At 63.0% G+C, this 56,142-nt stretch carries 53 protein-coding genes (2 of these 53 only partly in view); 21 read left to right on the forward strand and 32 right to left on the reverse strand.

Going from position 1 to position 56,142, the window contains the following annotated elements:
- Nucleotides 1-169: the end of a YbaN family protein gene (locus KI243_RS23965; RefSeq protein ID WP_212809978.1), read on the forward strand. It extends 233 nt beyond the left edge of the window; the window shows 169 of its 402 coding nt (coding positions 234-402); its start codon lies beyond the left edge, outside the window; its stop codon occupies nt 167-169.
- Here the strand turns inward: KI243_RS23965 and KI243_RS23970 are convergent.
- Complete coding sequence (locus tag KI243_RS23970) at nt 166-765, reverse strand: DTW domain-containing protein (RefSeq protein ID WP_212809979.1); 600 nt, start codon at nt 763-765, stop codon at nt 166-168. The genes KI243_RS23965 and KI243_RS23970 overlap by 4 nt on opposite strands.
- A gap of 14 nt (nt 766-779) precedes the next feature.
- Nucleotides 780-1,673 carry a LysR family transcriptional regulator gene (locus KI243_RS23975; protein WP_017124503.1) on the reverse strand — a complete coding sequence of 298 codons (894 nt, stop codon included), beginning with the start codon at nt 1,671-1,673 and terminating at the stop codon, nt 780-782.
- A 201-nt stretch (nt 1,674-1,874) separates the two neighbouring features.
- Between KI243_RS23975 and speB the strand changes: the two genes are divergently transcribed.
- The 5 genes from speB to KI243_RS24000 all read left to right on the forward strand — a co-directional run bounded on the left by speB (nt 1,875) and on the right by KI243_RS24000 (nt 6,853).
- Entirely contained in the window at nt 1,875-2,825 is a 951-nt protein-coding gene (gene speB / locus KI243_RS23980; RefSeq protein ID WP_103032476.1) for an agmatinase, read from the forward strand.
- A 9-nt stretch (nt 2,826-2,834) separates the two neighbouring features.
- A complete protein-coding gene (locus KI243_RS23985; protein ID WP_017124504.1) occupies nt 2,835-3,245 on the forward strand; it encodes a nuclear transport factor 2 family protein in 411 nt (136 codons plus the stop codon).
- A gap of 54 nt (nt 3,246-3,299) precedes the next feature.
- Nucleotides 3,300-4,811, forward strand: coding sequence for a cytosine permease (locus KI243_RS23990; RefSeq protein ID WP_212809980.1), 1,512 nt, complete (start codon nt 3,300-3,302; stop codon nt 4,809-4,811).
- Between the two features lie 151 nt (nt 4,812-4,962).
- Complete coding sequence (locus tag KI243_RS23995) at nt 4,963-6,342, forward strand: sodium:solute symporter (RefSeq protein WP_212809981.1); 1,380 nt, start codon at nt 4,963-4,965, stop codon at nt 6,340-6,342.
- A gap of 268 nt (nt 6,343-6,610) precedes the next feature.
- The gene (locus KI243_RS24000; protein WP_017124507.1) at nt 6,611-6,853 is read left to right on the forward strand and encodes an acyl carrier protein; all 243 of its coding nucleotides are present in this window, start codon (nt 6,611-6,613) and stop codon (nt 6,851-6,853) included.
- An 89-nt stretch (nt 6,854-6,942) separates the two neighbouring features.
- On the opposite strand, the gene KI243_RS33110 is transcribed toward KI243_RS24000, so the two are convergent.
- Entirely contained in the window at nt 6,943-7,068 is a 126-nt protein-coding gene (locus KI243_RS33110) for a PA1414 family protein (RefSeq protein WP_017124508.1), read from the reverse strand.
- A gap of 125 nt (nt 7,069-7,193) precedes the next feature.
- Nucleotides 7,194-8,096 (reverse strand): LysR family transcriptional regulator, encoded by a 903-nt coding sequence (locus KI243_RS24005; protein ID WP_042934666.1) that lies wholly within the window; start codon nt 8,094-8,096, stop codon nt 7,194-7,196.
- Nucleotides 8,097-8,201: 105 nt separating this feature from the next.
- Here KI243_RS24005 and KI243_RS24010 point away from each other — a divergent pair, with 105 nt between their 5' ends.
- Nucleotides 8,202-9,383: an MFS transporter gene (locus tag KI243_RS24010; protein ID WP_177064767.1), complete on the forward strand. Its 1,182-nt coding sequence runs from the start codon at nt 8,202-8,204 to the stop codon at nt 9,381-9,383.
- Here the strand turns inward: KI243_RS24010 and KI243_RS24015 are convergent.
- The 3 genes from KI243_RS24015 to KI243_RS24025 all read right to left on the reverse strand — a co-directional run bounded on the left by KI243_RS24015 (nt 9,331) and on the right by KI243_RS24025 (nt 11,718).
- Complete coding sequence (locus KI243_RS24015) at nt 9,331-10,260, reverse strand: DMT family transporter (protein WP_017124511.1); 930 nt, start codon at nt 10,258-10,260, stop codon at nt 9,331-9,333. The genes KI243_RS24010 and KI243_RS24015 overlap by 53 nt on opposite strands.
- A 193-nt stretch (nt 10,261-10,453) precedes the next feature.
- A complete protein-coding gene (locus KI243_RS24020) occupies nt 10,454-10,855 on the reverse strand; it encodes a DUF2177 family protein (RefSeq protein WP_042934640.1) in 402 nt (133 codons plus the stop codon).
- 26 nt (nt 10,856-10,881) lie between these two features.
- Nucleotides 10,882-11,718 carry a S1-like domain-containing RNA-binding protein gene (locus tag KI243_RS24025; RefSeq protein WP_017124513.1) on the reverse strand — a complete coding sequence of 279 codons (837 nt, stop codon included), beginning with the start codon at nt 11,716-11,718 and terminating at the stop codon, nt 10,882-10,884.
- 348 nt (nt 11,719-12,066) lie between these two features.
- Here KI243_RS24025 and KI243_RS24030 point away from each other — a divergent pair, with 348 nt between their 5' ends.
- Both KI243_RS24030 and KI243_RS24035 read left to right on the forward strand, forming a co-directional pair.
- Nucleotides 12,067-12,255, forward strand: coding sequence for a hypothetical protein (locus KI243_RS24030; RefSeq protein ID WP_176987101.1), 189 nt, complete (start codon nt 12,067-12,069; stop codon nt 12,253-12,255).
- 166 nt (nt 12,256-12,421) lie between these two features.
- Nucleotides 12,422-13,282, forward strand: a complete 861-nt coding sequence (locus tag KI243_RS24035) for a DUF6279 family lipoprotein (protein WP_212809982.1) — start codon at nt 12,422-12,424, stop codon at nt 13,280-13,282.
- Nucleotides 13,283-13,327: 45 nt separating this feature from the next.
- On the opposite strand, the gene KI243_RS24040 is transcribed toward KI243_RS24035, so the two are convergent.
- From KI243_RS24040 to KI243_RS24060, 5 genes are all read right to left on the reverse strand, one after another.
- Nucleotides 13,328-13,720, reverse strand: coding sequence for a hypothetical protein (locus KI243_RS24040; protein WP_017124516.1), 393 nt, complete (start codon nt 13,718-13,720; stop codon nt 13,328-13,330).
- Between the two features lie 178 nt (nt 13,721-13,898).
- Entirely contained in the window at nt 13,899-15,254 is a 1,356-nt protein-coding gene (locus KI243_RS24045; RefSeq protein WP_017124517.1) for a hypothetical protein, read from the reverse strand.
- The gene (locus KI243_RS32975; protein WP_244861770.1) at nt 15,251-16,495 is read right to left on the reverse strand and encodes a DUF6384 family protein; all 1,245 of its coding nucleotides are present in this window, start codon (nt 16,493-16,495) and stop codon (nt 15,251-15,253) included. The genes KI243_RS24045 and KI243_RS32975 overlap by 4 nt, the downstream gene beginning before the upstream one ends.
- A 1-nt stretch (nt 16,496) precedes the next feature.
- Nucleotides 16,497-17,624, reverse strand: coding sequence for a hypothetical protein (locus KI243_RS24055; protein WP_017124519.1), 1,128 nt, complete (start codon nt 17,622-17,624; stop codon nt 16,497-16,499).
- A 219-nt stretch (nt 17,625-17,843) separates the two neighbouring features.
- Complete coding sequence (locus tag KI243_RS24060; RefSeq protein WP_042934668.1) at nt 17,844-19,190, reverse strand: DEAD/DEAH box helicase; 1,347 nt, start codon at nt 19,188-19,190, stop codon at nt 17,844-17,846.
- A 194-nt stretch (nt 19,191-19,384) separates the two neighbouring features.
- On the opposite strand from KI243_RS24060, the gene KI243_RS24065 reads away from it, so the two are divergent.
- Nucleotides 19,385-20,683: a mechanosensitive ion channel family protein gene (locus KI243_RS24065; protein ID WP_103033110.1), complete on the forward strand. Its 1,299-nt coding sequence runs from the start codon at nt 19,385-19,387 to the stop codon at nt 20,681-20,683.
- Between the two features lie 168 nt (nt 20,684-20,851).
- Here KI243_RS24065 and KI243_RS24070 read toward each other — a convergent pair whose 3' ends face one another.
- The 3 genes from KI243_RS24070 to KI243_RS24080 form a co-directional block, all read right to left on the reverse strand.
- Nucleotides 20,852-21,721 carry a carboxylate/amino acid/amine transporter gene (locus tag KI243_RS24070; protein ID WP_212809983.1) on the reverse strand — a complete coding sequence of 290 codons (870 nt, stop codon included), beginning with the start codon at nt 21,719-21,721 and terminating at the stop codon, nt 20,852-20,854.
- A gap of 333 nt (nt 21,722-22,054) precedes the next feature.
- The gene (locus KI243_RS24075; RefSeq protein ID WP_017124523.1) at nt 22,055-22,654 is read right to left on the reverse strand and encodes an FMN-dependent NADH-azoreductase; all 600 of its coding nucleotides are present in this window, start codon (nt 22,652-22,654) and stop codon (nt 22,055-22,057) included.
- A 147-nt stretch (nt 22,655-22,801) separates the two neighbouring features.
- The gene (locus KI243_RS24080; protein ID WP_177088576.1) at nt 22,802-23,116 is read right to left on the reverse strand and encodes a 3-phosphoglycerate kinase; all 315 of its coding nucleotides are present in this window, start codon (nt 23,114-23,116) and stop codon (nt 22,802-22,804) included.
- Between the two features lie 49 nt (nt 23,117-23,165).
- Here KI243_RS24080 and KI243_RS24085 point away from each other — a divergent pair, with 49 nt between their 5' ends.
- From KI243_RS24085 to aqpZ, 5 genes are all read left to right on the forward strand, one after another.
- Nucleotides 23,166-24,089 carry a LysR family transcriptional regulator gene (locus KI243_RS24085; RefSeq protein ID WP_212809984.1) on the forward strand — a complete coding sequence of 308 codons (924 nt, stop codon included), beginning with the start codon at nt 23,166-23,168 and terminating at the stop codon, nt 24,087-24,089.
- A gap of 14 nt (nt 24,090-24,103) precedes the next feature.
- The gene (locus tag KI243_RS24090) at nt 24,104-24,907 is read left to right on the forward strand and encodes an alpha/beta hydrolase (protein WP_212809985.1); all 804 of its coding nucleotides are present in this window, start codon (nt 24,104-24,106) and stop codon (nt 24,905-24,907) included.
- 3 nt (nt 24,908-24,910) lie between these two features.
- A complete protein-coding gene (locus KI243_RS24095) occupies nt 24,911-25,477 on the forward strand; it encodes a peptidylprolyl isomerase (protein ID WP_212809986.1) in 567 nt (188 codons plus the stop codon).
- Between the two features lie 85 nt (nt 25,478-25,562).
- Nucleotides 25,563-27,395, forward strand: coding sequence for an ABC transporter ATP-binding protein (locus KI243_RS24100; protein ID WP_212809987.1), 1,833 nt, complete (start codon nt 25,563-25,565; stop codon nt 27,393-27,395).
- A 192-nt stretch (nt 27,396-27,587) separates the two neighbouring features.
- Nucleotides 27,588-28,286, forward strand: a complete 699-nt coding sequence (gene aqpZ / locus KI243_RS24105) for an aquaporin Z (protein ID WP_017124529.1) — start codon at nt 27,588-27,590, stop codon at nt 28,284-28,286.
- 17 nt (nt 28,287-28,303) lie between these two features.
- On the opposite strand, the gene KI243_RS24110 is transcribed toward aqpZ, so the two are convergent.
- The 7 genes from KI243_RS24110 to aceK all read right to left on the reverse strand — a co-directional run bounded on the left by KI243_RS24110 (nt 28,304) and on the right by aceK (nt 39,399).
- The gene (locus tag KI243_RS24110; protein WP_212809988.1) at nt 28,304-29,428 is read right to left on the reverse strand and encodes a GNAT family N-acetyltransferase; all 1,125 of its coding nucleotides are present in this window, start codon (nt 29,426-29,428) and stop codon (nt 28,304-28,306) included.
- A gap of 323 nt (nt 29,429-29,751) precedes the next feature.
- Entirely contained in the window at nt 29,752-31,080 is a 1,329-nt protein-coding gene (locus KI243_RS24115; RefSeq protein ID WP_212809989.1) for an OprD family outer membrane porin, read from the reverse strand.
- Nucleotides 31,081-31,333: 253 nt separating this feature from the next.
- A complete protein-coding gene (locus KI243_RS24120) occupies nt 31,334-31,573 on the reverse strand; it encodes a zf-HC2 domain-containing protein (protein WP_017124531.1) in 240 nt (79 codons plus the stop codon).
- A complete protein-coding gene (locus tag KI243_RS24125) occupies nt 31,567-32,178 on the reverse strand; it encodes an RNA polymerase sigma factor (protein WP_017124532.1) in 612 nt (203 codons plus the stop codon). Before KI243_RS24125 ends, KI243_RS24120 begins: the two co-directional genes overlap by 7 nt.
- Nucleotides 32,179-32,346: 168 nt before the next feature.
- Nucleotides 32,347-33,468, reverse strand: a complete 1,122-nt coding sequence (locus tag KI243_RS24130) for a beta-ketoacyl-ACP synthase III (protein ID WP_017124533.1) — start codon at nt 33,466-33,468, stop codon at nt 32,347-32,349.
- A 191-nt stretch (nt 33,469-33,659) separates the two neighbouring features.
- The gene (gene hrpA, locus KI243_RS24135; protein WP_017124534.1) at nt 33,660-37,571 is read right to left on the reverse strand and encodes an ATP-dependent RNA helicase HrpA; all 3,912 of its coding nucleotides are present in this window, start codon (nt 37,569-37,571) and stop codon (nt 33,660-33,662) included.
- Nucleotides 37,572-37,677: 106 nt separating this feature from the next.
- Nucleotides 37,678-39,399, reverse strand: coding sequence for a bifunctional isocitrate dehydrogenase kinase/phosphatase (gene aceK, locus KI243_RS24140; protein WP_017124535.1), 1,722 nt, complete (start codon nt 39,397-39,399; stop codon nt 37,678-37,680).
- A gap of 236 nt (nt 39,400-39,635) precedes the next feature.
- Here aceK and KI243_RS24145 point away from each other — a divergent pair, with 236 nt between their 5' ends.
- The gene (locus KI243_RS24145) at nt 39,636-40,547 is read left to right on the forward strand and encodes a DMT family transporter (protein ID WP_017124536.1); all 912 of its coding nucleotides are present in this window, start codon (nt 39,636-39,638) and stop codon (nt 40,545-40,547) included.
- Between the two features lie 164 nt (nt 40,548-40,711).
- Here the strand turns inward: KI243_RS24145 and KI243_RS24150 are convergent, their stop codons facing one another.
- The 3 genes from KI243_RS24150 to cysK form a co-directional block, all read right to left on the reverse strand.
- On the reverse strand, nt 40,712-41,575 hold the full coding sequence (locus KI243_RS24150; protein WP_017124537.1) for a DMT family transporter: 864 nt from the start codon (nt 41,573-41,575) through the stop codon (nt 40,712-40,714).
- A 357-nt stretch (nt 41,576-41,932) separates the two neighbouring features.
- Complete coding sequence (locus tag KI243_RS24155) at nt 41,933-42,871, reverse strand: aspartyl/asparaginyl beta-hydroxylase domain-containing protein (protein ID WP_017124538.1); 939 nt, start codon at nt 42,869-42,871, stop codon at nt 41,933-41,935.
- Nucleotides 42,872-43,079: 208 nt separating this feature from the next.
- Complete coding sequence (gene cysK, locus KI243_RS24160) at nt 43,080-44,054, reverse strand: cysteine synthase A (RefSeq protein WP_017124539.1); 975 nt, start codon at nt 44,052-44,054, stop codon at nt 43,080-43,082.
- A 129-nt stretch (nt 44,055-44,183) separates the two neighbouring features.
- On the opposite strand from cysK, the gene KI243_RS24165 reads away from it, so the two are divergent.
- The 3 genes from KI243_RS24165 (at nt 44,184) to KI243_RS24175 (ending at nt 47,617) form a co-directional block, all read left to right on the forward strand.
- A complete protein-coding gene (locus KI243_RS24165) occupies nt 44,184-45,272 on the forward strand; it encodes a DUF748 domain-containing protein (RefSeq protein ID WP_017124540.1) in 1,089 nt (362 codons plus the stop codon).
- A gap of 142 nt (nt 45,273-45,414) precedes the next feature.
- Entirely contained in the window at nt 45,415-46,260 is an 846-nt protein-coding gene (locus KI243_RS24170; RefSeq protein ID WP_017124541.1) for a MoxR family ATPase, read from the forward strand.
- Between the two features lie 178 nt (nt 46,261-46,438).
- The gene (locus KI243_RS24175) at nt 46,439-47,617 is read left to right on the forward strand and encodes a VWA domain-containing protein (RefSeq protein ID WP_017124542.1); all 1,179 of its coding nucleotides are present in this window, start codon (nt 46,439-46,441) and stop codon (nt 47,615-47,617) included.
- A 158-nt stretch (nt 47,618-47,775) separates the two neighbouring features.
- Here KI243_RS24175 and KI243_RS24180 read toward each other — a convergent pair whose 3' ends face one another.
- From KI243_RS24180 to KI243_RS24195, 4 genes are all read right to left on the reverse strand, one after another.
- A complete protein-coding gene (locus tag KI243_RS24180; RefSeq protein WP_017124543.1) occupies nt 47,776-48,693 on the reverse strand; it encodes a biotin-dependent carboxyltransferase family protein in 918 nt (305 codons plus the stop codon).
- Complete coding sequence (locus KI243_RS24185; protein WP_017124544.1) at nt 48,690-49,394, reverse strand: allophanate hydrolase subunit 1; 705 nt, start codon at nt 49,392-49,394, stop codon at nt 48,690-48,692. Before KI243_RS24185 ends, KI243_RS24180 begins: the two co-directional genes overlap by 4 nt.
- Complete coding sequence (locus KI243_RS24190; RefSeq protein ID WP_017124545.1) at nt 49,391-50,143, reverse strand: 5-oxoprolinase subunit PxpA; 753 nt, start codon at nt 50,141-50,143, stop codon at nt 49,391-49,393. Before KI243_RS24190 ends, KI243_RS24185 begins: the two co-directional genes overlap by 4 nt.
- Nucleotides 50,144-50,206: 63 nt before the next feature.
- Nucleotides 50,207-51,493 (reverse strand): MFS transporter, encoded by a 1,287-nt coding sequence (locus KI243_RS24195; protein ID WP_017124546.1) that lies wholly within the window; start codon nt 51,491-51,493, stop codon nt 50,207-50,209.
- Nucleotides 51,494-51,645: 152 nt separating this feature from the next.
- Here KI243_RS24195 and KI243_RS24200 point away from each other — a divergent pair, with 152 nt between their 5' ends.
- Nucleotides 51,646-52,563, forward strand: coding sequence for a LysR family transcriptional regulator (locus tag KI243_RS24200; protein WP_017124547.1), 918 nt, complete (start codon nt 51,646-51,648; stop codon nt 52,561-52,563).
- 121 nt (nt 52,564-52,684) lie between these two features.
- On the opposite strand, the gene KI243_RS24205 is transcribed toward KI243_RS24200, so the two are convergent.
- The 3 genes from KI243_RS24205 to KI243_RS24215 are packed head-to-tail and all read right to left on the reverse strand — an operon-like array spanning nt 52,685 to nt 54,539.
- The gene (locus KI243_RS24205; RefSeq protein WP_017124548.1) at nt 52,685-53,218 is read right to left on the reverse strand and encodes a DUF2937 family protein; all 534 of its coding nucleotides are present in this window, start codon (nt 53,216-53,218) and stop codon (nt 52,685-52,687) included.
- A gap of 11 nt (nt 53,219-53,229) precedes the next feature.
- On the reverse strand, nt 53,230-54,006 hold the full coding sequence (locus KI243_RS24210) for a class II glutamine amidotransferase (protein ID WP_042934646.1): 777 nt from the start codon (nt 54,004-54,006) through the stop codon (nt 53,230-53,232).
- Nucleotides 54,007-54,038: 32 nt separating this feature from the next.
- Nucleotides 54,039-54,539: a hypothetical protein gene (locus KI243_RS24215; protein ID WP_042934647.1), complete on the reverse strand. Its 501-nt coding sequence runs from the start codon at nt 54,537-54,539 to the stop codon at nt 54,039-54,041.
- Between the two features lie 90 nt (nt 54,540-54,629).
- On the opposite strand from KI243_RS24215, the gene KI243_RS24220 reads away from it, so the two are divergent.
- Nucleotides 54,630-56,142, forward strand: the 5' portion of a protein-coding gene (locus KI243_RS24220) for a S9 family peptidase (RefSeq protein ID WP_212809990.1). It continues 539 nt past the right edge of the window; the window shows 1,513 of its 2,052 coding nt (coding positions 1-1,513); the start codon lies at nt 54,630-54,632; the stop codon falls past the right edge of the window.

Consider the following 56,142-nt stretch of genomic DNA (forward strand, 5'->3'; position numbering starts at 1 on the left):
CGGCATCCCGCTCAAGGGCAAGGTCTACGCCATCGGCCTGATGTGGCTGAGCATCGGTTTTTCCTGCTACCTGGTGCCGCTGCCCTGGGCCCGCGGCTTCATGCTGACCAGCGCGGTCCTGGTGACGATCTACATCCTGCGCCAGAAGCCCCTGGAGCCGCGACGCTAGGCGCCGTGGTTGCGCTGGTATGTGTCGCGGCCCATGGCCTGGATCTGTCCCTCGATCAACGCCTCGAACGGCTTCAGCAAGGCGCCGAATGAAGTCGGCCGCTCCAGGGTTTCCAGCGCCTGGACAATCGCTTCCACCGTCGCCAACGCCCCCGGCTCCGGGGCCTTGCGCAAGCGATAGCGGGACACCGCGCCCTGCCCCAGGGTCACTCTCGGCAAGGCCGCCAGCAACGGGTTGAGGTACAGCAGCTTGCGCGCCTTGCGCCAGGTTCCGTCGGGCACCACCAGCAGCAGCGGCTGGCCCTCGCCAGTCGACGGGTAGGCTTGCAGCAACCGTGCATCGTCCGCCGGGAACAGCAGGCACGCCTGATAACCGGGCGGGTTCAGCAACGCCGGCAGGTCCTCGAACACCTCGCCGACCCGCAACTCGGCATTGCTCAGCCCCAGGGTCGCCAACCGCGCCGTATTCAAGGCATGGCCGACCTCACTCGGATGTTGCAGCACCAGCACCCGGGTGCGGCTGTCGAGCTGCGGGATCAGTGCGCACAGGCAATGGGCTTCGGGACGCAGGCAACGCTCGCAGCGAGCTCTGGACATGAACAAGACTCCGATCAGGGCTGGTTGAGCTGCGCTTTGAGCAGATCGCGGAAAGTCTGGATCAACGGCTCGCGGCTGCGGCCCCGGCGCAGGATCATCGAGAACGGCGCCTGGTAACCGAAGGTCGCCGGCAGCAGCACCCGCAGGTCGCCCTTGTCCGCCCAGGGCTGGGCATAATGCTCGGGCAGGTAGCCGATGTAGGCGCCGGACAGCACCAGGATCAGTTGCGCCTCCATGCTCTCGACGGTGGCCGCGCTGTGCTTGAAACCATGACGGGCCAGTTCGGCCTGGCTCCAGTAGCCGCGGCCGACCATGCGCTGCTGGGTAATGACCTGCTCGGGAATCCTGCGCTCGTTGTACAGCGGATGGCGGTTGCTGCAATACAGCCAGTGCTGCTCGCGGTACAGCGGCTGGTAGACCAGCCCGCTCATGCGCGTGGAAAACGCGCCGATGGCCAGGTCCAGGCGGTTGTCCTGCACCCCCAGTTGCAGTTCGTAGGGGCTCATCACCGACAGGTGCAGGTGCACCGCCGGGTGTTCCTGGCTGTAGGCGCCAATGGCTTCGGCCAGGGGCAAGGCCGGCTCGCTGACGGTGGAGTCGATCACCCCGAGGTTGAGGGTCCCGCGCAACTCGCCCTTGAGGGCGGCGGCGTACTGTTCGAACCCTTCGAGTTCGCCGAGCAGCCGCAGGGTTTCCTGATGGAACAGCTCACCCTTGCTGGTCAGGCTGAAACCACCCCGGCCACGATGGCACAGCACCAGTCCCAGCGCGGCCTCGAGCTGGCTCATGTAGGTACTGATGGCCGAGGTCGACAGGTTGAGTTCCTGCTGGGCGTTGGCAAATCCCTGGTGGCGCACCACGCTGACGAAGATGCGCAATAGTTTCAGGTCGGGTAAAGCGTTGGCCATGGAGCACTCCGAAGAGACTGGACGCGGAGCGTCCGCAGATGCGTTCCCACGTGGAGCATGGGAACGCTCAAGAGTCTAACCTCGCCCCGGGCATTAGTTTAGAAAAATCTGAACTAAGTATTTGCCGACAGCGATTCTTCCCGCCCGCCACCTTTCGCAGAATCGCCACCAGATAACCAAAACAAATGATGAGGCTTACCCGTGGACAAGATTCTTCACCAACCACTGGGCGGTAACGAAATGCCGCGTTTCGGCGGCATCGCCACCATGATGCGCCTCCCCCACCTGCAATCGGCCGCCGGCCTCGACGCCGCCTTTATCGGCATCCCGCTGGACATCGGCACCTCGCTGCGCGCCGGGACCCGTTTCGGCCCGCGGGAAATCCGCGCCGAATCGGTGATGATCCGCCCGTACAACATGGCCACCGGCGCCGCGCCGTTCGACTCGCTGTCGGTCGCCGATATCGGTGACGTGGCGATCAACACCTTCAACCTGCTCGACGCCGTGCGCATCATCGAAGAAGCCTACGACGGCATTCTCGAACACGATGTGATCCCGCTGACCCTGGGTGGCGACCACACCATCACCCTGCCGATCCTGCGGGCGATCCACAAGAAACACGGCAAGGTCGGCCTGGTGCACATCGACGCCCACGCCGATGTCAACGATCACATGTTCGGCGAGAAGATCGCCCACGGCACCACCTTCCGCCGCGCCGTGGAAGAAGGCCTGCTGGACTGCGACCGGGTGGTACAGATCGGTCTGCGCGCCCAGGGCTACACCGCCGAAGACTTCAACTGGAGCCGCAAGCAGGGCTTCCGCGTGGTCCAGGCCGAAGAGTGCTGGCACCAGTCCCTCGCGCCGCTGATGGCCGAAGTCCGGGAAAAGGTCGGCAACGGTCCGGTCTACCTGAGCTTCGATATCGACGGCATCGACCCGGCCTGGGCGCCCGGCACCGGCACCCCGGAAATCGGCGGCCTGACCACCATCCAGGCGATCGAGATCGTCCGTGGCTGCCAGGGCCTCGACCTGGTCGGCTGCGACCTGGTGGAAGTCTCGCCGCCCTACGACACCACCGGCAACACCTCGCTGCTGGGCGCCAACCTGCTCTACGAAATGCTCTGTGTACTTCCAGGCGTGGCCCACCGCTGAGGCAACCCCATGAACGACCGTGACCAGGTGCTCAAGGCCGCCGCCGAACTGGTGGCCGCCTTTGCCGCCAACGATCGCGAAGCTTACTTCGGCGCGTTCAGCGCCGATGCCAGCTTTGTCTTCTACACCCTCGAACAGCCGCTGCTGTCGCGCGATGCCTACCAGGCCTTGTGGGACCGCTGGCGTTCAGAGGATGGCTTCGAGGTGCTCTCATGCACCTCGAGCAACGCCTTCGTCAGCCTGCAGGGCGACGTGGCGATTTTCATCCATGACGTAGCCACCGAGCTGCGCATGCAAGGGGAGCTTCTCTTCAGCCAGGAGCGCGAGACCATTGTGTTTCGCAAACAACAGGAACAGGGCCCATGGCTGGCCTGCCACGAACATTTGTCTGCGCCACCCCAAGGACTGCCCTCCCCTTAGCCAACGTCGGTAGCCCCCGCGGAAGATGGGGGCGCCGCAGTGATCGGAGCGATCATGAATAAGAATAACAATGAAAAAAGTCTTAGCAGCATTGAAACAAACGGGGTCGAGCAGATTCCGGACCACGAACGCGACGCCCGGCCCAGCGACCTGTTTCGCCTGATCTTCGGTGGCGCCAATACCTTTGCCACCGCCGTACTCGGCAGCTTCCCGGTGCTGTTCGGCCTGTCCTTCCAGGCCGGTGTCTGGGCGATTGTGCTGGGGGGGATTCTCGGCGCGCTGATCCTGGCGCCCATGGGCCTGTTCGGGCCGATCAACGGCACCAACAACGCCGTGTCCTCCGGCGCGCATTTCGGTGTGCACGGACGGATCGTCGGCTCGTTCCTGTCCCTGCTGACCGCCATCGCGTTCTTCTCGCTCTCGGTGTGGAGCTCGGGTGACGCGCTGATCGGCGGCGCCAAGCGCCTGATCGATGTACCGGAAACCGACCTGACCCTGGGCCTGGCCTACGGCCTGTTCGCGATCCTGGTCCTGACGGTGTGCATCTACGGCTTCCGCTTCATGCTGTGGGTCAACCGCATCGCCGTGTGGGCCGCCAGCCTGTTGTTCCTGTTGGGCATCTTCGCCTTCGCACCGGCCTTCGACAGCCACTTCGCCGGCACCGTGGCCCTCGGCCAGGCGGGTTTCTGGGCAGCCTTCATCGGTGCCGCGCTGGTAGCCATGAGCAACCCGATCTCCTTCGGCGCGTTCCTCGGTGACTGGTCGCGCTACATCCCGCGGGAAACGCCGAAAGGTCGCATCATGCTGGCGGTGATCGCCGCACAGGTCGCCACCCTGATCCCGTTCCTGTTCGGTCTTGCCACCGCGACCATCGTGGCGATCAAGGCTCCCGACTACATCGCCGCGAACAACTATGTCGGCGGCCTGCTGGCCGTCTCGCCGAGCTGGTTCTTCCTGCCGGTGTGCCTGATCGCGGTGATCGGCGGCATGTCCACCGGCACCACCTCGCTGTATGGCACCGGGCTGGACATGTCCAGCGTGTTTCCGCGACTGCTGTCGCGGGTCAAGGCGACCCTGCTGATCGGCGTACTGTCGATCGCCTTCATCTTCATCGGGCGCTTCGCGGCCAACCTGGTGCAGAGCGTGTCGACCTTCGCCGTGCTGATCATCACCTGCACCACTCCCTGGATGGTGATCATGCTGATCGGCCTGCTGGTGCGTCGCGGCTACTACTGCCCGGACGACCTGCAGGTCTTCACCCACGGCGAAACCGGCGGGCGCTACTGGTTCAGCCACGGCTGGAACTGGCGCGGCCTTGGCGCCTGGATCCCCAGCGCGCTGGTCGGCCTGTGCTTCGTCAACCTGCCGGGACAGTTCGTCGGTCCGCTGGGCAACCTGGCCGATGGCATCGACATCAGCCTGCCGATCACCCTCGGGCTGGCCTCGCTGATGTACCTGGCGCTGCTGAGCCTGTTCCCGGAAACGCCGGAGGTCTACGGACCGGATGATGCCCGCAGCCAAGGCCTGAACACAGGGGAGAAACCGGCCTTGCGCCAGCCGGCCTGAACTTGTGGGAGCCGGCTGGCCGGCGATGAGGACCCCGAGCCTTGCACCGTCTGTCTGGCCGCCATCGCCGGCCAGCCAGCTCCCACGACAACCAACGCACTCACACTACTTATTGTTCCATCATAAAAAAGATAATCGGAGACACGCCGTCATGGCCCTGGATTTACTGGTTGTACTCATTTATGCCGCTGGCATGCTCGTGCTCGGTTACTACGGCATGCGCAAGGCCAAGACCCACGAAGACTACCTGGTTGCCGGGCGCAACCTGGGCCCGACCCTGTACATGGGCACCATGGCCGCGACCGTGCTGGGCGGTGCCTCCACCGTCGGCACCGTGCGCCTGGGCTATGTCCACGGAATTTCCGGTTTCTGGCTCTGCGCGGCCCTGGGCTTCGGCATCATCGCGCTGAACCTGTTCCTCGCCAAGCCGCTGCTCAAGCTGAAGATCTTCACCGTCACCCAGGTGCTGGAAAAGCGCTACAACCCCATGGCCCGCCAGGCCAGCGCGGTGATCATGCTGGCCTACGCGCTGATGATCGGCGTGACCTCGATCCTCGCCATCGGCACCGTGCTGCAAGTGCTGTTTGGCCTGCCGTTCTGGCTCTCGGTGCTGCTCGGCGGCGGTGTCGTGGTGGTCTACTCGACCATCGGCGGCATGTGGTCGCTGACCCTGACCGATATCGTCCAGTTCATCATCAAGACCGTTGGCCTGATGTTCATCCTGCTGCCGATCTGCCTGTACCGCGTCGGCGGCTGGGACGAACTGGTGAGCAAGCTGCCGGCGGCGAGCTTCAGCTTCACCACCATCGGCTGGGACACCATCATCACCTACTTCCTGATCTACTTCTTCGGCATCCTGATCGGCCAGGACATCTGGCAACGGGTGTTCACCGCCAAGGACGAGAAAGTCGCGAAGTACGCCGGCAGCGTCGCCGGGATCTACTGCATCGCCTACGGCCTGGCCTGCGCCCTGATCGGCATGGCCGCCCATGTGCTGATCCCGGACCTGGACAACGTCAACAACGCCTTCGCCGCCATCGTCAAGCTGTCGCTGCCCGATGGGATCCGTGGCCTGGTGATCGCCGCGGCCCTGGCCGCCATGATGTCCACCGCCAGCGCCGGCCTGCTGGCCGCCTCCACCGTACTGACCGAAGACCTGTTGCCGAAACTGCGCGGCGGCAAGCAGTCGAGCCTGGCGGTCAACCGCCTGTTCACCTGCCTGACCGGGATCGTGGTGCTGGGTATCGCCCTGGTGGTCAGCGACGTGATCAGTGCACTGACCCTGGCCTATAACCTGCTGGTCGGCGGCATGCTGATCCCGCTGATCGGTGCCATTTTCTGGAAACGCGCCACCACCGCCGGCGCGATCACCAGCATGGCCCTGGGCTTCATCACCGCGCTGGTGTTCATGATCATCGACGGGCTCGACGCGAATACACCGATCTACTACAGCCTGGCTGTCGGCCTGGTCAGCTTCGTGGTGGTCAGCCTGCTGTCCCCTCGTCCGGCGACAATGGCCAGCGCCATCTGACAATGCAGTTACTTCAGCGGGTGCGACGTCGGTTGTCGCATCCGTTTTTTTTCCCATGGCCGCCGCTTCGGCGCCGACCAATGGTCACCGACACTGAACAAACCTGTGCTGTACTGGCAATCAGCGACTGCCTTGTGGAAGGTATTCTGGAATCAGGTTCCGGATGAGTCCCAAGGTACAAGGATCGCTGGTGTCGTCCTTCCGACAGCCATCGCAATGCCCTGGGAAAGGGTCGAACAAGAAGAAAGTACTTTCCTGCGAGGCATTCATGAACAGGCTCGAGATTCATCAACAGATCTGCCATTCCATAGAACAGCAATTGTCGTTGAAATGGCCCCGGGATCCCTCCCTGGCGGCGGATGACAGTTACTCCCTCGATATCGCCGCGCTGTTCCAGCACCTTGAATGTCAGTTCAATGTGCGGCTGGACCTCAACCGTGACTTGAGGGGCATCAGCACCATCGGCGACCTCAGCCGGTTCATCTACGAAAAGACCCAGCCCTCGCACTGAACCGCGATTGCAGGGTCATTGCCCGGCAGGGTGACGCGCGCGCTCAAGGAAACCACCACGGCTGGAGGGCTTGAGTCGGTATGAAAGCGTTACCGGCGCGGCTGCCGACGGCGGCGCTCGTCGTCCGTGCGAATCGGCACGGGTTGCAGCGGTGGCTCGATCAGGCCGAGGGCGACACCGAGGTCATGGAGCCAGGTTTGCAGTTTGTCTTTCATATAGCCCCCTTCAGGGTAATGCGAGCGACATAGTTCTGTAGCCGCTTCACACAGATCATAGCTCTAAGTCCTACGCAATGCTTCCTTTCCACGGGGTTGATTGCGCCAAATCATGGCAAAAAGCTTCAGGCCGACGCACGGACAGTCACGATCCCGGCACTCAGCTGCGCCTTGCGTTCCTCTTCCATCTCGATCCAGGCCGTCAGGTTCGCGCCCTTCATGCCTTTGCGCCACATCAGCCAGGTGGTGGCGGTGTCGAACGGTGCGGCCATCGGGTGCACCGAGACATTCTCGCGCCCCGGCAGGCTGGCCAGCATCGAGCGGGACATCATCGCCACGCCGGAACCGGCGGTCACGCAGGCCAGCATGCCCGGGTAGGACTCGATTTCGATGGCCCGCCCCATCGCCGCCTGATAATGCGCATACCACGCCTCAAGGCGAACACGGTAGGAACAGCCGGGACGGAAGGTGAATACCGCCCGCCCCTCGATATCCCGTGCCGTGCGTATCGGCGGATGGTCGGCGGCGGCAATCATCACCAGCGACTCCTGGAACAATGCGATGCCCTCCAGCCCGGCCAGTTGCAGCGGGCCGTCGACCAGCGCGGCATCCAGGCGACCGCTGAGCACGCCCTCGAACAGCTCGGAACTGATGCTCGACTGCACCTGCAGGTTCACCGCGGGATAGGCGCGGTGATAACGCGACAGCAGCGGCGGCAGATGGATCGCCGCGGTGCTGTACATGGTCCCCAGCACAAAGTCCCCGCCCGGCTGGCCGCCCTGCACCGCCGCCTGGGCTTCGTCATGCAGCAGGAACAGCTTGGCGCAGTAGTCCAGCAGGACCTTGCCCGCCGGAGACAACTGCAAACGCTGGCGTTCGCGCAGGAACAACTCGACCCCGAGTTGCTCTTCGAGCTGCTTGAGCCGGGTCGACAGGTTCGACGGCACCCGATGCAAACGCTCGGCCGCCCGGGTGATGGAACCCTCCTCGGCCACGGCCTGAAAGATCCGCAGTTGACTGAACTCCATGATCTTCTCCAAAAACGAACAAGTTACTTAATATTATTCATTTTTAAAGAAAGTCAATCAGTCCTAGCCTGACGGTCAATCGTCCCTTCTCCAGGAATTGCCGCCATGTCGCCGCTGATTCGTTTAGTCGCCTGTTTCGTCGCCCTGATGATGGTCATGGGCATCGGCCGTTTTTCCCTGACGCCGCAGTTGCCGCACCTGATCAGCGAAGGCCAGATCGATCTGACCGCCGGTGGCCTGATCGCCGCCGCGAACTACCTGGGCTATCTGCTGGGTGCCGCGGATGCGATGTTTGCCCGGCGGCCGGAGCAGATCCGCCAGCGCCTGCTCGGTGGCCTGTGGCTGTGCGTGCTGCTGACCCTGGCGTCGTTCTGGGCCCATGGTTTCTGGTCGCACCTGGCATTGCGCTTCGGCGCCGGGATCGCCAGTGCCTGGGTGGTGGTGATGATTACCAGCCTGAGCCAACCGCTGGCGGCCAGCAGCGGCCGGCATCGCCTGGGGGCGCTGGTGTTCGCCGGGCCCGGCCTGGGCATCGTGCTCACCGGCCTGCTGGCCATGGGCTCCAATCTGCTGGGGCAGACTTCATCCACCTTGTGGCTGGTGTATGCCGTCGCCGGCCTGTTGCTGCTGCTGATGATCCTGCCATTCCTCCCGCACTCGACGGCAACGCCCGCCACGGCGGTGCATATCGCCAATGCCTCGGCGGGCGGCAGCATCGGTCATCTGTGCCTGGTCTACTTCCTGTACGGGCTGGGCTACATCATCCCGGCGACCTTTCTTTCGCAGATGGCCAGCGCCCGTTTCCACGGCGAATGGCAGGCCGACCTGTTCTGGCCCTGCTTCGGCCTTGCCGCCGCCCTGGGGGTCCTGCTGGTGAGTCTGCGCCGGCACAATCCCCGGGTCACCCGTCACTGGCTGATGGCGACGCTGTGGCTGCAAGCCGCCGGTGTCTTCGCCTGCCTGTTGTCCAGCGGACTGGGCCTGGTGCTGGGGGTGATTCTCTGCGGTGCGCCGTTCCTCGCCTGCATGCAACTGGTGATGCAGCGCTCGCGGGAACTGGCACCGCACACAACCCAGCGCAATGCCGGCCTGCTGACCGTCTGCTTCTCCGTCGGCCAGCTCAGTGGCCCACTGCTGGCCGCCCTGAGCAGCCATTGGAGCGGTGGCCTGCAGCCGGCGCTGATGGTCGCTGGCAGCGGCCTGGTGATCGCCGGACTGGTTTCGCTGCGGCCGGTTACTGTCCCAGTGCCTTACGCAAACGACGGCGTATCCACTGCTCGGCACTGACCAGGGTGATTCCCAGCAGCACCAGCACCGCGCCGATGACAAAGTTGAAGCTCAAGGGGTCGCCGAGCAGGACGACCCCGAAGGTCACGCCGAACATCGGTGTCATGAAGGAAAATACCGCCAGGTTCGACGCCAGGTAGCGTTGCAGCAGCCAGAACCACACCAGGTAGCTGAAGAACGACACCACCAGGCCCTGGAACAGCACGCTGCCGACGGCAACGGCGGTGAGGCTGACATGACCGATCTGGCCGGAGACAGCGGCAATCGCCAGCAGCCCGACGAAACCGACGATCAACTGGTAGAACAGCGTCAGTGTCACCGGTGCTTCCGACAACCGTGACGCGCGCACCACCACGGTGGTCGCGCCCCAGGCGGCACCGGCCAGCACCCCCAGGGCATCGCCCAGGAGCATGTTGCTGTCCATGTCGGAGAACGATACCCCGCCGGCAAACGCGAAGACGATACCGACAAAGGCCAGGCCGATCCCCAGCCATTGCAAGGGCTTCAGGCGTTCGCTGGGCAACAGCCAGTTCACCCCCAGGGCGGTAAAGATCGGCGCGGTGTAGAGAAACACCGACATATGTGCGGCCGAGGTCCGTTGCAGGCCTTCGGAGATAAACAGGAACTCCAGGCCGAACAGCGCTCCCGCCAGCAGGCCGCCGCGCCACGTCGCACCGATATGGCTCCAGCCGCCCTTCCAGCACATCAGCAGGCCCACCAGCAGCGCCGAGATCCCGGAGCGCCCGGCCGCCTGCATGACCGGGGCGATATCCGCCGCGGCCCACTTGATCACCACTTGCTGGATGCCCCAGATCAGGCACAGCCCGAGCATCACCTGGATGGCAAAACGATCGGCGTTACGCCGCGAGGTGCTCATGGGCACCCCGGGCAAGAGAACAAAGACATGGCAGTTTCCGCAAAAGAGAAGACAAGGCCCCCTGGCATACGTGTGCAAGGGTTGATAATCAGGTGAGCGAATCCTACAGGCAGTTTTTACCCATTGGTCAGAAAAAAACCGTGGAAAAAGACTCGAGGATAGCCGAGAGCGTCGTCAAGTACCGGGAAACGGATCAGGCCCCGGACCGCATCCGCCAGTACCCCACCAGGCTGACCAGGCAACTCACCAGAGTCCCCCAGGCCAGGTCCATGAGTGCCAACTGACCCGACCAGGCCTGCAATGTTGCCCAGTTGCTCAAATCGTAGGTCCCGTAGGCCACCAGCCCCAGCAGGGCTCCGAGGCCGGCGGCGCGACGGCTGCTGCGCGAAGCCGCCGCCGGTAGCACGACCAACACCAGCATGCCCACGCCATACAGCAGGTAAAACAGGATCGCCGGCACCCAGCGCGGTTGCTCCAGCATCAGTGGACCGAGCAGGCTCCTGTAGGTGGAGCCCATCAGCACCCCGAGCCAGAGCCCGTCGAGCACGAGAAAGGCCAGCAGCATGGCCAGGTAGGCCAGCAAGGCTTTTCTCATGATCGAAGGCGCTCCCGGCATGGGATTCAGCTCAACTCGATGCGGTCGGCGTGAATAACGATCTGGCCCTGTTTGTACAGGGCGCCGATGGCCTTCTTGAAGTTGCCCTTGCTGACTCCGAACAGACCGCTGATCACGGTCGGATCGCTCTTGTCACTAACAGGCAGGACACCGTTGTTCTCGCGCAACCTGGCGAGGATCTTCGAGTTCAGGCTGCCGGCGGCTTCTTCGCCGACCGGTTGCAGGCTCAGGCTGATCTTGCCGTCGGCACGGATCTCCTTGATAAAGCCTTTTTCCTGTTTGCCGGCACGCAGGAACTTGAACACTTCGTTCTTGTGAATCAGGCCCCAGTGCTTGTTGTTGATAATGGCCTTGAAACCCATGTCGGTTGCTTCGGCCACCAGCAGGTCGACTTCCTCGCCAACCTTGTAGTTGGCCGGCGTCTTGTCCAGGTAACGATCCAGGCGCGCGGTGGCGGTGATGCGGCGGGTGTGCTTGTCGAGATAGACATGCACCACGCAGTACTCGCCGGCGCTCAACTGGCGCTTTTCCTCGGAATACGGCAGCAGCAGGTCCTTGGGCAGTCCCCAGTCGAGGAACACGCCGATGCTGTTGACTTCCTTGACTTTGAGACTGGCGAATTCACCGACCTGAACTTTCGGTGTTTCAGTGGTGGCAATTAACTTGTCAGCGCTGTCCAGATAAATGAAAACATTCAGCCAGTCTTCATCTTCACTGGGAATATCCTTGGGGATATAACGGTTGGGCAAAAGAATTTCGCCATCCTGCGCACCGTCCAGGTACAAACCGAAGTTAGTGTGCTTAACCACTTGCAAGCTGTTGTAACGCCCGACTAAAGCCATTTCCAATACCCTCATTGCGTGGGCGCCATTCTACCCGAGTTTGGCGGTGCTGTTTCATGGCCCTCGCCCACCCCGGGAAATTCCCCGGCAATCGCGGTTTTTCAAGGCCTGCGCGGCAGATCATGGCACCGCTCGTCAGGCCGCGACCCGAGCCGGACGGCAAAACCAGGCGCATCGGGAAAATCCGAGGGCCAGGGTTACGAATTAAAACAGCGGCTTAGGGGACAATAATGAGTTCAACTTGAAGATTGCGCGGATAATACCGCCGCGTATTTCAGGAGGATATTTACCAAGCTATTGTCAAGCTTTTCAGGTATGATGGTCGATCCAGTTAATATCTACAGGTTAATGGCCGCCATGCGCGTAAAAGCATCCAACAGCAAAGCAAAGCCAGCTCCAGCCGTTGAGACCAGCGACTCGATCAACGAGCAAATTGCTGCTTTCCTGAAATCCGGCGGCGAGATCCAGCAAATTGCCAAAGGCGTCAGCGGCCAGACTTTCGGCCCGTCGAAACAGATCACCCTCGGCAAGAAGTAAGTCACGCCTCGAAGCTTTTCCCCCTCGCGACACCTTGGCCGCTATGCGCTTTGATCCTCAAGGCGCTAGGGCTGAAGCGACCTCCCCCGACACTGATCGCATCTTTGCATTGAACCGCCAGGCCACAAGGCGTTCTATGGGAAAACGCCCTCGCAAGGATTCGCTCATGTCGCGTCGATCCCTTTTCCTGTTCTGCTGCCTGATACTGGGCCTGGCGCTGGCTGCCTGCACCCGGGTCGGCGTCGCCTATCGCAATCTGGATGTGATCATCCCCTGGACCCTCGGCGACTACGTGGACATGAACCGCGAGCAGAAGGGCTGGTTCAACGAACGCCTGAAGGAACACCTGCAATGGCATTGCACCACGCAATTGCCTGGCTATCTGGAGTGGCTCGACCGCTTGCAGCGCATGGTCGAAAACGGCCAGGTCAACGATAGCGAGCTGCAGGCACGAACCGTTGAGGCCAAGGCGGCGATTGCCCAGGTCGCCCGGGAAATCACGCCGTCAGCGGTCGAACTGCTCCAGGGCCTGGATGATCGGCAAGTCGCCGAGATGAACGAGGCGTTCGCCAGTGAACAGCGCGAACGTCAGGCCGAGTATGTCGCCCTGCCCCTGGATGAACAGATGCGCCAGCGCGCGGAGCGGATGAGCAAGCGCCTGAAGGCCTGGCTCGGTCCGCTGAGCCTGGAGCAACAGCAACGGGTGATCGAGTGGTCAACCGAACTCGGCGAGCAGAACCGCCTGTGGATCGCCAACCGCGCACACTGGCAGGCACAACTGAGCGCCGCGGTCGCCGCCCGGCAGAGCCCCGACTTTCCCCGGCGCATCGAGCAGCTGTTGCAACATCGGGACAGCCTGTGGACCGCCGAATACCGCCAGGCCTACGCACGCACCGAGCAGGCCGCCCGCAGCCTGCTGGTGGACCTGATGGCCGAGAGTACGCCCGCCCAGCGTAATCAGTTGCTGAAAAGAATCGCCGACCTGCGCCGCGACTTCAGCGAACTGAAGTGCCTGAAGGCGGCTTGAGACATGATCGCTCCCACGCGCCGCGCGGGAGCGATCAAAGTGCGATCAGGCAATCTGCGCCCTGGACGCCACTTCGTCGAACACCAGCGGGTCCAGTGCATCGGGCTGTTCATCCAGCACCTGGCGCGGATGGTCATTGCCGGGAATGCTGCTGTCGATCAGGCTCAGCAGGCTGGAGCCACGGGGCGTCAGGACAAAGTTCTCGCCATTGCCACCCTCTTCTTCCGGCCGCGACTCGATAAAGCCGTTCTTCAGCAACAGCCGCTCATAGTCCGCCGCCAGGGCTTTCAGGGTATCCAGGTTACCCGGATGCTCGCCTTCGGCGGCCTGGGTGGCGGCATGCTCCTCGGCATAGGCCCGTGGCGCGAAGCTGTGGCCCGCACCGTTTTGCACTTCGTGGAGCAGACGTTCGATCAGCTCCCAGTTATAAGTCGTCATCCTGATGCAACCTCCAACCGTTGAAAGGAAAAATCTCCCTTATCAGTAGTGACCGGCCGCAGCGGCCGCCGTTCAGCCCGATTGCACACCGACACCGACCGTTGGGCGGAACAACACCGATTGCCGCAAACGACACGGGGCAGCCTGCGCTGCCCCGTGATTCGTCGTCCTGGCCCCGCTAGAGGCTGTCGCTGGTGGAGAAACCACTTCCGGTGGACCGGGAGGAACTGAACGAGATGCTGGAACTGGATTTGCTCGACGAGCCCTCCGAACTGCTGCTCCAACTGAAACTCGCATGGGTACTGCTCGATGAACTGGAGACCACCTTGGCCGCCTTGCGCAAGCTGTCCACCTGATCCGCCACCTGCCCCATGGACAAGCCACCGCCCATGAAACCGACCATCAACGCTTGCAGATCGATCTTGTCGGAATACTCGTAGCGGGCACTGATATGTTCGCCCGACTGCAACTCGCGCTCCAGTTGCTTGGCGCGCTCATAGTCGCTGGTGGCGTCGCGGCACTTCATCTCCAGCAACGGTACGCGCAGTCGCAGCTCATCCAGCTCGGTGCGCAGATCGCGTATCCGCAGCACCAGCTCGTCATCTTCCAGGCCGGTGGTCTGCCCGGCCAGGCGCTCCAGGGTCACGTGGCTCATATCGGCCAGTTGCTGCGCCAGCAACTCGGAGGCCTTGACGAAATAGCTGTCCTGGCGAGTGACAAAGGGTTGCAGGCGCTCATGAATCGCGTTGGCCTGCGCCTTGCCCGCGTCCACGGCCTGTTGCGCCTGCTGCCGCCGTACCTGCATCGCCGACATATCGCTGCCGGAGACAACCGCATGACGCAGCCGCTCGACCTCGGCTTCATGGATGCCGCGATTGGCGTCACGCTGCCAGCTGGCCGCTTCATTGGCCTCCTGCATGGCCAGCAGCGTCCGCTCGGACGCCTGGTTCTCGGTGAAATTGCACAGGCGCGCCAGCCAGCGGTCCAGGCTGCGCCAGGGCGCCCGGCCAGAATAATGATCGGTGCCGAAGCCGCGGCCCTTGAGATAGAGGTAAAACGGATCGACCTGGAAGGCCGGCAGCTTGGCCCGGCATTCGGCCCGCAGTTCCTTGTAGGACTTGTCCGCCTCGGCACAGCGGGCGAGGGACTCATTCAGCAGGGCAGCCTGCTGCCGGTACAGCGGATCCTGCTCAAGCTGTTGTTCGAGACCTGCGGCCAGGCCTTCGAGCTCATCGACAACACCTGCCACCGCCTGCACTTGCAGGGCAATCGCCGCTTCCGTCCGGGCCAGGCTCTGGCGCAACTCGGCCTCGGCCTGGGTGCGCTGCTCCAGCAGGCGCTGGACCTCGACGGACACGGTGGCACCACCGCTCAACTGATGACTGGCCAACTGCGGAAAGACGGTGCTCATCGTCTGTTGCAGCCGCAGCTCCTGCTCGTGGGCATTGGACAGTTCCAGCTGGAGCTTGCGCAGTTCGTATTCGTATCGCCGGGAGTTCTCACTCAGCGATGCCATCATGCTGCTCGCGTTCATTGCCACTCCAGGATGTAATCAGCCTTGCCCTTGACGGGTCCCTTGAGGAACTTGAAGGACAGCGAGTTGGCCGCCTTCCTGCCCACCAGTCGATCATCGACATGACCGTCCTGTTCCTTGTCTTTGCGGACCGCCTGGTAGGTGGCCTGGTTGACCCGCACGCCAAAAACCGCCGCATAACGCCGCTCGCCGCTCTCGACACTGGTGATCGGCACCGCAACCACGTTGCCGGCCGCATCCGTCGCCTCGGTCAGCAGGTACCAGGTCTTGCTGCCGTTGGGATCATAGTTGCGTTCGACCAGCGATTTTTCACCGGCCCGGCTCACCACCTCCAGGGTCAATGGCGTCGCCGCCACGTCCCGCAGTTGCCCGGCGTCCGCCAACGCCTGCTCGGCGGCTGGCGCGTCCAGCACCCTGATGGCCTGCTCGGCCCTGGCGAACAACGGCTGGAACTGCTCGCTGTCCGCGCTGTTCAAGCCCATCCCGCGCACGCTGTCGCGGGCATCCTGCAGTTGCTTGAGCAACGGCCGGGTGGCGATCGCCTGGGCGGTCAGCGTATCCAGCTTCCCCGTCAGCGCCTGCAGGTCGGCGTTATCCTTGTCGAGAAGCTCGGTCACCGTGTTCTTGAGCTTGTATTCGGCATCGCGGGTCTCGTTGCTGAAATGCTCGGGTAACGCGGGCAGCTTCAGTGAACGGGACTTGTCCAGTGCCAACCGGGCCTGCTCAAGCAACCGCTGCGCAGCCGGAGCGTTGGCCAGCAACGGGTCGGCTTTCAGCGTGGCGACACGTTTATCCAGTTGCTCAACCTGGCCGGCATGGCTCACGACCTGCTCGCGAGCCTTGTCCAGGCCCATCTGAGAGCCCTCGCGTGAGATCCTGCCGAAGAAATTCGAAACCGGATTGCCAATGACCAGCACGACCATGAACGCCGCCAGGACAAAAATCGTCGGTCGCAGCCAGCGATCACGGCCGATATAGGCCCGCGCCAGCCGCCGGCTTACCGGACCGATCGTCGGCGCCTGATAGATCAGGCGACTGGCGAAAAAGTTGCGGACACCTTCCTCGACCAGGGCATCGTCGACCTCCACTCCTTTCGAGCGGTAGAACTCGCGGATACGCTCGGCCACCTGCCGGCGATGGCCGGGAAGATCCAGGTGCTTCTGGATCTCGGCCTGGCTGTAGCGCAACTCGTCGACCAGGGCCATGGCCCCCATCTGGTCGGTGAGAGAGACGTTGCTCACCTCAGACTCCTTTTTGCAGGAGTGCGGTGAAGCGACGCTTGCTGTCCTCGGTGATCGACTCGATCTCGGCCGCCGCCGCGGAGGACTCCTTGCGCAGTTCCTGGATCAGGTTCAGGCTGCTGGCCTGGAACTCCACCACGGCATCGGCCAGGGCCTTGACCGAACTGGCTTTCAAGGTCCCGCCGTAACCGGCCTTGAGTGCCGCGTTCAACTGGTCGCCACCGACCCTGGCCTGAATTTCGAGGCTGGAGTTGATGCCGTCGTTCATCGCATTCAGGGTACTGGTGACTTCCGCCAGCCCACCGGACGAGGTAAAGCCCGCCGCCAGGCCGGTCAGCACGATCTCGTTGGTGGCGAAGAAACTGACGGCACGCTGGTACAGCCGTTCCTTCACCGAGTGGTACTGGCTCAGGCGCGCGAACACCAGTTCCGCCGCGTTGTAGGCGGTCTTGAGCTGCTCGGCGATGTCGGTGATGATCTGGAAGCGCTTGTCCTCGTCCTGCAGGTCACGCAGGGCGACATCCCGGGCCAGCTCCAGCTTGACCCGCTCCGACGCTTCAATCTCGGCGGGCTCCAGGGCCGCACCGGCATCGGCGAGGGCCTTGCGCCCGGCGTCCATCTTCGCCTGGGCGATCTTCTGCACCTCGCTGGCATCGACCTCGGCAGTCTTCATGGCCAGGCGATAATCCTGATAGGCCTCCAGAATCAGGGTTTCCAGGCGGATCTGCTCGTTCGCCGACTTGGCGACGTCCAGGTAGTTCTTGCGGATATCCTCGAACCGGTCCGGGATCGACCCCCGGCGCATGTTCATCCAGCCCAGGCGGATGCGCTCGGAAAATTGCAGCTTGCCGTCGGCCATCCACTCCATCATCTGCTTGGCATCGGACTGGATCGAATCGAAGCTGGTGGCGATATCGGCGTAACGGGTACTGATATCCATGCCCTGCAGCTTGTCGCGGACCGCGGCGTTGAACACCGTGGATTGTTGCAGGGTGGCGGCGATATTGGTGACACGGTTGGCGTCATACACCGACACCTTGTCCAGCAGCGCCAGCACCGGAGCGTTCTGGTCAGGGAAAGTGATGCCGATGGAGCGCAGCGCGGACATGGAGCGTTCGAGGTAGTTCATGAGCCTGTTCCCTATGCGGCGCCCTGAGGCAAGACGCCTTTATCCCTAGCCCTGACGAGCTGACGTGAACGCGAAATGGTAACAGAGCGCTGTAGGAAAAGTGCCTACCTGGCCAGTGGATTTTTATCAGAATGCCAGCACTGAAATCGCCACGCGGGCAACAGGCGGCAATAAAAAACCCGGACAGGGTCCGGGTTCTGCTGACAACGCGACGGCGGGTTATTCCGCGTCGGGAGCGGCCGGCTTGCGGCGCTTGAGCGGTGCCATGCCGTCCTTGCTGACCAGCGACAGGGCGTCGGTCTTCGGCCGGTTGGCGATCTTGCGCTTGGTCGGTGCCTTGGCCGACGACTTCTTCTTGTCGCCCTTGGCGTCGGTCTTTTTCTTCTTCACGCCCACGGCCTTGCCCGAAGCCTTGACCTTCTTCGGCCCGCTGTAGGTGCCTTTGACTTCCTTGATGGTGCGGCGCTCGAAGCTCTGCTTGAGGTAGCGCTCGATGCTCGACATCAGGTTCCAGTCACCGTGGCAGATCAGCGAGATCGCCAGGCCGTCGTTACCGGCACGCCCGGTGCGGCCGATGCGGTGGACATATTCGTCGCCGCTGCGCGGCATATCGAAGTTGATCACCAGGTCCAGGCCTTCCACATCCAGGCCACGGGCGGCGACGTCGGTGGCCACGAGGATCTTCACCCCGCCCTGCTTCAGGCGGTCGATGGCCAGCTTGCGGTCCTTCTGGTCCTTCTCGCCGTGCAGGACGAACGCCTTGTATTCCTGGGCGACCAGGCGACCGTAGATACGGTCGGCCATGGCCCGGGTGTTGGTGAAGACAATGGCCTTCTGGTAGGTCTCGTTGGCCAGCAACCAGTTGACGATCTGTTCTTTGTGCTGGTTGTGGTCGGCGGTGATGATCTGCTGGCGAGTGGTGTCGTTCAGCTGGCTGACCGCGTTGAGCTGCAGGTGCTCGGGGTTGTTCAGGACCTTGGCGATCATCTCGCGCAGGCCGGAACCGCCGGTGGTCGCGGAGAACAGCATGGTCTGCTGGCGGTTCGGGCATTCGTCCACCAGGCGCTGCACATCTTCGGCAAAGCCCATGTCGAGCATGCGGTCGGCTTCGTCGAGCACCAGCACTTCGACTTCCTTGAGGTCGAGGTTGCCGGCGTTCAGTTGCTCGATCATCCGCCCCGGGGTACCGATCAGGATATCCGGGACCTTGCGCAGCATGGCGGCCTGGACCTTGAAATCCTCGCCGCCGGTGATCAGGCCGGACTTGATGAAGGTGAACTGGGAGAAGCGCTCGACTTCCTTGAGGGTCTGCTGGGCCAGCTCGCGGGTCGGCAGCAGGATCAGGGTCTTGATGCTGACACGCACCTTGGCCGGGCCGATCAGGCGGTTGAGGATCGGCAGGACGAAGGCGGCGGTCTTGCCGCTGCCGGTTTGCGCCGTCACCCGCAGGTCACGCCCTTCGAGCGCGAGCGGAATGGCCGCTGCCTGCACGGGCGTTGGCTCGACAAATTTAAGCTCGGCCACGGCTTTGAGCAGGCGTTCGTGCAGGGCGAATTGGGAAAACACGGGTGCTACCTCGAAGAAATGCAAAATATTCAGCTGCATAGGGTAACGGTTTCGAGCGCCGAGGCCGAGTTTCTTTGCACTTTGAGCCACAAACAGTGACGTTTTTGTGAGCAGGTTTGTCTTCAACCGTCACATCCGCAGGCTTAAATGCTCTAATCGATTCGTTATTTCCTTCAGAAGATTCCTCTTTTCCCATGGATATGAAACAGCTCTGGCTCAATGCCCAGGACCTCTGGGGCGCCCTCGACCGACATCCCCTGCTGCACACCGGCCTGGGCCTGGTGTTCCTGCTGGTGGTGGCGCTGCTGCTCGGACGAGTGGCACGCTACCTGATCCTGCACGCGACCAAACTGCTCGGGCGCCAGCCGGCGATGCACTGGCTCAATGACCTGCACCAGAACAAGGTGTTCCATCGCCTGGCCCAGATGACGCCGTCGCTGGTGATCCAGTTCGGCCTGTACCTGGTGCCGGAACTGAGCAAGACCGCTCTGCTGTTCCTCGGCAACGCGGCGCTGGCCGTCACCCTGCTGTTCCTGGTCCTGGCCCTGAGCGCCCTGCTCAACGCCCTGCTGGATATCTATGCACGGACCGAACACGCGCGGACCCGCTCGATCAAGGGCTACGTGCAACTGGCGAAAATGGGGCTGTTCGTGCTCGGCGCCATCGTCATCGTCGCCACCCTGATCGACCGCTCGCCGCTGTTGCTGCTATCGGGTCTTGGCGCCATGTCGGCGGTGATCCTGTTGGTCTACAAGGACACCCTGCTGTCGTTCGTCGCCAGCGTGCAACTGACCAGCAACGACATGCTGCGGGTCGGCGACTGGATCGAGATGCCCCAGGTCGGCGCCGACGGCGATGTGGTGGACATCACCCTGCACACGGTCAAGGTGCAGAATTTCGACAAGACCATCGTCTCGATCCCGACCTGGCGCTTGATGTCCGAATCCTTCCGCAACTGGCGCGGCATGCAGCAGTCCGGCGGACGGCGGATCAAGCGCAGCCTGTTCATCGATGCCAGCGGCGTGCGCTTCCTGCATGACGAGGAAGAACAGCGCCTGAGCCAGGTCCGCCTGCTGACCGACTACATCGGCCGCAAGCAGGCCGAGCTGAAAAGCTGGAACGAGGCCCAGGGCAATGTCGCGGCGATGTCGGCCAACCGCCGGCGCATGACCAACCTCGGCACCTTCCGCGCCTATGCCCTGGCCTACCTGAAAAGCCATCCGGAGATCCAGGCCAACATGACCTGCATGGTCCGCCAGATGCAGACCACGGCCCAGGGCGTGCCCCTGGAAATCTACTGCTTCACCCGCACCACCGCCTGGGCCGACTACGAACGGATCCAGGGTGATATCTTCGATTATCTGCTGGCGGTGCTGCCGGAGTTTGGCTTGAGCCTGTACCAGCAGCCGAGCGGCGGCGACTTGCGCTCAGGGATGTTGCCGGCCTTGCTGGGCGCCAGCCATATTCCAGGCCCGGAACACCGTGCCCTGTAGGAACCGGCTCGCTGGCGATAGCGTCCCTTGCGCCGGCATCGCGACACTTATGGATGAGGGCTGACCGGTTCAACCCTCTCAAGCAGCCCGGCTCCCACAGGAATGCGGTCGGGCACATGCCTTGTGTGCATCGGAAAACTCGTGGCTTCCGACAATCCGGCGCCACGGTTATCCGCGATAAACGCCAGTACGGCGAACACCCAGCCGACTGATCCACACCGCCGCCAGAATCACCCCACCGCCCAGCAACAACCGCCCCAGATCCTCATGCTGGTTCCAGATCAGCAGGTTGATCAGCAGCCCCACCGGCACATGCAGGTTGTTCATCACCGCCAGGGTGCCGCCGTTGACCAGGCAGGCGCCCTTGTTCCACCAGTACAGGCCCAGCGCGGTGCTGACCAGTCCGAGGAACACCAGCACAGCCCATTGCAGCGGTGCTTCCGGCAGGTAGTTGGCCTTGCCGAACAGCAGGAAGGCCGGCAACGCCACCGCCAGCGCACCCAGGTAGAAATAGCCGAAACGGCGGTAGTGCGGCAGGTCGCTGGGATGACGCGCCACCAGGTGTTTGTAGAGCACCTGGCCGGCGGCATAGGTGAAGTTGGCCAGTTGCAACAGCAAAAAGCCCATGAAGAAGTCCGGGTTGATCCGGTCATAGCGGATCACCGCCGCGCCGCCCACGGCCACCAGCGCCGCGACCAGGGCCCAGGGGTTGAAGCGCCGGTTCAGGGCATCTTCGATCAGGGTCACGTGCAAGGGCGTGAGGATGGTGAACAGCAACACCTCCGGCACCGTCAGCACGCGGAAGCTCAGGTACAGGCAGACGTAGGTCACGCCGAACTGCAAGGCGCCGATCAGCAGCATGCCGCGCATGAACGCCGGCTCTACCTGGCGCCAGCGGGTCAGCGGGATGAACACCAGGCCGGCCAGCAACACCCGCACCAGCACGGCGAAGTAGCTGTCGACGTGACCGGCGAGGTATTCGCCGATCAGGCTGAAGGAAAACGCCTGGATCAGCGTGACGAAAAGCAGATAACCCATGAATGCCTCACCCATGTTGTGCGGTATGCCGACATCCTGTGTGGGAGCGGGCTTGCCCGCGAAGAGGCCCTGGCGGTCGCCAACAGCTTCGCGGGCAAGCCCGCTCCCACAAGGGAAACCGGCCTGGACAGATAGATGGCGGCGACCTTAACGGCTTTTCGGGGGGAGTGAAATCTCGGGCGAAAAAAAACCCGATCGGGCAGGGCAGCCGGATCGGGTTACGTGCACCAGGGAGCAACCGGTGCAAAGGGAGGTTCGATGCGCAAACAACTTGAAGGGGCTATTTCGCTGAGGACCAATAGAACACCCGGCGATTAGCTGAAGATTAAGGTCTCAGGCAATCTGCGCGATCCGGGCCTTGGCCTGGTTCAGGCCTTTTTCCTGGAAGTCGCCGCCCATGTTCAGGCCTTCGGCATGGATGAAGCTGACGTCATGGATACCGACGAAGGCCAGCACCTGGCGCAGATAGGGTTCCTGGTGATCGTTGGTGCCACCGGCATACAACCCGCCGCGGGCGGTGAGGACGTACGCTTGCTTGCCGGTCAACAGACCCTGCGGCCCGGTTTCGGTGTACTTGAAGGTCACGCCGGCCCGCAGCACATGGTCCAGCCAGGCCTTGAGGGTGCTCGGAATCGCGAAGTTGTACATCGGCGCGGCCAGTACCAGCACGTCCGCCGCCAGCAACTCGTCGGTCAGCAGGTTGGAGCGCTCGAGGGAGGCCTGCTCGATCTCGTTGCGCTGTTCAACCGGCTTCATCCAGCCGCCCAGCAAGTTGCCGTCCAGGTGGGGCACCGGGCTTTTCGCCAGGTCGCGCACACTGATCTGGTCGGTCGGGTGTGCAGCCTGCCATTGGCTGATGAACTGCTGGGTCAACTGACGGGAAACCGAGTCTTGCTGGCGGGCGCTGCTTTCGATGATCAGAACGCGGGACATGGGAGGTGCTCCATCGGTGGGTGCGGTAAGTCGATGGAGTGAAGGTTAAACAGCAGGATATCGATTAAAAAGCGGAAAAATCTGCTACAACCTATCTATAAATTTGTTTATAGACGGAGCATGCTTGTCGGCAATGCCCCACCGGTCTCATTTCGCCGAGCACGACAGGTCCATGCGCAGCCGGATGATCTTGCGGTTGAACTTGGCGGTGACGTTGGTGTTCCTGCCGGCCAGCACTTCCACCTGGCGGGTCCGCGGGGCTTCGGGGCCGTTGCGGAACACCACCTTGCACACCGCATCGGTCTTGCCGTAGTTGCTCAGATTGATCGAGCCGATGTCTTCATCGGTGTCGTAGGTGGTGTAGTCGATACTCAGGCCATTGAGTTGCTTCTCGACATCGATGGGATAGGCAAACGCGCTGAGTGGCAACAGCGCCAGCAACACACAACAGATCTTTCTCATTCGGCGGTCTCCAATGTAGACCGCCAGCTTAGGACAAGAGGAGCCCAACTTGAAAGCGCCCCGCGTGACCCTCGATCAATGGCGAACGTTGCAGGCCGTGGTCGATCATGGCGGCTTCGCCCAGGCGGCCGAAGCCCTGCATCGCTCGCAGTCGTCTGTCAGCTATACCGTGGCCCGCATGCAGGACCAGCTCGGCGTGCCGCTGCTGCGCATCGATGGGCGCAAGGCGGTACTGACCGAAGCCGGTGGCGTGTTGCTGCGCCGCTCGCGGCAACTGGTGAAACAGGCCAGCCAGCTCGAAGACCTCGCCCATCACATGGAACAGGGCTGGGAAGCCGAGGTACGCCTGGTGGTCGACGCCGCCTACCCCAATGCCCGGCTGGTACGGGCCCTGACCGCCTTCATGCCGCAGAGCCGCGGCTGCCGTGTGCGCCTGCGCGAGGAAGTGCTGTCCGGCGTCGAGGAAGTACTGCTCGAAGGCGTCGCCGACCTGGCCATCAGCGGTTTCAATATCCCCGGCTACCTGGGCACCGAAATGAGCACGGTGGAGTTCGTCGCCGTCGCCCATCCGGAACACGCCCTGCATCGCCTGCAACGGGAACTGACCTTCCAGGACCTGGAAAGCCAGCTGCAAGTGGTGATCCGCGACTCCGGCCGCCAACAGCCACGGGATGTCGGCTGGCTCGGCGCCGAGCAGCGCTGGACCGTCGGCAGCCTCGCCACCGCCGCCACCTTTGTCGGCAACGGACTGGGCTTTGCCTGGTTGCCACGCCACATGATCGAACGGGAAATCCGCGAAGGCCTGCTCAAGCAACTACCCTTGGACCAGGGCGGCAGCCGCCACCCGACGTTCTACCTGTACTCGAACAAGGACAAACCCCTGGGACCGGCGACGCAGATTCTCGTCGAGCTGTTGCGCACCTTCGACACCGCGCCACTGGACGCCCCCTTCGCGGCTCCCCAGCAAGCCTGACAGGACGTTGACCGATGGCCTATTTCGAACACGACGGTTGCACACTGCATTACGAGGAACATGGCCACGGCACGCCGGTGCTGCTGGTACACGGCCTGGGCTCCAGCGGCCTGGACTGGGAGATGCAGGTGCCGGTGCTGGCCGAACACTACCGGGTGATCGTCATGGATATCCGTGGCCATGGCCGCTCCGACAAGCCCCGCGAGCGCTACAGCATCGGCGGTTTCAGCGCCGATATCGTGGCGCTGATCGAACACCTGGAACTGGGCCGCGTGCATCTGGCGGGCCTGTCCATGGGCGGGATGATCGGCTTCCAGATCGCCGTGGACCAGCCACAGCTGCTGAGAAGCCTGTGCGTGATCAACAGTGCTCCCGAGGTCAAGGTGCGCACCCCCGGTGACTACTGGCAGTGGGCCAAGCGCTGGAGCCTGGCACGCCTGCTGAGCCTGAACAGTATCGGCAAGGCCCTCGGCTCGATGCTGTTTCCCAAGCCGGAACAGGAAGAATTGCGCCGCAAGATGACCGAGCGCTGGGCAAAAAACGACAAACGTGCTTATCTCGCCAGCTTCGACGCCATCGTCGGTTGGGGGGTGCAGGAACGACTTTCACGTATCACCTGTCCAACCCTGATCGTCAGCGCCGACCGCGACTACACCCCGGTCGCGCTGAAGGAAAGCTATGTCAAACTGATTCCCGACGCGCGACTGGTGGTCATCGCCGACTCCCGTCACGCGACACCACTGGACCAACCCAAGGTCTTCAACCGTACCCTGCTCGAGTTTCTAACCGCAGTCGAAACCACCACCCAGGATCACTGAACCATGCTGAAAAAAATCGCCCTCTTCACCGGCTCCGTCTTGTTCGCCGCCAACCTGATGGCCGCTACCGATGCCGCCAAGGCACCCCATGTGCAACTGGTGACCACCAACGGCACCATCGAAATCGAACTGGACCCGGTCAAGGCGCCGATCAGTACCGAGAACTTCCTCAAGTACGTGGACAGCGGCTTCTACACCAACACGATCTTCCACCGGGTGATTCCGGGCTTCATGATCCAGGGCGGCGGTTTTACCCAGCAGATGCAGCAGAAAACCACCAGGGATCCGATCAGGAACGAAGCCAGCAACGGCCTGCACAACGTGCGTGGCACCCTGTCGATGGCACGGACCTCGGACCCGAACTCGGCCACCAGCCAGTTCTTCATCAACGTCGCGGACAATGCCTTTCTCGATCCGGGCCGCGACGCCGGTTATGCCGTATTCGCCAAGGTAGTGAAAGGCATGGACGTGGTCGACATCATCGTCAACTCGCAAACAACCACCCAACAAGGCATGCAGAATGTGCCGGTCAATCCGGTGATCATCAAGTCGGCCAAGCGCATCGACTAAAGGCAGGCGCCAACCGTGGGCCGGGTGCCCGTGGCTGGCGCTGCTTCACTTTCAAGGAGAGCCCGCCCGACGGGCGTCAGACCCCATGCTCTATCGTCGTTTTGAACAACTGATCGATATCTTCCGCGACGCCCCCACCGCCGCCCCGCCCAACACCGTCCTGCCCTTCTACCTGTATTACTTGCGCCAGGTCTGGCCGAGTTTCGCCGCGCTGCTGGTGGTCGGCCTGTTCGCCGCGCTGATCGAGGTGGCACTGTTCAGCTACCTGAGCCGGATCATCGACCTGGCCCAGGGCACGCCCAATACCGATTTCTTCACGATCCATGGCGGCGAGCTGCTGTGGATGACGGTGGTCGCCCTGGTCCTGCGGCCGATCTTCTTCGGCCTGCACGACCTGCTGGTGCACCAGACCATCAGCCCGGGCATGACCAGCATGATCCGCTGGCAGAACCACAGCTATGTGCTCAAGCAGAGCCTGAACTTCTTCCAGAACGATTTTGCCGGACGCATCGCCCAGCGCATCATGCAGACCGGCAACTCCCTGCGCGACTCCGCCGTCCAGGCCGTCGACGCGCTCTGGCACGTGCTGATCTACGTGATCAGTTCCCTGGTGCTGTTCGTCGAGGCCGACTGGCGCCTGATGATCCCGCTGCTGGTCTGGCTCGCCGCCTACTGCGGTGCCCTCTACTACTTCGTGCCGAGGGTGAAGGAACGCTCGGTGATCTCCTCCGATGCGCGCTCCAAGCTCATGGGCCGGATCGTCGACGGCTACACCAATATCACCACCCTGAAGCTGTTCGCCCATACCCATTTCGAACAGCAGTACGCCCGCGAGGCGCTGGTGGAACAGACCGAGAAAACCCAGCTGGCCTCCCGCGTGGTGACCAGCATGGACGTCGCCATCACCAGCATGAACGGCCTGCTGATCGTCAGCACCACGGGCCTGGCCCTGTGGCTCTGGACCCAGTCGCTGATCTCGGTCGGCGCCATCGCCCTGGCCACCGGCCTGGTGATCCGCATCGTCAACATGTCCGGCTGGATCATGTGGGTGGTCAACGGCATCTTCGAAAATATCGGCATGGTCCAGGACGGCCTGCAGACCATCGCCCAGCCCGTCAGCGTGACCGATCGCGAGCAGGCCCCGCGCCTGGCGGTCAGTCAGGGCGAGGTGCGCTTCGAGCATGTGGACTTCCACTACGGCAAGCGCAGCGGGGTGATCGGCGATCTCAACCTGACCATTCGTCCTGGCGAGAAAATCGGCCTGATCGGCCCTTCCGGCGCCGGCAAGTCGACCCTGGTCAACCTGCTGCTGCGGCTCTATGACCTGCAGGGCGGACGCATCCTGGTGGATGGCCAGGACATCGCCGAAGTCGCCCAGGAAAGCCTGCGCGAGCGCATCGGCATGATCACCCAGGACACCTCGCTGCTGCACCGCTCGATCCGCGACAACCTGTTGTACGGCAAGCCCGATGCCAGCGATGCCGAGCTCTGGGAAGCGGTGCACAAGGCCAGGGCCGACGAGTTCATTCACCTGCTCTCGGACGCCGAGGGCCGTACCGGCTTCGACGCCCATGTCGGCGAGCGCGGGGTGAAACTCTCCGGCGGCCAGCGCCAGCGCATCGCCATTGCCCGGGTGCTGCTCAAGGACGCGCCGATCCTGATCATGGACGAGGCGACCTCGGCACTGGATTCGGAAGTCGAGGCGGCGATCCAGGAAAGCCTGGAAACCCTGATGGAGGGCAAGACCGTGATCGCCATCGCCCACCGTCTCTCGACCATCGCCCGCATGGATCGCCTGGTGGTCCTGGAAAACGGCCGTATCGCCGAAACCGGCAGCCATGCCGAGCTGCTGGCCCATGGCGGCCTGTATGCGCGGCTGTGGCAACACCAGACCGGTGGGTTCGTCGGTATCGACTGATTCGCGCCAGCTCCCCCCCCGCTGATGCCACGGCCCTTTGAAAACAAGGGCCGTGGTCGTTTCCAGGCACTGGAATTGTCGGTAGATCCTGCTGTACTCATCCCAGGTTCCGGCATGGGACCTGTTGTCAGACTGCACGGATGCATCATCGCGTTATCGAAGCGATAGGCTGACCTATCAAGGACGGGACGCATGTCTCTGTTCAAACGTTCTATCACAGAAGGAATAGGTACTTTCTGGCTGGTTCTGGGAGGTTGCGGCAGCGCGGTACTGGCGGCGGCATTTCCCGCCGTGGGCATCGGCCTGCTTGGCGTCTCCCTGGCGTTCGGGCTGACGGTGCTGACCATGGCCTTCGCCATCGGCCATATCAGTGGCTGTCATCTGAATCCGGCGGTTTCCGTCGGGCTGGTGGTCGGCGGGCGCTTTCCGTTGCGGGAACTGCCGGCCTATGTGCTCGCCCAGGTGATCGGTGGCATCGTCGCAGCGGCGTTGCTGTTCTTCATCGCCAGCGGCAAGCCCGGCTTCGAACTGGCCGGGGGCCTGGCCGCCAACGGCTACGGCGCGCATTCTCCCGGGGGGTATTCGGTCGTCGCGGGGTTTGTCTGCGAACTGGTCATGACGGCGATGTTCCTGTTGATCATTCTCGGCGCCACCGACCCACGCGCTCCCGCCGGACTGGCGCCCATCGCCATCGGCCTGGCACTCACGCTGATCCACCTGATCTCGATCCCGGTGACCAATACGTCGGTCAACCCGGCCCGCAGCACCGGACCGGCCTTGATCGTCGGCGGTTGGGCGCTCCAGCAGTTGTGGCTGTTCTGGCTCGCACCGCTGCTCGGGGCGCTGTTCGGTGGCCTGGTCTATCGCTGGCTGGGCAAGGACGATGGCTGATACGGCAACGGCGAAGGTCAGGCCTGCCGGTAAGGCAGCGCCGCCCTCGCCTCTTCGGCATAGGCCAGGATGCCGACCCGCTCGCGTGCCAGGAAATCGCTCACCGCCGCCTTGAGGCCGGGATGGCGCAGGTAATGCCAGGAATGGGTGATCACCGGTTCGAAACCGCGAATCAGCTTGTGCTCGCCCTGGGCCCCGGCGTCGAAACGTTGCAGGCCGTGGGCGATGGCGTAGTCCATGCCCTGGTAGAAGCAGGTTTCGAAATGCAGGCGATCGAACTCGGCCAGGCAGCCCCAGTAACGGCCATAGAAACTGTCGCCACCGATCAGGCTGAAGGCCATGGCCACCTGGCGTGCATCCTGGCGGGCCAGGACCACCCGGATCGCCTCGGGCATGCGCTCGGCCAGCAGGCTGAAGAATTCCCGGGTCAGGTACGGCGTCTGGCGGCGTACCGCGTAGGTGTTGGCGTAGCAGGCGTAGACGAAGTCCCACTGCGCCTCGCTCAGCTCGCGACCTTCCAGCCATTCGAACTCGAAGCCCTGGGCCGCGACCTGCTCGCGCTCCTTGCGCATCTGCTTGCGCTTGCGCGAGCTCAGGGCGTCGAGGAAATCCTGGAAGTCGCGGTACTCGCGGTTCTGCCAATGGTATTGGCAACCGAAACGCTGCAGCCAGCCCGGCTGTTCCGCCAGGGCGGCATCGGCCAGGCTGTCGGTGAAGTTGATATGGGCGCTGGACAGCTCCTCGATCTCCAGGTACCCCGGCAGCGCCGCCAGCAGTTCGAAACCGTCCGCGGCACTGGCTGCCAGCAGGCGCGAGCCACTGACCGGACTGAACGGCACCGCCGTCAACAGTTTGGGATAGTAGGCGATCCCGGCTCGCTCGCAGGCGTCGGCCCAGCCGTGGTCGAACACGTACTCGCCGTAGGAGTGCCACTTGCGATAGCTGGGCAGCGCCGCGATCAGCCGTCCCTGCTCGACGTGCAGCAGGTGCTCGGGCTGCCAGCCGGAATGTTCACCCAGGCTGCCGCTGTCCTCCAGGGCGCTGAGGAAGGCGTGGCGCAGAAACGGTTGCCCTGCGGGCACCAGCGCATCCCAATCCGCGGGAACGATCTCGGACAGGCTTTGCAGACGTTGTAGCGGCATCGGTATCCCCAGGCAGGTGCATAACGCCGTGGGAGTATCGCGCAAGTGCCCGGCCATGAGAACCAGCAGTCCTGTGCCGGCCCGATGTTAAAAAGTTCTTCATTGGACTTGCGCGGGCGGCGGGGGCAATCTTGCTCCCATCTTGAAGGGCGCTGGCAACGGCCTGGAACGCTGCGGCGAGCGTACGATCGCCGGGGCAAAAAAAGACCCCGCCGAAGCAGGGTCAAGGAGCCGTGGAAGCTTTAACGGATGAAGAAAAAGCTTGGGATCACGAAGTCGCCCGGCCCTCGGGCCAGGCGACCATTACGCTGGAGCTTCCTGAATTACAGGAAGTTGTAGGTGTAGTTGAAGATCAGACGGGTCTGGTCTTGCGCCGCGACGTTGGTGTCGCCGCGATAGGTACCGGTACGCAGGGTAGTGCCGAAGCCCTTGAGCATGCCGCTCTGGATCACGTAGTCCACACGCAGGTCACGTTCCCATTCGGTCTGGTCCTTGCCGACACCGGTGGTGGCCTTGATGTCGGTACCGCGCAGGTAGGCGATCGATGCCTTCAGGCCAGGTACGCCGAGCTTGGCGAAGTCGTACGAGTACTGACCGAAGTTGGTCTGCTCGCCAGCACGGATGAAGCTGCCAACCACGCTGTCGGTGAACAGGTAGAAGCTGGAACCGCCGTTGCCTTCGGCACGACCGTTGCCATCGACCACGTTGCCTTCGTTGTTGAACACGAAGCCGCCGTCGTCGCTGACGCTCTGGTGACCGAGCATGATGGCATGGCCGCCCAGGGTATAGGTGAACATGGCGGTCCAGGTCTTGTTATCGACCTCGCCCTTGTTCTTGGCATAGCCACCGTTGTTGTTGAACTGGTAGCCGGCGTCGCCATTCTTGCCGTCGGAACGGCTGTCGAAGTAACGCAGGTCAGTCTTGAACGACTGGTCGTCACCGATCGGCAATACGTGTACCAGGCCGAGGAAGTCCTGTTTGTAGAAGTCCTGCATCTCAGCGTGGTAGTACTGCAGCATCAGGTCTTTGGTAACTTTCCAATCACCACCGGCGAAGCGGAACTGGTTGCTGTCACGAGTGGCACCGGCAACCGAAAAACCGGTGTCGTTGCTCGATGCACGGCCATAGACGTGCTCGAGTTGACCTGCGGTCAGGGTGACGTTGTCGATTTCCTTGGAGGTGACGATGCCACCGTCGAAGGTTTGCGGCAGCAGGCGGCTGTCGTTGGAAACCAGGATCGGCAGGTTTGGCGCCAGGGCGCTACCCACGTGGGCTTCGGTCTTGGAAACGAGGAACTTGGCGTTCGCGCCTACGCGACCCCAGGTTTGCGAGGCCCCACCATCGCTATCGCTGGGGAAGAAGGAGTTGCTGTCCGGGTGATGGCCACGGCCACCGTCCAGGTGAATACCCATCAGAGCCTGGGCGTCGAGACCAAAGCCAACGGTACCCTGGGTGAAGCCCGACTTGTAGTCAAGCTTGAAGCCTTGCGCGGTTTCATCCTGGTCGTTCGCAGTGCCTTCACGGGTGTCCGCGCGATAGTAGAAAGTACGCGAGCTGATAGAAGCCTTGCTGTCTTCGATAAAACCGGCGGCGCCAGCGTGCTGGGCCAAAACCCCTACGGCCACAGCCAGGGCCAAGGTGGATTTTTTCATTGTTTCGCTCCTCAAGGTTCAAACGCTTCTGTTCTGAGCGCCATCCATTGCCATCAAACGCCTGTGCGGTCGTTGCGTAGGGCCCGACCAGCTTTGTTGGGAGGGAATCTTGGCGTGGGGTTATTTCAGCGGAGTTGCTGGTACATTAAGGTTTTATGACAGCGGAACTTTTTGAAACACATTGGAAAAAGCGCAAAGCCCCGGTTGACGGGGCTTTGCACGGAAAATAGTGGCTTTTTGAGATTATCGCGGATCAGGGTTTTTCTGCGTTTTGCTGCTCGGCGGACAACTGCCGGGCCAAAGCGTCGAGATTCTCGACCGGCGGTTCGGGCATTTTCCTCAGCACACCCTGCATCAACCGCATCTGGCGAATGAAACGCCGGCAGTTGGGGCAGAACATCAGGTGGTGGCGCACCATCAGGCGCTCCCGAAAGCTCAGTTGGCCATCGAGGTAGTCGCTGGAGCGTGCCACTTGTTCCTTGCAGGTCAGCATTCGCCGGTTTCCTCAAAATGCTCCACGGTCGCGAAGACTTTCAGTCGGGCCCTGTGCAGCAGTACCCGGACATTAGAGAGCGAAATCTCGAGAAGATTACAGATCTCTTCCAGTTCCAGCCCCTGGCGCTCGCGCAACAGCAATACACTGCTCTGCAATTCGGAAAGACTCAACAGCGTATGCTCCAGGCATTCACGCAGTTCGTCTTCGCTGAGCAGGGCTTCCGGGGTGTCCTCATGCCAGGAGAACGGCGCCAGCGCCCAGTGCCCGTCACTGGCAAAACGCTCGTCGCCAATGGTGCCATGGGGCGAAGGCAGGTCGTCGAGCAGGACTTCCCGGCGATTCTGCTTGTAGCGATTCTTCGCCGCGTTCGCGGTGATGGTCAGCAACCAGGTCTTGAGGCTCGAACGGCCCTGGAATCCCGAGAGGTTGCGCACCACCGCCAGCCAGGCGTCCTGTACGGCTTCATCGGCCTGGCGACTGCCGACGATGGCATAGGCCACCGCGCGCATCGCACTCTGGTAGGTACTGACCAACTCCTTGTAAGCCCGCTGGTCGCCTGCCAGCAGTCGCTCAAGCAGTTGAGTATCGTCCATCGCCGCCATTCACAACCTCGAGTTCGGATTTCCGGGACATCATGGAGCATCAGTTTTTGCCGCTGCTCTATACCCATGTTCAACACGAGAATAGCGATCTCTCCCTGAAACGCATCGGAACAGGGACAGCGTCCCTCCCGTCTGGCGCGCACACGATGCCAGACGCGAAGGCGCCGATCAACGTTTGCGCAGGATCACGCTGCCGATCGAATAACCGGCGCCGAACGAGCTGAGTACGGCCAGGGAGCCGGACGCCAGATCGTCCTGGTTCTTGTGGAAAGCGATCACGGAACCGGCCGAACTGGTGTTGGCGTAGGTGTCGAGAATCACCGGCGCTTCCGTTTCCGAGGCTTCGCGCCCCAACAGCTTCCTGACGATCAGGTGGTTCATGCTGAGGTTGGCCTGGTGCAGCCAGAAACGCTTCACGTCGCCGACATTCAGCTGGTTCTCCTGCAGGTGGGTGCCGATCAGTTCGGCGACCATCGGACAGACATCGCGGAACACCTTGCGGCCTTCCTGGACGAACAGCTTGTCCGGGGCGTCGATGCCCTCTTCCGCGGTGCGATTGAGGAAACCGAAGTTGTTGCGGATATTGTTGGAGAACTTGGTCAGCAGCTTGGTGCTGACGATATCGAACTGGTAGGGCGAGGTCGCCAGGTCCGCACGCTCGATCACCACCGCCGTCGCGGCATCGCCGAAGATGAAGTGGCTGTCGCGGTCACGGAAGTTCAGGTGACCGGTGCAGATTTCCGGGTTGACCATCAGGATCGCCCGCGCCTGGCCCAACTGTATGCTGTTGCTCGCAGCCTGGATGCCGAAGGTCGCCGAGGAACAGGCCACGTTCATGTCGAAACCGAAGCCCTGGATGCCCAGCGCTTCCTGGACCTCGATCGCCACGGCCGGGTAGGCCCGTTGCAGGTTGGAACAGGCGACGATCACCCCGTCGATATCCGCGGCGGTCTTGCCGGCGCGCAGCAGGGCCTGCTCGGCGGCACCGATGGCCATCTGGCAGAGGATCGACCACTCGTCGTTGCTGCGCTCGGGCAGGCGCGGCTTCATGCGCCGGGGATCGAGAATGCCGTCCTTGTCCATGACAAAGCGGCTCTTGATACCGGACGCCTTTTCGATGAAGGCCGCACTGGACTCGGTCAAGGCCTGAACCTCACCGCGTTCGATAGCTGCCGCATTTTCGTCATTGAACAGCTGTACATAGGTATTGAAAGACTGCACCAGCTCTTCGTTGGAGATGCTGTTGGCCGGGGTGTACAGGCCGGTGCCGCTGATGACGACGTTATGCACGGTCGTTCCTCTATATTCTGTTCAGGCAGAAAGCATTGGCACCGTCGTACCAATACATAAAAGGGCCAACCCCTGACAGCAGGGATGACGCCTGGCGTGGCTTTTTTCCGGTCCAGCCGCTGAACCGGGCATTTATAACCGCGAATTGTGCCATAAACGCGGGGATTTCGCCGCAGCGCCGAGATTAACGGCTAGCCGTCAACCTGGCTCCATTGCTTGCCCAGGCGCTTGTCCGAGATCGGCACCCTGGTCCCCAGTTGCTGGCCGAACAACGACACCCGGTACTCTTCCAGCCACCAGCGGTACAGCTCCAGTTGCGGATCGCGCCTGCCTTCCTGGGCATGCTTGGCCGCACGGGTCTGGTACTGGTTCCACAACCCCGCCAGCTCCGTACTCCAGACCCGGTCCTTCTGTACCTGGCCGGGCAACTTCTCCAGGCGCAATTCGATGGCCTTGAGGTAGCGCGGCAGTTCCTTGAGCCAGGCTCCCGGGGTTTCCCGGACAAATCCCGGATAGACCAGCTGGCTCAGTTGCTGCTTGATGTCATTGAGCGCAACGGCCTGGGCCAGGTCGATCTTGCCCTTGAAGCGCTTCTGCAAACCGTGCCAGAGCTTGAGGATCTCCAGGGTCAGGCGTGCCAGGCGTTCGGCATGCTCGGTCCAGCCGCCACGCTTGCGCTCGGCCAGGGACGCCAGGCCGGCACCGTCGCGGGGCAGCGGGTCTTCCCCCTCGAGGACACAGCTGTCGAGGCTCGCCAGCAGGATGTCTTCCACCAGCGCCTCGATGCGCCCCAGTTCGCGATACAACAGGCCCAGTTCGGTCAGGCCCGGCAGCTTGCCGCGCAGGAACTTCGCCGACTCCGCCAGTTGCTGCATGAGCAACCGCTGCAAGGCGCGGCGATGCTGGTACTCGGCCTCAGCCGGCGTGGAGAACCGCCCTTCCTTGACGGTGCCGCCCTCCTCCACCAGCGCCGGGTAGACCGTCATCGACAGCCCGGCGATCTTCTGCTGGGTGGTCTCGGCAACGGCGGCGAAAACCTTGGCCTCCACCGGCTGCTGGCTCTTCGCGGTCTGCGGTACGGCCAACGCGGCCTGGCTGGCCTGGGCAAACCGCGCCGTCAGTTCCGCCAGGTCGCGGCCTTCGCCGAGGAACTTGCCCTGGGCATCGACCACTTCCAGGTTCATCTTCAGATGGCTTTCCACCTGCTGCGCCGCTTCGGCCCAGGCTTCGTCGCTGACCCGCGCCCCGGTCATGCGCAGCAATTCGCGTCCCAGCGCCTGGGGCAGCGAGCCCTGGGCGAACTCGATCCGTTGCAGCGCCGCCTTGACGAAGTCCGGCACCGGCACGAAGTTCTTGCGCAGGGCCTTGGGCAGGTTGCGTACCAGGGCGATGCACTTGGCCTCGATCACGCCGGGCACCAGCCATTCCAGGCGTTCGGCGGGCAAGACCGGCAACAGCGGCGCCGGCACGCGCAGGGTCACGCCGTCACGGGGATGGTTGGGCTCGAAGTGATAACTCAAGGCCAGGGCCAGGTCGCCCAGGTGCAGGGTGTCCGGGTAATGCGCGGCGGTGACTTCACTGGCTTCGCGGGCCAGCACGTCTTCCTCGCGCATGATCAGCAACTGCGGGTCTTTCTGGCTGTGGACCCGGTACCAGCTGTCGAAGGTCGCGGTCTGGTGGATCTCCGCCGGCAGGCGTGCATCGTAGAAGGCGAACAGGGTTTCCTCGTCGGCCAGGATATCCCGGCGCCGAGCCTTGGCCTCCAGCTCGTCGAGCTGTTCGAGCAGACGGGTATTGGCGCTCAGGCAACGGGCTTTCGACTGGATCTCGCCGCGCACCAGCGCCTCGCGGATAAACAGCTCGCGGGAGGCGGCCGGATCGACCGGGCCGAAATGCACCGGCCGCCGTCCGACCACGATCAGGCCGAACAGGGTGATCTGCTCGAAAGCCACCACCTGGCCGCGCTTCTTCTCCCAGTGGGGTTCGAAGTGATTCTTCTTGATCAGGTGCCCGGCCAGCGGTTCGATCCAGTCCGGCTCGATCTTGGCGACCATGCGCGCATAGAGCTTGGTGGTTTCCACCAGTTCGGCCGCCATCAGCCATTGCGGACGCTTGCGGCCCAGGCCCGAGGACGGGTGGACCCAGAACCGCCGCTGGCGCGCGCCCAGGTAATCGCCGTCCTCGGTCTTCTGGCCGATCTGGCTGAGCAGACCGGACAATACCGCCTTGTGCAGCTTGGGATAATCCGCCGGCTCCTTGTTGACGCTCAACTGCAGGTCGCGGCAGATCAGCCCCAACTGCCGGTGCGAATCACGCCACTCGCGCATGCGCAGGTAATTGAGGAAGTTCTTCCGGCACCAGTTGCGCAGGGCACTGGCACCAAGGGCCTGGCGCTGTTCCTCGAACCCGCGCCAGACATTGATCAGGCCGGCGAAATCCGAATCCACGTCCTTCCACTGCGCATGGGCCTGGTCGGCGGCCTGCTGGCGCTCGGGCGGCCGTTCGCGCGGGTCCTGCACCGACATGGCACTGGCGACGATCAGCACTTCCTGCAGGCTGCCGAGGGTGGCCGCCTCCAGCAACATGCGGCCCATGCGCGGGTCCACCGGCAGGCGCGCCAACTGCCGACCCAGCGGGGTCAGCTGGTTCTCGCGGGTCACCGCCGACAACTCTTGCAGCAGGTTGAAACCGTCGCTGATGGCCTTGCCATCCGGCGGCTCGATAAACGGGAACGCCGTGATCTCGCCCAGGCGCAGGTGAAGCATCTGCAGGATCACCGCCGCCAGGTTGGTGCGCAGGATCTCCGGGTCGGTGAACTCCGGCCGGCCGTTGAAATCCTCTTCGCTGTACAGGCGCACGCAGATCCCCGGCTCGACCCGTCCGCAACGACCCTTGCGCTGGTTGGCGCTGGCCTGGGAAACCGCCTCGATGGGCAGGCGCTGGACCTTGGCGCGGTAGCTGTAGCGGCTGATGCGAGCGGTGCCGCTGTCGATCACATAGCGGATGCCCGGCACGGTCAGAGAGGTTTCCGCGACGTTGGTCGCCAGCACGACGCGCCGCCCCGGATGGGACTGGAAAATCCGCTGCTGCTCGGCCGGTGACAGCCGTGCATATAAAGGAAGGATTTCGGTGTGCTTGAGCTGGGCCTTGCGCAGCATGTCCGCGGCGTCGCGAATCTCCCGCTCGCCGGGCAGGAACACCAGCACATCGCCCGGACTCTTGCGTTCGCTGCGCTCGAAGGCGGCGATCTCGTCGAGGGTGGCGAGAATCGCCTGGTCGACCGTCAGGTCGTCCTCGACGCTGTTGCCTTCCTCGTCCTGCTCGGACGTCAACGGGCGATACCAGGTTTCCACGGGGAAAGTCCGGCCGGAGACTTCGACGATCGGTGCGTCGTTGAAGTGCCGGGAAAAGCGTTCCAGGTCGATGGTCGCCGAGGTAATGATGACTTTCAGGTCCGGACGCCGCGGCAGCAGGGTCTTCAGGTAGCCGAGCAGGAAGTCGATGTTCAGGCTGCGCTCGTGGGCTTCGTCGACGATGATCGTGTCGTAGCGTTCGAGGTAGCGGTCATTCTGGGTTTCCGCCAGCAGGATACCGTCGGTCATCAGCTTGATCAGGGTGTTCGAATCGCTCTGGTCCTCGAAGCGCACCTGATAACCCACCAGCGCCCCCAGCGGGGTCGCCAGTTCGTCGGCCACCCGGCTCGCCACGCTGCGGGCAGCGATCCGGCGGGGCTGGGTGTGGCCGATCAGGCCATGCTGGCCGCGACCGATTTCCAGGCAGATCTTCGGCAACTGGGTGGTTTTGCCCGAGCCGGTTTCACCGGCGATGATCAGCACCTGGTGCTTGAGCAGCGCGTCCTTGATCTCGTCGCGCTTGGCGGCGATGGGCAGGCTGTCGTCATAACGAATCAGCGGCACGCTCTGGCGCCGCGCCGTGACCTGGGCACAGGACACCTGGACCTTCTCCGCCCACTGCGCCAGCTTCGCCTCATCGGGCTTCTTGCGCAGCTCGTGTAATTGCCGCCGCAACCGGTGGCGGTCGGCAATCATGGCGAGGTCGAGGTTTTTCAGCAGTTGCTCGATAGCAGGCGATTCGTCAGTCATCAGGTGCGCAAGGGTCGTCTATGTATGCAGGGGGCGGATTGTCGCAGATTTGCACAACAGAACACGACCTTGAAAAGCATTGTGGCCGGACCTGGCCCGGCCACGTTCATTCAGTGTCCAGGGTACGACGCCGATACGGGAACACATCGATGACCTTGCCGGCGCGAATCGCCTCCTGCAGCCCCTTCCAGTAATCGGCGTTGTACAACTCGCCGTGCAACTGATCGAACAACCGGCGCTGCGCCATGTCGGCAAAGAGGAACGGCGGAAACTCCTCGGGAAAGACGTCCAGCGGTCCGATGGAATACCAGGGCTCGGAGGCCATCTCGTCTTCCGGGGTGCGCGGCGCGGGGATATGACGAAAGTTGGCCTCGGTCAGGAAGCAAATCTCGTCGTAGTCATAGAACACCACACGCCCGTGACGGGTCACGCCGAAGTTCTTCAGCAGCATGTCGCCGGGGAAGATATTCGCCGCCGCCAGTTGCTTGATCGCCAGGCCATAGTCCTCCAGCGCCTCGCGCACCTGGGCTTCGTTGGCGTTCTCCAGGTAGAGGTTCAGCGGGGTCATGCGGCGCTCGGTCCAGCAATGGCGGATCAGCACCGTCTCGCCTTCGACCTGGACGGTGGAGGGCGCCACCTCCAGCAGTTCCTCCAGGCAGGCCGGATCGAACTTGCCCAGGGGAAAACGGAAGTCGGCGAACTCCTGGGTATCGGCCATGCGCCCCACGCGGTCGACACTCTTCACCAGACGATACTTCTCGATCACCGTCGCCCGGTCGACGTTCTTCGACGGCGAGAAACGGTCCTTGATGATCTTGAACACGGTGTTGAACCCCGGCAGGGTGAACACGCTCATGACCATCCCGCGCACGCCCGGCGCCATGATGAACTGGTCGTCGGTATTGGCCAGGTGATTGATCAGCGCCCGGTAGAACTCGGACTTGCCGTGCTTGTAGAAGCCGATCGAAGTGTACAGCTCAGCGACATGCTTGCCCGGCAGGATGCGCCGCAGAAAACCGACGAACTCCGCCGGCACCGGCACATCGACCATGAAGTAGGAACGCGTGAAGGAAAAGATGATGGAGACATCGGCTTCGTCGGTGATCAGCGCATCGATCTGGATCCCGCGCCCTTCACGGTGCAACAGCGGCACCACCAGCGGCCATTGTTCCTCATGGGTGTAGATGCGCCCCACCAGGTAGGCGCCCTTGTTGCGGTAGAGCACCGAGGAGAACAGTTCGACACTCAGCTCGGGATCCTTGCAGACCCAGTCCGGCAGGCTTTCGCGCAACTGCGCTTCGAGCCGCCGCAGATCGCCGGGCAGGTCGGCATAGGCCTCGCTGAAGCTGTAGTCGGCAAAGATCTGTTCGAGCATGCCCGAAAGCTCGCCGAGGGGTCGATAGGTCCGGGTCTGCGCCGCCCGCGCCCGCCGCAGGGACGGCCGGGTGGTGTGGATGAACATGCAGCCGTCGCTGATCAGGTCGTGGCTGAACAGACCGCAGAAGGTCGAGTTGTACCAGGTTTCCGCCAGTTCATCGTCGAAGCGCAGGTCGATCAGGCTGATGTAGGCGCTTTTCACCAGGGGCCAGAGGTTGACGTCGAGCAACGCCTCGGCGTCGAAACCGGCCCGCAGCCGCGCGTTGACCTCGCTGACTTTCTCTTCGTAGAGATTGATCCGCGCCGCCGATGCCGCCTGGGCTTCCTGCCAGCGGGCCGCTTCGAAACGGGCGCGGGCACCGTCGGTGATCTGGCGAAAGTGCTCGCGGTAATTGTCGAAGCCATCGAGGATCATGCGGGCGATATCGGCGGCCGGCCATTGCTGCGGCATAGTCAAACCTCTGCGGGATTGTTCGGACATTATTCTGATCGCGAGTCACTGGAGCTTAGGCTCCGTAAGAAAACTCGTCGAGCGGCGATCAGGCGCGCCTGTTTTCAACGCAACATGATCGTCGCGCAGGACGTTTTCGTACAGGGCCTGGAGATCAATTGCCGCGTTACGCAAACGTTGCCTTGCCCGTGACATCCGGGGACACTTGCCCGCCTACCCTGCCAAGGATGCTTCCCGTGAAACCCGTCGATATCGTGCGCATGTTTAGCCTGGCCGCCGTCTGGGGCGCCAGTTTCCTGTTCATGCGCATCATTGCCCCGGTGCTGGGGGCCTTTCCCACCGCCTTCTTTCGCGTCTCCATCGCCGCCGTCGGACTGCTGGTGATCCTGTCGCTGATGCGCATCAGCTGGGATTTCAAGGGCAAGTTCAAGGTCTGCCTGATGCTCGGCGTGATCAACTCCGGGCTGCCGGCAACGCTCTACTCGGTCGCGGCCCAGGTGTTGCCGGCCGGCTACTCGTCGATCTTCAACGCCACCACGCCACTGATGGGCGTGCTGATCGGCGGCCTGTTCTTCCACGAAAAACTCAGCCTGAACAAGCTGCTGGGGATCTTCCTCGGCCTGTTCGGCGTCGCGGTGCTGACCCGGGCCGGGCCGGTGACCTTCAACCTGGAATTGCTGATGGGCGCGGCGGCGTGCCTGCTGGCCACCACCAGCTATGGCTTCGCCGGTTTTCTCACCCGTCGCTGGCTCGACCACCAGGGCGGCCTGGATCCACGGCTGTCGGCCATGGGCAGCATGTTCGGCGCGACCCTGGTGATCCTGCCGTTCTTCGCCTACAGCGCCATCGCCCACCCGCCGGCCAGCTGGGGTGGAATCAGTGTCTGGGGCTCGCTGCTGGGCCTGGGGCTGGTGTGCACGGCATTCGCCTACATCATGTATTTCAAGCTGATCAGCAGCATCGGCCCGGTCAAGTCGATGACCGTGACCTTCATGATCCCGGCGTTCGGGGTGTTGTGGGGCGCACTGTTTCTCGATGAGCCGCTGTCGATGGCCCATTTGTATGGCGGGGTGCTGATTGCGGTGGCGTTGTGGCTGGTGTTGAAGCCGGCGGCAGTGGTGAAGGCCGCCACGGTGGGCGACCGGTAGTTATCGGGTGGTTTGCAGGCCCCCTTCGCGGGCAAGCCCGCTCCCACAATGTTCGAGTCGTACTCAGGATCTGTGTAGAACCGAAAACTTGTGGGAGCGGGCTTGCCCGCGAAGAAGCCGGCCCAGACGCAGCGGCCCCCCGCCACTGCGCCCATCGCCGCCATTCAGGCAGCTTTGCGGAACACGAATACCAACCCGACGATGATCAGCGCCATGCCCAGCATGCTCAGGGCCGCCAGGCGGTTACCGAAGATCAGGTAGTCCATCACCGCTGTCACCGCCGGCACCAGGTAGAACAGGCTGGTGACATTCACCAGGTTGCCCCGCGCGATCAAACGGTACAGCAGCAAGGTCGCCAGCACCGACACCACCAGGCCCATCCACAGTACCGGGACGACGAAGCCGACACCGGTTTCAAAGTGGAACGGCTGGAACGGCACGAAGATCCCGCACAACAGCAAGCCGGCCAGGTATTGCACCGGCAGCGTGCCCAGGGGATTGTCGGTGATGCGTTTCTGCATGATCGAGCCGAAGGTCATGCTCGCCAGCGCCAGCAGACCGAAGAGCATGCCGGCCAGGGACATGCCCGCCAGGCCGATGCCTTGGTACACCACCAGGATCAGCCCCGCCAGCCCGAGCCCGAGCCCGAACATCCGGCTCCAGGAGCGCCGCCGCTCCATCAGTACCGCGGTGAGAATCGGCTGCACGCCCATGATCGTCGCCATGACGCCGGGAGTGACCTTCAGGTCCAGCGCCAGCAGGTAGAAGATCTGGTAGGCGCCCAGCAACACCATGCCCGTCGCCGCGGCGTACAGCATCGGCTTGCCGCCCCGGGGCAGCTTGAACTTGAGCAGCGGGATCAACAGCAACAGCCCCAGCAGGGCAATGGAAAAACGGATCAGCAGAAAGGCGAACGGCGAAGCATGGGCCAGGCCCCACTTGGAGAAGATCGCCCCGCTGCTCCAGAGCAGCACAAACAGACTCGTCGAAGCCGCCGCGGTCGCGGATTGTTTCGAAATGACCAACATGGATACCACCTGTGATTCAGGCAAATGCCAACTCAGCTGGAAAGCTGAAGATTCAGTAGGTTTTTTTCAGGCAGGCAGGGGGCGACAGCAACGGTTGCTGATCAGACCCGGATGCCAACGCCCGGCGGTGATACGACTACGTACACCGGCGTGCCACTGACAGGTGGTGGGTAATGACTGATCTGCACAGGCTGCTGGTTCCCGCACGGCACTACGCCAGCGTTGACCGCTGAATCGACTACCGCGTTGATGGGGGAAGCTGGCATGCGCAGGTCTTCTTCGAAAGGGAATAAACGGTGGATCAGGTGATGCACCGAGCGCTGACTATAACCAGCGCCCGACACAGATTGCAACAGGTCAGCCGAACAACCAGTAACCCAGCAATGTCAGGACCACCACCGCCAGTACCGGACGCATGATGCGGTAGGCCTTGGGATGCTTGCGCTTCCACTGCTTGACCACGCCACTGAAGCGATCACTGAAGTTCTTGCTCCAGGCGTAGGCCTGGTTGATGCCGCCGACACGCTCGTCATCGAGGTTCTGCGGCGCGGTGGCGCGTCCCAGCAAGCCGCTGACCCAGCGGTTGATGGAGGTCATCAGGCGGTTGCTCAACGGCCGCTCGATATCGCAGAACAGGATCACCCGGGTCTGCTCGGTTTCGTTCTTGACCCAGTGCACATAGGTCTCGTCGAACATCACGTCCTGGCCGTCGCGCCAGGCGTAGACCTGGCCGTCGACGAAAATCCGGCAGTCGTCGGAGTTCGGCGTCGACAGGCCCAGGTGGTAGCGCAGCGAGCCGGCGAACGGGTCGCGGTGCGGGTTCAGGTGGCTGCCACCGGGCAACAGGGCGAACATCGCCCCCTTGACGTTGGGGATGCTGCTGACCAGCGCCACGGTTTTCGGGCAGAGCAGCTCGGCCGAGGGCAGCGGCTTGTCGTACCACTTCAGGTAGAAACGCTTCCAGCCCTTCTTGAAGAACGAACCGAAACCGGCATCGTTGTTCTTCTCGGCGGCACGGATATAGCCCTCGTCGAACAGGTGCATGGCCTCTTCGCGAATCACTTCCCAGTTGTCCTTGAGCACATCCAGCTCGGGAAACTTGCTGCGGTCCAGGTACGGTTTGGACGGCACGGCGGAAAACAGGTACATCAGGGCGTTGTACGGGGCGAACAGCGCGGAATGGTTGACGAACTGGCGCAGCACCGGCAAACGCGCCTTGCCGCGCAGATGCACGTAAAGCGTACTGCCGAGGAACAGCAGCAACACGGCGGCCTTGGCGGCAAAGGAAAAGGTCATTCAGCACTCCTTGAAAATGGGCAACGTCCGGGCAAGGTGAAATTCACCCGACGTGGCAGCCGGCCATGATAAACATTACCGGCCTCGGGAAAAACCCATCGGCCCGCACATTCCGCATGACCGGTCGCGCAACACAGCCTTTATGTAGCACGTCCCGCCTGAACCGGGACTGATGCAGGTCAGTCCCGCGGGCGCCGCCCGTGGCGGTTTACTGCTGGATCTCCTGGTCGGTGAACAGATCGCTGAAGAGCATGCTCGACAGATAGCGCTCGCCGGAGTCCGGCAGCACCACGACAATGGTCTTGCCCTGCATTTCCGGGGTTTCCGCCAGGCGTACGGCCACAGCCATGGCCGCGCCACAGGAAATGCCGCAAAGGATCCCCTCCTCCTGCATCAGCCGCAGGGCCATGGCCTTGGACTCGTCGTCCGTGACCAGCTCGACCCGGTCGACCAGCGACAGGTCGAGGTTCTTCGGCACGAAACCGGCGCCGATGCCCTGGATCTTGTGGGGCGACGGCTTGACCTCCTGTCCGGCCAGGGTCTGGGTGATCACCGGCGACGATACCGGTTCCACCGCCACCGACAGGATCGGCTTGCCCTGGGTCAGCTTGATATAGCGCGACACACCGCTGATGGTGCCGCCGGTGCCCACGCCCGCCACCAGCACGTCGACCGCGCCATCGGTGTCATTCCAGATTTCCGGGCCGGTGGTTTTCTCGTGGATCGCCGGGTTCGCCGGGTTGTCGAACTGCGCCGGCATGAAGTACCGGGCCGGATCGCCGTTGACGATCTCGGTGGCCTTCTCGATCGCGCCCTTCATGCCCTTGGCCGGCTCGGTCAGCACCAGTTCGGCCCCCAGGGCCTTGAGCACCTTGCGCCGCTCGATGCTCATGGACGAGGGCATGGTCAGCAGCAGCTTGTAGCCGCGGGCGGCGGCGACAAAGGCCAGGCCGATCCCGGTATTGCCCGAGGTCGGCTCGACGATGGTCATGCCCGGCTTGAGCCGGCCGCTGCTTTCGGCGTCCCAGATCATGTTCGCGCCGATCCGGCACTTCACCGAATACCCCGGGTTGCGCCCTTCGATCTTGGCCAGGATGGTCACACCGCGAGGGGCGATGCGGTTGATCTGAACCAGGGGCGTATTACCGATGGAATGGGCGTTGTCGGCGAAAATACGGCTCATGACGGGGTCCTTTGGGCAACGGTGAGTTGGCTTTCAAGGGTATGCCCCGGGATGTCGGGCGTCCAGTCATGGCGAACGTATAGCGCTGCCGGGGGTCCATCGCCTATAGACAGCCTTCGGGGCACGCCGATGAAACGTCGTTACAGCTGGCCGTTGTGGAGCCTGGCAGGCCTGGTCCTGCTGCTGGTGGTGCTGGACCTGGCCCTGCCTTACTTGGTGCGCCACTACCTGAATGAAAAACTCGCGGACATGGGCGATTACCGTGGCCAGGTGACCGATGTCGACCTGGCCTTGTGGCGCGGCGCCTACCGGATCAACGGGCTGCAGATCGTCAAGGTCAGCGGCAAAGTGCCCGTGCCCTTCGTCAAGGCGCCGCTGATCGATCTGTCGGTCAGCTGGAAATCCCTGTGGGACAACCACGCGGTGGTGGCCGAGGTGCAGTTCGTCAAGCCGGAGCTGAACTTCGTCGACGGTGGCGCCAATAACCGCCAGGCGTCCCAGACCGGCCAGGGCACCGACTGGCGGGCACAACTGGGCAAGCTGCTGCCCATCACCCTCAACGAGGTGCGGATCGACGACGGGCGCATCACCTTCCGCAACTTCAACTCGCAGCCGGCGGTCAACCTGCAGGCCACGCAGGTCAATGCCAGCCTCTACAACCTGACCAATGTGGTCGACCTCGAAGGGCGCCGCGATGCCCGTTTCGAAGGCAAGGCCCAATTGTTCGGCCAGGCGCCCCTGCAGACCAGCGCCACCTTCGACCCGCTGAGCAACTTCGAGGACTTCGAGTTCCGCCTGCGGGCCACCGGCATCGAGTTACGGCGTGTCAACGATTTCGCCTCGGCCTACGGCAAGTTCGATTTCAACGGCGGCAGCGGTGATGTCGTGATCGAGGCCCAGGCCCGCAAGGGCCAGCTCACCGGCTATATCAAGCCGCTGTTGCACGATGTCGAGGTGTTCGACTGGCAACAGGACGTCGAGAACCAGAACAAGAGCATCCTGCGTTCGGTATGGGAAGCCATTGTCGGGGCCGGCGAAACCGTGCTGAAAAACCAGAAGAAAAACCAGTTCGCCACCCGGGTTGAACTCAGCGGCAACGTTCACCAGCAAGATATCAGCGCGTTCCAGGCGTTTTTGCAGATATTGCGCAACGGTTTCATCCAGGCCTTCAATGCCCGCTATGAACAGCCCAAACCGTCCAGCGATCCGAAGAGCTGACCGGGTCAGGATGTGACGCTCCATTCAGAGACTGAATAAGCCGTCTGCGTTCACACTCGACCGGGCACCGCGTTATAGTCGGGCATGGGATTTTCCCGCCGCCCTGTCCGCCAGGCCGGCGTTACCGTTCGAGGAATGACAGATGAAGTTCGAAGGCACCCAGGCCTACGTCGCCACCGATGATCTGAAGCTGGCCGTCAACGCCGCAATTACCCTGGAGCGTCCGCTGCTGGTCAAGGGCGAGCCCGGGACCGGCAAGACCATGCTCGCCGAGCAATTGGCCGAGTCCTTCGGCGCCAAGCTGATCACCTGGCACATCAAGTCCACCACCAAGGCCCACCAGGGCCTCTACGAGTACGACGCGGTCAGCCGCCTGCGCGACTCGCAGCTGGGCGTGGACAAGGTCCACGACGTGCGCAACTACCTGAAGAAGGGCAAGCTCTGGGAAGCCTTCGAATCCGATGAACGGGTGATCCTGCTGATCGACGAGATCGACAAGGCCGACATCGAGTTCCCCAACGACCTGCTGCAAGAACTCGACAAGATGGAGTTCTACGTCTACGAGATCGATGAAACCATCAAGGCCAGGAAGCGCCCGATCATCATCATTACTTCCAACAATGAAAAGGAACTGCCGGACGCCTTCCTGCGCCGCTGCTTCTTCCATTACATCGCGTTCCCGGATCGCAACACGCTGCAGAAGATCGTCGACGTGCATTACCCGGACATCAAGAAAGACCTGGTCAGCGAAGCCCTCGATGTATTCTTCGACGTGCGCAAGGTGCCGGGCCTGAAGAAGAAGCCTTCGACCTCGGAACTGGTGGACTGGTTGAAACTGCTGATGGCCGACAACATCGGCGAAGCGGTCCTGCGCGAGCGCGATCCGACCAAGGCCATCCCGCCACTGGCCGGTGCCCTGGTGAAGAACGAGCAGGACGTGCAACTGCTCGAACGCCTGGCGTTCATGAGCCGTCGTGGCACCCGCTAGGCTCTGTCCGAAAGCTGCCTGCGCGTCGATCAGGCTGCGTTAAAAACAGGCTCGGAATGCTCATTTAGTGGGCTAAAGTCGAGCGCGACCCCGGCCGTTCCTCGCCTGTTTTTGCCTTGCCTGATCGTCGCTCGGCGAGCTTTCAAACAGACCCTCCAGTTTATCCGAGGCGATTGCCATGCTGCTCAACCTGTTCAATGAAATGCGCGCGGCCAAGGTTCCGGTTTCGGTGCGTGAATTGCTCGACCTGATCAACGCGCTGAAACAGCGCGTGACCTTCGCCGACATGGACGAGTTCTACTATCTGGCCCGGGCGATCCTGGTCAAGGACGAACGCCATTTCGACAAGTTCGACCGGGCATTCGGCGCCTATTTCAACGGCCTGGAAAAACTCGACGATCACCTTCAGGCGCTGATTCCCGAAGACTGGTTGCGCAAGGAATTCGAACGTTCGCTGAGCGACGAAGAACGCGCGCAGATCCAGTCCCTCGGCGGCCTCGACAAGCTGATCGAGGAGTTCAAGAAGCGCCTGGAAGAACAGAAGGAACGTCACGCCGGTGGCAACAAGTGGATCGGCACCGGCGGCACCAGCCCGTTCGGCTCCGGCGGCTTCAATCCGGAAGGCATCCGCGTCGGCGATGCCGGCAAGCGCCAGGGCAAGGCGGTCAAGGTCTGGGACCAGCGCGAGTACAAGAACCTCGACGACCAGGTCGAACTGGGCACGCGCAATATCAAGGTGGCCCTGCGCCGCCTGCGCAAGTTCGCCCGCCAGGGCGCGGCGGAAGAGCTGGATATCGATGGCACCATCGACCACACCGCCCGCGACGCCGGCCTGCTGAACATCCAGATGCGCCCGGAGCGGCGCAACACCATCAAGCTGTTGTTGCTGTTCGATATCGGCGGCTCGATGGATGCCCATGTGAAGATCTGCGAGGAGCTGTTCTCGGCCTGCAAGACCGAGTTCAAGCACCTGGAGTACTTCTACTTCCACAATTTCGTTTATGAATCGGTGTGGAAGAACAACCTGCGCCGGGGTTCGGAGCGGACCTCGACCCAGGACCTGCTGCACAAGTACGGTGCCGACTACAAGGTGATCTTTGTCGGTGACGCGGCGATGGCCCCGTATGAAATCACCCAGGCCGGCGGCAGCGTCGAGCACTGGAACGAAGAACCGGGTTATGTGTGGATGCAGCGGTTCATGGAGAAGTACAAGAAGCTTATCTGGATCAACCCGTATCCGAAGGATACCTGGGGTTATACGGCATCGACCAATATCGTCCGGGACCTGATCGAGGACCAGATGTACCCGCTGACCCTGCGCGGGCTGGAAGAAGGGATGCGGTTTCTTTCCAAATGATGTGGGCCTTCGCGGGCCCCTTCGCGATTGTATTGATCGTTCCCACGCTCCGCGTGGGAATGCAGCCCGTGACGCTCCGCGTCACAAAAGCGGACGCAGAGCGTCCAGAGGGGCATTCCCACGCGGAGCATGGGAACGATCAGCGGCTCCTTTGGGCCCTACGCAAACCTGCGCATGAACTCGACCTGCTGCCGATGGGCGCTTTCCTGCACCGTCGGCGCCAGTCTTACCTGTGTCCCCGGCAGGCATTGCGCCAACCGCGCCAACGACAGCGGCGTCAACGCGCCCAGGCGTGGATAACCGCCGATGGTCTGCCGATCATTGAGCAGGACGATTGGCTGTCCGTCCGGCGGCACCTGGATCGCCCCCAGGGGTATGCCCTCGGAAATCATCGGCTCGCCCTGGTACTTCAACTCCGGCCCCAGCAGCCGAATGCCCATGCGATCGGCACGGCTGTCGAGGGTCCAGGCGCTGTTGAACGCATCGAACAGGCTTTGCCCGCTGAACTCGCCAATCTGCGCACCCAGTACCACCTGCAACGGCGCCCTGGCGTGGAAGTCGGGAATCTGCGCCGTCGGCAGTACTCGCGGTGCCACCGCCGCGCCCGGATAACTCAGGCTGCCGCCCTTCTGCAAGGGCCGGCCCAGTCCGTCAAGGCCCCCCAGTTCCTCGCGCACCACGCAGGCGCTGCTGCCCAGCACCCTGGGCGCATCGAAACCACCCGGGGCCGCCAGATAGGCACGGGCACCGAGCAAGGGCTGGGTGAACTGCAACCGTTGTCCCTTGTTCAGGACAAAGCTGCGCCAGGGCGCCAGGGCCTGGCCATCCACTTGCGCGCCCAGGTCGGCGCCGGCCAGGGCCAGGCAGCAGGTTTCCATGGCCAGCAGCGTGACGCCGCCGAGGGTGACTTCCACTACCGGCGCATCCACCGGGTTACCCAGCAGGCGATTGGCCCAGGACATCGATACCCAGTCCAGGGCACCGCCCTGGGTGACCCCGAGATGGCGCACGCCGAACCGTCCGCGGTCCTGCAGCAGGCACAGCGGCGTGCTGGCCTCGATCAACAGATGGCTCATGCCAGGGCCTCCAGCGGCGTGTCGTCGCCACCCAACTTGATGAACTCGGCGTGGTCGACCGCGGCAAACCGCACAGTATCGCCCGGCTGCATCAGGCTGTAACCGTCGCGCTCGCGGTCGAACAGTTTACTCGGGGTGCGCCCGATCAGGTTCCAGCCGCCCGGTGACACCACCGGGTAGGCGGCGGTCTGCCGCTCGGCGATACCGACGCTGCCCGCCGCGACTTTCTTGCGCGGCGTATTCAGGCGCGGGGCCGCCAGGGGCTCCTCCACCAGCCCCATGAAGGCGAACCCCGGGGCAAAGCCCAGGGCGAACACCTGGTACTCGCGCTCGCTGTGACGGCGGATCACGTCACTGATCGACCAACCGCTGCGTTCGGCCAGCAGGCTCAACTCCGGACCGACACTCGGGTCGTACCAGACCGGCAGCACATGGCACTGGCCGGCAGCACGGGCATTCGGCGCCAGACCGTTCAGGGCCTCGGCGATCAGTTCCCGGGCCTGGCCCGGACTCAGGGTCATCAGGTCGTAGTGCACCATCAAGGTCGTGTAGGACGGCACCAGGTCGATCAGGTGCCCGGCAAACGCGTGACGCAGACGCTCGCTGGCGGCAAGCATCCACGGCATGTTTTCTTCGGCGATCGCATCGAACAGGCGCACCATCAGGCAGTCGATCGCCACCACTTCAATCCGTGGCTTCATGGAATCGACTGCCGGTCCAGGGCCTCGCGAATGCGCTGCACGGCCTCCACCGAACTGGCGTTGTCGCCATGCACGCAGAGGGTGTTGGCCTGCAGGCGCAGGGCGCTGCCATCGCTGGCGACCAGGGCGTCGCCACGGGCGATGGTCAGGGCCTGCTCGACGATACGTTCCGGTTCGTGATGCACCGCTCCCGGCAGTTGCCGGGAAACCAGGCGCCCGGCGCTGTCATAGGCGCGGTCGGCGAAAGCTTCGAACCACAGGGTCACGCCGTACTCGTCGCCCAGCGCCTGGGCCACGCTGTTGTCGCGCATCGCCAGCAGCATCAGCGGCAATTCGCGGTCATAGGCGGCAATCGCCTGGATCACCGAACGCAGCTGTTCGGGGTTGGCCATCATGTCGTTGTACATCGCCCCATGGGGTTTGACATAGCTGACCCGCGCGCCCTGGGCCCGGCAGATACCGTCCAGCGCGCCGATCTGGTAGTGCAGCAGGTCCTTGATTTCCTGGGGGGTGCAGGCCATGGAACGACGACCGAAGCCGACCAGGTCCGGATACGCCGGATGGGCGCCGATCCGCACATCGTTGGCCAGGGCCAGGGTGACGGTCTTGCGCATGATGCTCGGATCCCCCGCGTGATAACCGCAGGCGACGTTGGCGCAATCGATGAACGGCATGACTTGCGCATCCAGACCCATGGTCCAGTTGCCATAGCTTTCACCGATATCGCAATTCAGTAACAGGCGGCTCACGGTAGGTGCTCCTGTGGGCTTTTTATCGACTTGATTCAGGGCGCAGTACCCGCGCCCCACAGATTACTGCGCTTCGAGTTGCTTGCCACGGGTTTCCGGCAGGCTCAGGGCCGCGAGAATCACCACGCCGTAGGACACGGCGGCAAAGGCGCCGATCCCCACGCTCAACGGCACCGTCTGGCTGAGCAGGCCGATCAGCAGGGGAAACAGCGCGGCCAGCGCGCGGCCGATGTTGTAGCAGAAGCCCTGGCCCGAACCGCGGATACGGGTTGGAAACAGTTCGGTGAGAAACGAGCCCATGCCGCTGAAGATCCCCGAGGCGAAGAAACCCAGCGGGAAGCCCAGCCACAACATCACTTCGTTGCTGACCTGCAACTGGGTATAGAGCAGGACGATGGTGAAGGAGCCGACGGCAAACAGGATGAAGTTCTTCTTGCGCCCCAGCAGGTCGGTCAGATAGGCGCTGATCACGTAGCCGACATAGGAGCCGATGATCACCATCGCCAGATAGCCGCCCGTGCCCAGCACGCTCAAGCCGCGCTCGTTCTTCAGGAAGGTCGGCAGCCAGGAGGTGATGGCGTAGTAACCGCCCAGGGCACCGGTGGTCAGCAAGGACGCACGGACAGTGATGCTGAGCATCCCCGGGGCGAAGATCTCGTAGAAACGCGCCGGGTTGCTCGGTACTTCCCTGGCCTTGGCCTGGCGATAGATTTCCGGGTCCTTGACCAGCCGGCGGACGAAGATCACGAAGATCGCCGGCACGATGCCCAGCAGGAACAGCGCCCGCCAGGCGTCTTCCGGCGGCAGCCAGGAAAACAGCAGGGCATACAGGATCGCTGTCAGCCCCCAGCCCAGGGCCCAGCCGGATTGCACCATGCCCACCGCCTTGCCGCGATCCTGGGCGCGGATCACCTCGCCCATCAGCACCGCGCCGGCGGTCCACTCGCCGCCGAAGCCGAAGCCCATGAGGGTCCGCGCCACCAGCAACTGGTTGTAGTTCTGCGCGAAACCGCAGAGAAAGGTAAAAAAGGCGAACCAGAGTACCGTCAACTGCAGGGTGCGCACCCGGCCGATGCGGTCGGAGAGGATCCCGGCGATCCAGCCTCCGAGGGCCGAGGCGATCAGGGTGCTGGTGGAGATCAGCCCGGCCTGGCCGGTGGTGATACCCCACAGGGCGATCAGCGTCGGGATGACAAAGCTGAGCATCTGGGTGTCCATGCCGTCGAGGCCATAGCCGATCTTGCAACTCCAGAACGTCCGACGTTCCTGCTGATTGATATGGCGATACCAGGCGAACGGACCGGGTGGTCCCTCGGGCTTGGCAACATCCAGCGAGTCGGGCGTACTCATGGGGGAAATTCTCCACAGCAAACTTATTGGTATTGTTCTGGCGGCCGGCGACGCTTATCGTGATTCACCGGTCGAGGGCCATTTTTGGTTGCACCCGCCCTCTGCGTCCAACTAATAAAAGCCGTCCCCAGGCATAAGAAAAAGTTGATTGCATGAATCTCAAGTTTCTCGAAACCTTCGTCTGGGTCGCCCGGCTCAAGAGCTTTCGCCTGACCGCGGACAAGCTGTTCACCACCCAGGCCTCCATCTCCAGCCGGATCGCGGTGCTCGAAAGCGAGCTCGGGGTCAAACTGTTCCTGCGCGATTCACGGGGTGTCAGCCTGACTCCCGAAGGGCTCAAGGTGCTCGATTATGCCGAGCAGATGATCGACACCATGCAGGCCCTCAAGCACTCCATCGAGATCAGTTCGACCAAGGTCGGGCGTATGCGCATCGGGGTCATGGACTCGGTGATCCACACCTGGCTCAGTCCCCTGGTGGCGGAAATGATGGACCGTTTTCCCCTGGTGGAAATCGAGCTGGTGGCCGATACCGCGCTGAACCTCTGCGATCAGCTGCAAAAAGGCTTTCTCGACCTGATCCTGCAGACCGACCTGCTGCGTCAGGAGTCCATCCGCAGCCTGGAACTGGCGAGTTACCCGATGGGCTGGGTGGTGGCCAGCAACTCGATCTACAACCGCGAGTACGCGAGCCTGGCGCAGATCGCCCGGGAACGCATCGTGACCTTCTCCAAGAACTCCCGGCCGCACCAGGAAATCCTCGGCCTGATGCAGACCCACGGGGTCCCGGCGCCACGCCTGAACTGCGTGAACTCGGTGTCGGCGATTACCCGGCTGATTCGCGATGGCTTCGGTATCGGCGCTTTCCCGCCGGCACTGGTCAGCGAGGAACTGGCGCGGGGCGAGTTGACCCTGCTGGCGCTGGAAGTGCGCCCGCCGAACCTGGAAGTGGTGGTGTCCTGGCGGGTCGGCGTGGAGTTGGTGGAGGAGATTGTCGCGCTGTGCCGCAAGGTCCTGCACAGCTATGCCAGCAAGGTCGGGGAACAGTACGTGGTGCTGAGCAAGGCCTAGCTCTTGTGGGAGCGGGCTTGCCCGCGAAGAAGCCCTTGGATCTTGTGTCGATCTTGCGGACGCCATCGCCGGCAAGCCGGCTCCCACAGATGGATCAGGTCCATCCCCAGCGACCGGGCGGTTACCAGCCCCGCTCCCGCCGCGCCAGGCGCTCACGCTGGCGCTTGCCGCCGAGCACGACCCAATCCACCAGCCGGAAGAAACCTTCGATGACGAAGGAGAACAGCAGCGCCGCGCCCATGGCCCAGCCGATCGCTTCCGGCGACAGCAGCACCTGGTAGGTGTAGCCCTGCAGGGTTTCCTGGCGAATCGCCGGGTCCGCCGCATACGCCACCTGCAACGCGCGCTTGTACCAGGGGCCCTGCATCGCCTGGAACTGGTCATCGAGCAGGCGCTGGCGGTTGAGCAAGGTGCCGAGGCTGTCGGCATCGCTGCGGAAGACCGGGTCGTCACTGGCGCGATAGTGCGCCACCAGCGCCTGCAGGTCGCCCTTGAAGAACTGCTCGGCAGTCTTCTGGAAGCCCTGCAGCCCGGTCTGCGCCTCGATCAGATGCGCCTCGACGCGCTTGGCGTAGTCGTTGATGAAGCCCGGCACCTGGACGCCGATCAGCAGCCCCAGGGTAAACAGTATCAACCGCAGGTAACTCAACCACATAACGGACGTCCTTATTCAGTCTGGCCCTGGCTGACGCATTCGCCGCGCCGCCACAGGCTCCATTGGCCCGGTTCGTAACGGGTCCAGGTCTCGTTTTCGGTCAGGGGTTCGGTGGCGATCACCGTGACCACGTCGTTGGGGGTGGTTTCGGCCTGGAAGTCGACGATCACATCGACATCCTTCAGCCGTGCCGGGCCAAAGGGCGCGCGGCGGGTGATCTGCGCCAGCTTGGTCGAGCAATAGCAGAACAGCCAGTCGCCGTCGCTGAGCAGGCAGTTGAACACACCCTTGCCGCGATACTCGGCACAGGCCTGGACCAGCGACGGCAGCAGCTCTTCCACCTCCACCGGCTCGGGAAAGGCCTGGCGCACGCGGTTGAGCAGGTCGCAGAAGGCCGCTTCGCTGTCGGTATCGCCGACCGGACGATAAAAACTGCCCGGCGGCTGGAAATCCGCCAGCTGGCCGTTATGGGCGAAACACCAGTTGCGCCCCCACAGTTCACGGACAAAAGGATGGGTGTTGGACAGGCAGACCTTGCCGACATTGGCCTGGCGGATATGGCCGATCACCACTTCGCTCTTGATCGGGTAACGCTGCACCAGTTGCGCCACTTCCGACTCGCAGCTCGCGGCCGGGTCCTGGAACAGGCGCAGCCCGCGACCTTCGTAGAAACCGATGCCCCAGCCATCGCGGTGGGGACCGGTACGTCCGCCGCGCTGCATCAGCCCGGTAAAGCTGAAAACGATATCGGTCGGCACATTGGCGCTCATGCCCAACAATTCACACATGCTCGGACTCTCGCTTCAATGCAGGAACACGCTTACAAACGCGGCTCGACCCGTGGACGACCGGCAGCGGCGGGAGGCGGCGGACGACGCGGGCGCTCCTGGCGATCCGGCGTGGCGAAAGGCTGGTCATCCGCCTCGACTTCAGCACGAGCCGCGGCGGCGGCGGCTTCCGACTGCAGCTTGCGGGCCTTGCTGGAGCGTTCGATCGGCCAGCGGATCAGCACGAAGACCGCATACACGCCAAGGGCGATGATCAGGTACATGAACAGATCGGAGACCGCGCGCCAGGCGTTGTTGCCGACCTTGAACAACAGGTCGAGGGCAGTGATCGCGACCGCCGGGGCGAAACGTTCTTTCACCGGATCGAGGATGGTCGGGCTGAACAGCAGCACCGCCCCCACCAGGCGCAGCGGTTCGCGCAACCAGCGCCAGGTCCAGCGGGTCAGGCGAAACCACACCAACAGGCAGCCCAAGGCGGCAAAGGCGTAACAACCCCAGGCGATCAGATAGTCGTTCTCGGTCATGGTGTCCATGGCATGGCTGGCAATGAGAGGCTTATGATAACGGCTTTTCGCCGGCCCGGCTGCACCGCCGTCAGCGATCCTCAAGATAGAGAGTTGCCCATGTCCCGCAAAGCCACCGTCAGTACTGCCCCGATTGCCCGTACAGGCCCGGGCCCGGATCCCTATGCCTGGTTGCAGGAGCGCGACAGCGAGGCGGTGCTCGACTACCTCAAGGCCGAAAACAGCTACCAGGAAGCGCAGTTGGCCGACCAGGCCGGGCTGCGTGAAAGCCTGTTCCAGGAGATCAAGGGGCGGATTCTCGAGACCGACCTGTCGCTGCCCTCGCCCTGGGGTCCGTTCCTCTACTACACCCGCACCACCGCCGGTGACGAGTACGCCCGCCACTATCGCTGCCCGCGCCCGGCCGATGACCGCCTGACGGTGGACGAAAGCGCCGAGGAGCTGTTGCTCGATCCCAACGTGCTGGCCAATGGCGGCTTCTTTTCCCTCGGCACCTTCAGCATCAGCCCGGACCACCAGCGTCTGGCCTACAGCCTCGACACCACCGGCGAGGAGGTCTACCAGCTGTACGTCAAGGAACTGGCCAGCGGCAACCTGATCGAACTGCCGTTCGAGGACTGCGACGGCAGCATGACCTGGGCCAACGACAGCCGCACGCTGTTCTTCGGCGAACTGGACGACACCCACCGCCCGCACAAGCTGTATCGCCATCGACTCGGCGAACAGGGTGCCGAAGCCGTGCTGCACGAGCCTGACGGACGGTTTTTCCTGCATTGCTATCGCACCAGCTCCGAACGGCAACTGGTGGTGCTGCTCAACAGCAAGACCACCAGCGAAGCCTGGGTGCTCGACGCCAATACGCCGGACCGGGCCTTCACCTGCCTGGCGCCCAGGGTCGAAGGCCATGAGTATTTCGTCGACCACGGCCAGTACCAGGATCAGTGGCGCTGGTTTATCCGCAGCAACCAGGACGGCATCAACTTCGCCCTGTTCCAGGCCGCGGACGACGGCGTTCCCCGTCGCGAAGACTGGCAACGGCTGATCCCGCACAATGACAAGGTGATGCTCGAAGGCCTGACCCTGAATGCCCAGGCCCTGTGCCTGAGCCTGCGTGAAGGCGGCCTGCCGATCATCGAGGTGCACCCCAAGGGGCTGCCGGCCTACCGCGTGCAATTGCCGGATGCCGCCTACAGCCTCTACGTGCAGGACAGCCTGGAGTTCAACAGCGACAGGATCCGCCTGCGCTACGAAGCCCTCAATCGCCCGGCCCAGGTCCGCCAGTTGAACCTCGCCAGCGGCGAGCAGCAGGTGCTGAAGCAAACCCCGGTGCTCGGCCCGTTCGATGCCGACGCCTACGTCAGCCAGCGCCTGTGGGCGACCGCGCCGGACGGCACGCAGGTGCCGATCAGCCTGGTGGTCAAGCGCGAATTGCTCGGCCAGGCCACCCCGCTCTACCTCTATGGCTATGGTGCCTATGGCGAAAGCCTCGACCCGTGGTTCTCCCATGCCCGCCTGAGCCTGCTGGAGCGCGGCGTGGCCTTTGCCATCGCCCATGTGCGCGGCGGCGGCGAACTGGGCGAGGCCTGGTATCGCGCCGGCAAGCAGGAACACA

It is taken from the genome of Pseudomonas sp. Ost2, from assembly GCF_018326065.1.
In the GTDB taxonomy this organism is placed as follows: Bacteria; Pseudomonadota; Gammaproteobacteria; order Pseudomonadales; family Pseudomonadaceae; genus Aquipseudomonas; species Aquipseudomonas gingeri.

What these genes read in the sequence shown, in the direction of transcription:
- KI243_RS24185 (WP_017124544.1), bottom strand. Translation starts at nt 49,394, where the DNA reads ATGAAGCCACGGATTGAAGTGGTGGCGATCGACTGCCTGATGGTGCGC.
- aceK (WP_017124535.1), bottom strand. Translation starts at nt 39,399, where the DNA reads ATGCCGCAGCAATGGCCGGCCGCCGATATCGCCCGCATGATCCTCGAT.
- KI243_RS24175 (WP_017124542.1), top strand. Translation starts at nt 46,439, where the DNA reads ATGCTGCTCAACCTGTTCAATGAAATGCGCGCGGCCAAGGTTCCGGTT.
- hrpA (WP_017124534.1), bottom strand. Translation starts at nt 37,571, where the DNA reads ATGACTGACGAATCGCCTGCTATCGAGCAACTGCTGAAAAACCTCGAC.
- KI243_RS24070 (WP_212809983.1), bottom strand. Translation starts at nt 21,721, where the DNA reads ATGGGTTATCTGCTTTTCGTCACGCTGATCCAGGCGTTTTCCTTCAGC.
- KI243_RS24200 (WP_017124547.1), top strand. Translation starts at nt 51,646, where the DNA reads ATGAATCTCAAGTTTCTCGAAACCTTCGTCTGGGTCGCCCGGCTCAAG.
- KI243_RS24115 (WP_212809989.1), bottom strand. Translation starts at nt 31,080, where the DNA reads ATGAAAAAATCCACCTTGGCCCTGGCTGTGGCCGTAGGGGTTTTGGCC.
- KI243_RS24205 (WP_017124548.1), bottom strand. Translation starts at nt 53,218, where the DNA reads ATGTGGTTGAGTTACCTGCGGTTGATACTGTTTACCCTGGGGCTGCTG.
- KI243_RS24165 (WP_017124540.1), top strand. Translation starts at nt 44,184, where the DNA reads ATGAAACGTCGTTACAGCTGGCCGTTGTGGAGCCTGGCAGGCCTGGTC.
- KI243_RS24090 (WP_212809985.1), top strand. Translation starts at nt 24,104, where the DNA reads ATGGCCTATTTCGAACACGACGGTTGCACACTGCATTACGAGGAACAT.
- KI243_RS24210 (WP_042934646.1), bottom strand. Translation starts at nt 54,006, where the DNA reads ATGTGTGAATTGTTGGGCATGAGCGCCAATGTGCCGACCGATATCGTT.
- KI243_RS24020 (WP_042934640.1), bottom strand. Translation starts at nt 10,855, where the DNA reads ATGAGAAAAGCCTTGCTGGCCTACCTGGCCATGCTGCTGGCCTTTCTC.
- KI243_RS23995 (WP_212809981.1), top strand. Translation starts at nt 4,963, where the DNA reads ATGGCCCTGGATTTACTGGTTGTACTCATTTATGCCGCTGGCATGCTC.
- KI243_RS24150 (WP_017124537.1), bottom strand. Translation starts at nt 41,575, where the DNA reads ATGTTGGTCATTTCGAAACAATCCGCGACCGCGGCGGCTTCGACGAGT.
- KI243_RS23990 (WP_212809980.1), top strand. Translation starts at nt 3,300, where the DNA reads ATGAATAAGAATAACAATGAAAAAAGTCTTAGCAGCATTGAAACAAAC.
- KI243_RS24015 (WP_017124511.1), bottom strand. Translation starts at nt 10,260, where the DNA reads ATGAGCACCTCGCGGCGTAACGCCGATCGTTTTGCCATCCAGGTGATG.
- KI243_RS24035 (WP_212809982.1), top strand. Translation starts at nt 12,422, where the DNA reads ATGTCGCGTCGATCCCTTTTCCTGTTCTGCTGCCTGATACTGGGCCTG.
- KI243_RS24110 (WP_212809988.1), bottom strand. Translation starts at nt 29,428, where the DNA reads ATGCCGCTACAACGTCTGCAAAGCCTGTCCGAGATCGTTCCCGCGGAT.
- KI243_RS24155 (WP_017124538.1), bottom strand. Translation starts at nt 42,871, where the DNA reads ATGACCTTTTCCTTTGCCGCCAAGGCCGCCGTGTTGCTGCTGTTCCTC.
- KI243_RS24170 (WP_017124541.1), top strand. Translation starts at nt 45,415, where the DNA reads ATGAAGTTCGAAGGCACCCAGGCCTACGTCGCCACCGATGATCTGAAG.
- KI243_RS23975 (WP_017124503.1), bottom strand. Translation starts at nt 1,673, where the DNA reads ATGGCCAACGCTTTACCCGACCTGAAACTATTGCGCATCTTCGTCAGC.
- KI243_RS24195 (WP_017124546.1), bottom strand. Translation starts at nt 51,493, where the DNA reads ATGAGTACGCCCGACTCGCTGGATGTTGCCAAGCCCGAGGGACCACCC.
- KI243_RS24125 (WP_017124532.1), bottom strand. Translation starts at nt 32,178, where the DNA reads ATGGCGGCGATGGACGATACTCAACTGCTTGAGCGACTGCTGGCAGGC.
- KI243_RS24025 (WP_017124513.1), bottom strand. Translation starts at nt 11,718, where the DNA reads ATGGCTTTAGTCGGGCGTTACAACAGCTTGCAAGTGGTTAAGCACACT.
- KI243_RS24055 (WP_017124519.1), bottom strand. Translation starts at nt 17,624, where the DNA reads ATGAACTACCTCGAACGCTCCATGTCCGCGCTGCGCTCCATCGGCATC.
- KI243_RS24005 (WP_042934666.1), bottom strand. Translation starts at nt 8,096, where the DNA reads ATGGAGTTCAGTCAACTGCGGATCTTTCAGGCCGTGGCCGAGGAGGGT.
- KI243_RS24065 (WP_103033110.1), top strand. Translation starts at nt 19,385, where the DNA reads ATGGATATGAAACAGCTCTGGCTCAATGCCCAGGACCTCTGGGGCGCC.
- KI243_RS23985 (WP_017124504.1), top strand. Translation starts at nt 2,835, where the DNA reads ATGAACGACCGTGACCAGGTGCTCAAGGCCGCCGCCGAACTGGTGGCC.
- KI243_RS24180 (WP_017124543.1), bottom strand. Translation starts at nt 48,693, where the DNA reads ATGAGCCATCTGTTGATCGAGGCCAGCACGCCGCTGTGCCTGCTGCAG.
- KI243_RS24000 (WP_017124507.1), top strand. Translation starts at nt 6,611, where the DNA reads ATGAACAGGCTCGAGATTCATCAACAGATCTGCCATTCCATAGAACAG.
- KI243_RS24120 (WP_017124531.1), bottom strand. Translation starts at nt 31,573, where the DNA reads ATGCTGACCTGCAAGGAACAAGTGGCACGCTCCAGCGACTACCTCGAT.
- cysK (WP_017124539.1), bottom strand. Translation starts at nt 44,054, where the DNA reads ATGAGCCGTATTTTCGCCGACAACGCCCATTCCATCGGTAATACGCCC.
- KI243_RS33110 (WP_017124508.1), bottom strand. Translation starts at nt 7,068, where the DNA reads ATGAAAGACAAACTGCAAACCTGGCTCCATGACCTCGGTGTCGCCCTC.
- KI243_RS24095 (WP_212809986.1), top strand. Translation starts at nt 24,911, where the DNA reads ATGCTGAAAAAAATCGCCCTCTTCACCGGCTCCGTCTTGTTCGCCGCC.
- KI243_RS24080 (WP_177088576.1), bottom strand. Translation starts at nt 23,116, where the DNA reads ATGAGAAAGATCTGTTGTGTGTTGCTGGCGCTGTTGCCACTCAGCGCG.
- KI243_RS24030 (WP_176987101.1), top strand. Translation starts at nt 12,067, where the DNA reads ATGGCCGCCATGCGCGTAAAAGCATCCAACAGCAAAGCAAAGCCAGCT.
- KI243_RS24100 (WP_212809987.1), top strand. Translation starts at nt 25,563, where the DNA reads ATGCTCTATCGTCGTTTTGAACAACTGATCGATATCTTCCGCGACGCC.
- KI243_RS24040 (WP_017124516.1), bottom strand. Translation starts at nt 13,720, where the DNA reads ATGACGACTTATAACTGGGAGCTGATCGAACGTCTGCTCCACGAAGTG.
- KI243_RS24045 (WP_017124517.1), bottom strand. Translation starts at nt 15,254, where the DNA reads ATGAACGCGAGCAGCATGATGGCATCGCTGAGTGAGAACTCCCGGCGA.
- KI243_RS24075 (WP_017124523.1), bottom strand. Translation starts at nt 22,654, where the DNA reads ATGTCCCGCGTTCTGATCATCGAAAGCAGCGCCCGCCAGCAAGACTCG.
- KI243_RS24010 (WP_177064767.1), top strand. Translation starts at nt 8,202, where the DNA reads ATGTCGCCGCTGATTCGTTTAGTCGCCTGTTTCGTCGCCCTGATGATG.
- aqpZ (WP_017124529.1), top strand. Translation starts at nt 27,588, where the DNA reads ATGTCTCTGTTCAAACGTTCTATCACAGAAGGAATAGGTACTTTCTGG.
- KI243_RS23970 (WP_212809979.1), bottom strand. Translation starts at nt 765, where the DNA reads ATGTCCAGAGCTCGCTGCGAGCGTTGCCTGCGTCCCGAAGCCCATTGC.
- KI243_RS24215 (WP_042934647.1), bottom strand. Translation starts at nt 54,539, where the DNA reads ATGGACACCATGACCGAGAACGACTATCTGATCGCCTGGGGTTGTTAC.